The organism is Janthinobacterium sp. BJB401 (assembly GCF_013372745.1).
Classification (GTDB): Bacteria; Pseudomonadota; Gammaproteobacteria; order Burkholderiales; family Burkholderiaceae_D; genus Janthinobacterium; species Janthinobacterium rivuli.
Map to the genome: position 1 here is coordinate 1 of NZ_JABXFH010000007.1, position 56,119 is coordinate 56,119.

The window sequence follows — 56,119 nt, forward strand, 5'->3', positions numbered from 1 at the left end:
CTGTGGCCCATTGCCACACAGCAAGGCTATTCCTGCCTGCCGCTGGCGTCGGTTCAACTGCGCAAACTGCGCGATAAAGCGTATCCATTCGGCTGGCTGCATGATCGGCTCCTGCATGGCGGGTATGCAGAGTCAGACAGCCCAGCCAAGGAAAGATTCAGGCAGATCCCCTATTTATCGATGACAGAGCCAAAAAAATGCCGTCCAGTCTAGACTGAACGGCATTCGCCCGCAGGCGAGGATTGTCAGCGATGGCAGTCCGGGGACTGCCATGTGCAATCAGCGATTATTTAAACTTGTAGCGTGCGTTCAAGTAAATATAACGGCCGACGATATCGTTCATCGCATTGACGTAGGTATCGACATACGCACTGTTCGCGTACACGGTACCTTTATCGAACATATTGTTGACGCCGAAACTCACATCCAGGTCTTTGACGGGCTTGAAGTTGACATTCATGTCCCATGCCGTGAACGCGCCAATACGCTTGTTGGTAATGGCGGCGTCCTGCAGTTTCGTCGGATCGTCAATATTTTTCGTGCTGGAGCGGGTACGGGCGGTCAGGGCCACTTCCTTGTCGTTGCGCTCGAAGCCGATACGCAGCGTGTTCGACCATTTTGGATGGTTAATGCCGTCCAGGCGATCGGTCGGCTCGCTGCCCGGCGCGATGCTTTGCTCGTACTTCAAATTGTAGCTATTGGACTCGCGCAGTTTCACGGTGCCGTATTCACCCACTTTGAATGAGTACTTCACATCCAGATCCAGGCCTGCGACATTCGTCTTGCCAACGTTTTGGAAAGGCAGTGTCATGTCCTTGATACGGCCCTTGTTCAAACCGGGATTTGCCGCTTCCAGCGCGGGATTGCGCGGATCGCGGCCGATCAGTGCGGCGAAGCCTGGGATCGTATCTTCATGATCGAGCACGTATTGCGCATCCAGGGTCTGGATCGTGTCCTTTTGACGTACGCTATACCAATCCAGCGATGCCGACAGGTCCTTGATCGGCTGCAGGACGATACCCAGGGAGAAGTTCTTCGCTTTTTCCGCCTTCAGATCAGGATTGCCGGACAGGTAAACCTTGGGGCTGTAGGAGCATTGCACGCCCGTGTAACCCAAGGGCCCGCAACGCGCCCAGTCGGCCACGGTGGAGTAGGCAGTGGTGGTCGAGGCGATCTCCGGCAAGGTCGGCGCCTTGAACGAGGTCGTGGCCGAACCGCGCAACATCACTTGCTGGTTCGGACGCCATGCGAGCGCCACTTTCGGGTTGTAGGAATTGCCGAAATCGCTGTAATGGTCGCCGCGCAGCGCCAATTGCATTTCCACTTGCTTGGCGATCGGTACGTTCAACTCGCCGTAGATGGAATACACCGTGCGGCTGGCCTTGCTGCTGGTTGCGCCAAAGTTGACGATGTTGCCCGCTGTCATCTGTGGATCGGCGACGTCGTCGATCGACTCGTGGCTGCCTTGCAGGCCCCAGGCGAAGCCAACGGGTTCGCCGGCCAGCGAGAACAATTCAGGCGTGCTCATCTTCCATTCGGCACTGCTCAGCTTGGAGGTAGAGCGGTGCGAAGTTGTTGTCAAGAAAGGCAAGTAGGCGCTTTCCGGATTGTTCAGTATAAAGGGATCGTAGCCACCCGCTTTGCCCAGCAAGCCCGCTTGCAAGGCCGCCGTCGACTTGTCCAGCAGCGATTGCTTGTCTGCATCGTCGCTCAGTTTGTTCTGGTTCAGGCTGATTGCGCCTTCGCTATCCCATTTGCCCAGCGTACCGCGCCAGCCGCCGACCACGCGTGTAGTTTTGCTCGTTACCTTCGAGGTCCGCTTGCCTGCCTCGTAGACGCTGCGGAAAACCTGTACCAGATCGCCAGGCATGAAGCCGTTTACGCTGCCATCGCTGCCGTCCGGCAGCGTCGCCAGACCGGGGTTGGTCGAGCCAGCCGTCCTGTAGTTGGCGCTGCTGAAGTTGGGGGAGCCATCGATAAAGGTAGACGAGTTCTGGGTGTAGGCGGCTTCCAGGAACAACTCGTCGCTGCTGTTGAGGCGCTGCGTGAAAATGGTGGAAATACCGGCGCGTTCCTGCCTCGGCGTCAGGTTCGAAGCCGGATTGGTGAAGCAGACATTGTCGCCGGTGCTGGAGACGCCCACCGTGCCCTGGCAACCAGGGATCACATAGCCCTTGTCGCCACTGCTCTGGTTGCGGATCCAGCCCATGTACTCGTTGGTCTTGCGGTTGTCGGAGCCGCCGAACTTGCGGAAATCGTGCGCCGCCAGGTTCGAATGCTTGTTCGAAACGAGCGGATTGCGGCGATACAAGTCCAGCGTCAACAGCAAGTTGCGCCCATCTTGCTCCAGATCGCCCCAGCCTGACGTCAGGCTGACGTTGCCGGTCTGGCCGTCGCCCTTCTGGTTGGCGCCGATGTTGGCGGTACCTTCTACGCCCTGGTAGTTGGTGCGGGTCTTGAAGTTGATTACGCCAGCGACGGCGTCGGAGCCATAAATGGCCGAAGCGCCATCACGCAGGATTTCCACCGACTCGATGGCCGACAAAGGCAGGCTGTTCAAGTCAACGAAGGAATTCTCCGCGCCGATCGCGAAGCCGTAGTTGGCCAGGCGGCGGCCATTCAACAAAATCAGCGTGTACTTGGAGTCCAGACCACGCAAGGCGGCCGAGGAGGCGCCGGAGGCGAAGGTGGAACTACTGTTGCCGTCGAGTGCGACGGAAATCGACGGCAGTTTGCTTAACAATTCGATCACGGTGGAGGCGCCGGACTTGGCGATGTCGGCACGCTTGACGACCTCGATTGGCGTAGGGCCTTCCATATCGACGCGCGAAATATTGGAACCGGTGACGACGACGCGCTGGATTTTATCGTTGGCGACGTCGGTTTGCTGCGCTTGCGCCTGACTGGCGATGAAAATGCTTCCGGCCATGACGCTCAGTGCGATTTTCACCGCATGAACGCTCTTTTTTTCTTGAAAAATCATATTCTCCGAGCCCTAGTAAATAGTTGATTGCTTTTAATAAACAACAAAATTCAAGTCTGCGGTATCAGTTAACGACACGCTGCTGAAATTATTGTTGCTTCGTTTTTGCCAACAGGCTCATGGATTGACTGTCGATGGTCTTCTCCATAAGGCGAAGTTAACTATACAACTACGGGCTGAATACGGTTTGTGTAATGTTGCCAATAAACAACGGAAAAATATGTATTTGAGCAATATTTATCTGTATTAATGGATTCCTCGTTTGACTTTCCCGGGCACCAGGCGCACCGGCGCATCCCAGGGATGAAAAATCAGGGCGGCGCCTTTCTCTTGACGCGTACTTTTGCCACGAACGTGGCGCAGCTGGATATTGCCTGAAAGGAAAGATTCTATCGCTGAACGTACTGTCCTCGGCCAAGCCGAAGGCAGGCATCGGCTCGTGCAGGCACCGGTCTCCAGAGAGTGCTGCGCCCGTCCCGGCGGGGGCGGCATGCATGTGCCGGGACAGGCTGGCCGCCTGGTTTCAGCCTGATTTCTGCTTGAATTGCTGCCTGAATTGTCGCCAGACTCAAGCCGCGTTCAAGGCCTGTTCCAGGTCTTCGCGCAAGTCGTCGATATGCTCGATGCCGACGGACAGGCGCAGCATGTCTTCGGACACGCCCGCCTTGGCCAGTTCCTCGGGATTGAGCTGGCGGTGCGTGGTGGACGCGGGATGCGTGGCCAGCGACTTGGCGTCGCCGATGTTGACGAGGCGCGTAAACAGCTGCAAGGCGTCGAGCACGCGGGCGCCTGCCGCGCGCGGATCCTCGCCGGCGGCCAGCTTCAGGCCGAAGGACAGGATGCCCGAGGCGCGGCCACCCATGTATTTTTTCACCAGCGCGTGGTCCGGGTGGTCTTCCAGGCCCGCGTAATTGACCCACGCGACTTTCGGATGCTGTTTCAGATGCTTTGCCAGGGCCAGGGTGTTGTCGCAGATGCGGTCCATGCGCAGGGCCAGCGTCTCGATGCCCTGGATCAGCTGGAAGGCGGAGAGGGGCGAAATCGCCGCGCCCATGTTACGCAGCGGGACGACGCGCGCGCGGCCGATGAAGGCGGCGGGGCCGAACGCTTCCGTGTAGACGACGCCGTGATACGACACGTCCGGTTCGTTCAGGCGCTTGAAGCGCTCCTTGTGATCAAACCAGGGGAATTTGCCGCTGTCGACGATGGCGCCGCCCACGGTGGTGCCGTGGCCGCCCAGGTATTTGGTCAGCGAGTGGACGACGATGTCGGCGCCATGCTCGATGGGGCGGAACAGATAGGGGCTGGGCACCGTGTTATCGACGATCAGCGGGATGCCGTGCGCGTGCGCGATTTCTGCCAGCTTGGCCACGTCCGTCACGTTGCCCAGCGGGTTGCCGATCGATTCGCAGAAGATGGCCTTGGTGCGCGCATCGATCAGGGCTGCGAAGGTTTCCGGCTGGCGCGCGTCGGCGAAGCGCACTTCGATGCCGATCTGCGGCAGGGTGTGTGCAAACAGGTTGTAGGTGCCGCCATATAGCTGGCTGGCGGAGATGAAATTGTCACCCGCTTCGGCAATCGTCTGGATCGCATAGGTGATGGCCGCCATGCCCGAGGCCACGGCCAGCGCGGCCACGCCGCCTTCCAGCGCCGCGACGCGCTTTTCCAGCACGTCCTGCGTGGGGTTCATGATGCGCGTATAAATATTGCCTGCCACCTTGAGGTCGAACAGGTCGGCGCCATGCTGGGCATTGTCGAAGGCGTAGGCCACCGTCTGGTAAATGGGGACGGCGGCGGCCTTGGTGGTCGGGTCGGGGGTGTAGCCGGCGTGCACGGCCAGGGTTTCGATTCTCATGTGGTCTCCGGTTTCAATAGTCTGTGTGGTGAAATCCGCAGCCATTGTGCCATGCGCCCCTTAGCTCGATGCTACGCTTGATAGAATATTAAGTCATAAGCTAGTGCGGTCTTGATATAAGTCATGCAGCTCTGCCAGCCCGATGAAGCGTTCATGCGTGCCGTTCTGCGCGCAGGCAAACGCGCCGCCGATGGCGCCACGGCGCATGGCCGCGTCGATGCCCGCGCCATCGAGCCAGGCGTGCAAAAACGCCGCCACGAAGGAATCGCCGGCACCGTTCGTGTCCACCACGGGCAGCGTCAAGCCTGCCGTCGGATAGTGGCGCACGGACGCGCCGTCCCGTTCCAGTAGGTAGGCGCCGTGCGCGCCCGCCATGGCGATGACGGCTTGCGCGCGGCCTTCCGAAATAATCGTACGCATGACGTCGTCCCGACGCTCGCCCAGAGCGGCCGTACTGAGAAACACCAGGTCGGCGCGCAGTGCGAATTTTTTGTGGTGCGGGTTGACGCCATCCCAGTCGTGCAGATCGGTCGATACCGTCGTGCCGCACACCAGCGCATCGTCAAACAGTTCGGCCACCCAGCCCATGATGGAAAAATGCGCGTGGCGCGCCGGTCCCAGGTAGGGCAGATAAAAAGCGGCCGGCATGCGCACGTCTTCCGGGTGACGGCCGTCGTACAACGACAGCCGGCGCCCTTGCGGGTCGACCAGGTTGACGCTGCGCCGCGTGCCCGAGGGTTCGACGATGTGCGAGAAATCGAGCTTGGCATCTTTATAGCGCTGCAGGATGGCTGCGCCTTGCGCGTCGTCGCCGATGAAGTCGATGAACTTGCAGCGCAAGCCCAGCGCATGGCAACCGAGCGCCACGCCATTGCCCGTGTGCGCCACGTAGTCGCGGATGGGCGGCACGTGGACGGAGTCGGCGACGGGCAGTTGCAGGTCGGGCACGCGCACGATGGTATCGATGCCGGCGCCGCCGACTACTAAAATGTCATAGCTGCTCATGGTGCTGCCTTTTCTAACAGGACGGTGCCGGCCGCGTGTACCGCGACGGCGCCGTCCTTGACTATGTAGGTTTGGTTTGTATAGGCGTCGCGCAGGCTGGCGCCATCGGCAAACACGCCGTGAACTTTCAATGTGATGCTGCCTTGCGCCTCGGGCACGGCGATGATGGCGTCACCATCGATCACGCGGGCGAACGCATACGGCTTGTCGTTGATGAACCGGTGTTCGCCGCGCGCCAGGGCAGGGTGGCGCAGCCGGAACTGGCCCAGCTTGCGCGCATGCGCCAGGGTGGCCGCATCGAGCGTGTTCCAGTTCATGTCGGAGCGGGTCGCCTGCTGTTCGTCGCCGATGGGCGCCGCGCCAGGCTGGCGCGCGCTTTCATCGCCGTAGAACAGCTGCACGCCGCCCGGCGCCAGCAGCAGGGCGGACAAGCCATGCTTCAATCGGTCGCGCGGGAACAGGCTGGTGTCGTGCGAGGAGATATACGACAGGATGTCGTAGCGGGGGCTCTTATTCAGCAAGCCCGCGTACTGGCGGTACACGCCGTCGATGCTTTTCCAGTCGCCGCTCGCGCGATGTTGGAAATCGAAATTGATCATCGAGTCGAAGCCCGCGTCATGCCAGCTGCTGCGCTCGGGGCCATGGCCCCATGCTTCGCCCGTCATCCAGAATGGTGCGTCGTCGATTTTCTGCTGCGGGTGGCGCGCCTTCCAGTCGGCCAGGGCATCGGTGGCCGCCGCGCGCAGGGCCAGCCAGCTGTTTGGTTCCACGTGCTTGACGGTGTCGGCCCTGAAACCGTCGACGCCGAATTCGCGCACCCAGTCGGCCAGCCAGTGGACCAGGTAACCGTGCACGGCGGTGTCGGGCAGGGCCACGGCGCGCGTGTCGGCTTTGTGTTGCAGGATAGGCGGCAAGCCCACGGCCTTGCCGCTTTCCGTGCGGAAGTCAGGCAGGTAGGCCAGCTGCATCGTGAAATCGTCCTTGCCGCCGTCCGGGTAGCCTGGCAAGCCCGCGCGCACCCAGTCCGGGCCCCACCACTGCGCGAATGCGAAGTTGTTGTAGTCGATCAAGCTGTGATAATCGCGCAGGTTGGCCTTTTCATGGCCGGGCCACAGCACGGGCACCTTGTACTCGGCCAGGGTGCGCAGGTCCGCGTAGCCGGGATGGTTCAGCACCACGTCGAACAGCACGCGGATGCCTTGCGCATGGGCCGTATTGATCATTTCGCGCAGTTCCTCGCGCGTGCCCATGTTGGCGTCCATGGTCGTGTAGTCGAGCGCCCAGTAGCCGTGGTAGGCGTAATGCTGGAATTGCTGCTTGCCGCCTACCACCCAGCCGTGGATCTGCTCATACGGCGCCGTGATCCACAGGGCGTTGACGCCCAGTTCCTTGAAGTAGCCGGCTTTGAGCTGCTGCGTGATGCCGGCGATGTCGCCGCCGTGGAAGCTGCCGACGTCGCCGCCTTGCGGGTCGGCGGCGCGGCCATAACTGTGGTCGTTGCCGGGATTGCCGTTGGCGAAACGGTCCGTCACGGCGAAGTAGACAATCGGATTCTCGGCAAAGCTCCCTGCCTGCGCCGAAGCGCACAACAGCAGGGCGGCCAGCGTAGTCAGGGTGCGCCGCATGGTCAGCCTTTCACGCCGCCAGCCGTCAGGCCGGAGATCATCCATTTTTGCGCCAGCAGGAACACGGCCGTGATGGGCAGGCCGGACAAGATGGCGGCCGCGGCGAAGTCGCCCCACAGGTATTTTTGCTCGTACAGGAACAGCTTGGAGCCGACGGCCAGGGTCAGGTTGTTCTGCTCATGCAGCAGCACGGAGGCGATCGGGTATTCGATGATGGCGCCGATGAACGACAGCAGGAACACCACCATCAGAATGGGCACCGTCATCGGCAGCAGCACGTAGACGAAGGCCTGCCATTGCGTGGCGCCGTCGACCTTGGCCGCTTCCTCGATTTCGATGGGGATGGTTTGATAATAGCCCTTGATGGTCCAGATATGCAGGGCGATGCCGCCCGTGTAGGCCAGCACCAGGCTGCCGTGGTGGTCGATGCCCAGCCATGGCACGTAGCTGCCCAGCACGTCGAAGATGGCGTAGATGGCTACCAGGGCCAGCACGGCGGGGAACATCTGCAGCAGCATCAGCGCGGACAGGGTCTGCGATTTGAAGCGGAACTGCATGCGCGCGAACGCATACGCGCAAGTGGTCGACAGCAGCACGGTGACGGTGGCGCTCATGCTGGCCACCTTGATGGAATTCCACAGCCATAGCAGCACAGGGAAATCCGGTTCGACCAGGGCGCCGTTGGGCGCCTGGTAGGACATGCCCAGCGCCAATCGCCAGTGCTCGAAGCTGATCTCGGGCGGGATCAAACTGCCCGAGGCGAAGTTGCCGGGCCGCAGCGAGATCGACAAGATCATCAGGAAGGGGAACATCACCAGCGCGATCAGCGCGATCACGGCGACGTGGGCCGCCAGGATGCGCCAGCGGTTGGAACGGTCGACAACGATAGCCATATGCTGTCCTTTATGCTTTGTTCATGCGCGTCAGGCGCATGTTGACCAGCGAAATCGCGGCCACGAGGAAGAAGATCAGGGTCGAGATGGCGGCGGCCAGGCCAAAGTTCTGGCCGGAATCCTCGAACGCGATGCGGTAGGTATAGGAGACGAGCAAGTCCGTCGTGCCGGCCGGCAAGGTTGTGTCGAGGAAATCGGGACGCCCGCCCGTCAGCAAGCTGATCAGTACGAAATTGTTGAAGTTGAAACCCAGGCTGGCCACCATCAGCGGCGTCAGCGGCTTGATGATCAACGGCAGGGTGATCTTGAAGAAATTCGTCAGCGGTCCCGCACCGGCCAGGGCCGAGGCTTCGTACAGGTCCGACGGGATCGCCTTGATCAAGCCCATGCACACCACCATCATGTAGGGGTAGCCGAGCCAGGTGTTGACGATCAGGATCATGGCCTTGGCCAGGGTGGTGTCCGAGAACCAGGCGGGCTTGATGCCGAACAAGGCGTCGAGCACGAGGTTGATTTCGCCAAAGTTGTTATTGAACAAGCCCTTGAAGACCAGGATGGAAATGAAGCCCGGCACGGCGTATGGCAGGAACAGCAGGGTGCGGTACAGGCCGCGGAAGCGCAGCGCATCCCAGTTCAAGAGCACGGCCAGCACCATGCCCAGGCCCGTCGTGGTGGCCACGCTGATCAGGGCGAAAACGATGGTCCACACGAAAATACGCAGGAAGGGACCGCGGAACGCTTCGTCGGAGAAAATCTTGACGAAGTTGGCGAAACCGACATTGACCTTGAAGCCCGGTTCCAGCTTGGTGCCATCCGGCATTTCATAAAAGCCTGTCTTGAAGTTCGGTGTCACGAGTTCGCCCGTGGCGATTTTCTTCAGGGTCTTGTCGGGCAGTTGCTTGTAGACATGCGCGACGGGGCCGAATTCGCGCAAGCCCACCATGCGCAACTCGATCCTGTTCGGCAGGATCAGGGTGAGCAGTTTCAAATCCTTTTGCAGGGCGATGATGTCCTTGATGGGCAGCGGCGGGGCCAGCACGGGCGCTTGCACGGGATCGATCGGCGCCACTTCCACGTTCAGGGGCACGGCGCGCTTGAGGGCCAGCGGCTGCGTCAAGAGCACTTCGCCCGTGTCCGGGCTTTCCAGGCGCAAGCGGTATTCCTTGTTGTCGGCATGCACGGTCATGGCATAGCCGGCGCTTTCCACCCGCTGCGTCTCGTCCAGCAAATATTGCGTGGCCCGTTCATAGGTGAGCAGGTTGCGCGAACTGAAATTGGTAAAGCCGATCGACACCGTGTACACCATCGGCAGCAGCACGAAGACGATCACCGCCGTGATGCCGGGAAACAGATAACGGTAGGCATAGGCGCGCGGCGACGTGAAGACGAACGTCGTCAGGGTCAGCAAGCCGAGGAAGACGGCGGCCAGCATGGTCTGGCCGGAAATGTACAACATGAAGAGCAGATACAGACCCAGCGCCATGCTGATGGTCAATACCGTAGGGCCGATAAACTTGCGCACGATGGATACCTGTGAAGATGGATGCTGGATGAAGGCGTTGTGGTGTAGGTCGGATTAGGCCCGAAGGGCCGTAATCCGACAACATTGTTGGCTGCACATGTCGGATTACGCGCAAGCGCTAATCCGACCTACGCGAATTGACGTGATGCAGCGCGATACTGATTAATTCGCCGTCGTAATCCGCTTCGCCGCCGCATCCAGGCCATCCTTGGTCGTCTGGCGGCCTTGTGTGATGTTTTCCAGCGCCGATTGCATCGATGACCAGAAGCGGCCCATTTCCGGGTTGTTCGGCATTGGACGGCCCGCTTGCGCGCTTTCCATCGTTGCCTGGATGTTCGGATTGGCTTTCAATTCCGCGAACAGTACTTTATTAGCTGGCGTGCCCAACGGGACGTCGGCGTTGATGGTTTTCAAGCCATTGAGCTGCAGCATCTGGTTTTCCAGGAATTCCGTCGCCAGGTCCTTGTTCGGGCTGGCCTTGGAAATCATCGCGCCCAGCACGCCCACGAATGGCGTGGCCGTCTTGCCTGCCACGGTAGGGATCGTTGCCACGCCGAAATTGATCTTCGACTTGCGCGCATTGTCCCACGACCATGGGCCGTTGATCATCATGGCGATCTTGCCCTGGTTGAAGCCGGCTTCCATTTCCGCGTAGCCGGCGCCTTTCGGCATGGCGCCGCTGTTGATCAGGGTCATCAGCGCATTCACGCCCGCCTGCGAGCCGGCATTGTTCACGCCCGTCTTGGCCGCATCGTAGCGGCCGTCGGACTTGACTTCAAACGGGAAGCCGCCGCCCGCGCCCAGCAATGGCCACGTGAAATAGGTGTTCGTGTAATCCCACAGGATGGCTTTCTTGCCTTGTGCTGACAATTTTTTGTCCAGCGCGGCGATTTCCTCGAAGGTTTTTGGCGGCGTCGGCACCAGGTCCTTGTTGTAGACGAGGGCGACGGCTTCGATGGAGATCGGGTAGCCCCAGGTCTTGCCGCTCACCGTAAAGGCGTTCCAGGCCAGCGGCAGGATGGCGGCGCGCGCTTCCTTGCTTGGCGTCAATGGTTGCAGCAAGCCGGCGTCGATCCAGGTGCCGATGCGGTCATGCGGCCAGATCCAGATGTCCGGACCCTTGCCGGCGGCGGCCGCCTGCTGGAATTTGTTTGGCGCATCTTCCGGATGCTCGACGACGACCTTGATGCCCGTCTTCTTGGTGAATTCTTCGCCGACCTTGGCCAGGCCCTTGTAGCCTTTGTCGCCATTGATCCAGATCAGCAGGGTGCCTGCTTCGGCCGCGTGCGCCATGCTGACGGCGGCCAGGTTGCCGATGCCGGCCAGGGCGGCGGCGATCAGGGTGGTTTTGATGAAGCTGCGTTTCGGGTGCGTGAAGGACATGTCAATCTCCAGTGTCTTTTTTTATGCTAAGTTTATGTTGAGTATCAAGGCTGAAACGATGCAACCAGGCCAGGCGGCGCCTGTAGCGCCTGGCCCTTAAAGCCGGGTGTCAGGTACGGGTCTGGCCATGCTCGTCGAACACGTGGACGCGGGCCGGCGCCACTTGCAGCGCCACGGACTGGCCAATGGCCCAGTCCGTTTCCGCATCGGCGCGCACCACCAGCGGCTCGTCGCCGCCCGCTACCTGCACATACAGATAGCTGATGTCGCCCAGTTTTTCCACCGCCTGCACGGTGGCCGTGAGAGCGGCTGTGGCGCCGGGCGCGCACGCTTGCACGTGCTCGGGACGCGCGCCGACGGTGACGGGGGTACCGCTGGCCAATGGCTGCGTCAACACGGCCTGCAGCATGCCGCCCGCGTTGGTGGCGATGGTGGCCACGCCGTCGGCATAGCTGTGGATCTTGCCTTTGAGGAAGTTCATGCGCGGCGAACCGAGGAAGCCTGCCACGAACAGGTTGGCCGGGTGGTGGTACAGCTCCAGCGGTGCGCCCACTTGCTCGATGCGGCCCGCGTTGAGCACGACGATGCGGTCGGCCAGGGTCATCGCTTCGACCTGGTCATGCGTGACGTAAATCATGGTCGAGCGCAATTCGCGGTGCAAATTCGCCAGTTCGATGCGCATCTGCACGCGCAGCGAGGCGTCCAGGTTGGACAGCGGTTCGTCGAACAGGAAAACGTCGGGTTTGCGCACGATGGCGCGGCCGATGGCCACGCGCTGGCGCTGGCCGCCCGACAAGTCTTTTGGTTTGCGTTCCAGCAAAGGTTCGATGCGCAGGATTTGCGCGGCGCGCTGCACGGCGTCGGCGATCTGCACCTTGTTCATGCCGGCCAGTTTCAGGCCGAAGGCCATGTTCTGCGCCACGCTCATGTGCGGGTACAGGGCGTAGCTCTGGAACACCATGGCGATGCCCCGTTTGGCGGGCGGCACGTCGTTCATGCGTGTCTTGCCGATATATAAGTCGCCGCCGCTGATTTCTTCCAGGCCGCAGATGCTGCGCAGCAAGGTGGATTTGCCGCAACCCGACGGGCCCACGAAGACCATGAATTCGCCGTCCGCGATCTCCAGGTCGATGCCGTGCAGGGTTTGCACGTCGCCATATGCCTTTTTCAGCCCTGCTAATTTCAGTCCTGCCATGTCGTCCTCATCATCTCAATTTGGCCCCGCTGATGCGCGGGGCTCGTTATTGTAATTGGCGGCATGGCCGCCAAAGCCTGCGATTTACGCCAGGGTGCCGAACCAGCCGCCATGCGGGGGCAGGCTGAGCTGTTGGCCATCTTTGCTACCTGGCAAGCCGTGACCGGCCAGGTCGGCCGCCGGCGCCGCGTCTGGCCAGGCGAAGGTGACGGCTTGCGTGCCCAGGTTGAAGGCAGCCAGGACGGACGGTTGGCCGGGCAGGTCGCGGCGCAGGGCCAGCACGGGTTCGGGCGCATGGAAGAAACTGATGTCGCCGCGCAGCAATTGCGGCAGGGTGCGGCGCCAGGCGAGGATGTTCTGCGCAAAGCGCAGCGCCGAGGCACTGTCGTGTTCTTCCACGTCAACGGCGCGCGCCAGGTGTTCCGGCGGCACGGGCAGCCAGGGTTTTGCCGAACTGAAGCCGCCGTGCGGCGCGTCAGATACCCATGGCATTGGCGTGCGGCAGCCGTCGCGGCCCTTGAACTGGGGCCAGAACGGGATGCCGTACGGGTCTTGCAGCGCTTCGAAAGGAATGTCCGCTTCCGTCAGGGCCAGCTCGTCGCCCTGGTACAGGCACGGCGTGCCTTTCAGCGCGGCCTGCACGGCCAGCACCACCTTGGCCAGCGACGGCGACGGGTTTTCGCCGCCCCAGCGCGTCATGACGCGTACGCTGTCGTGGTTGCCTACGGACCAGGAAGCCCAGCCGTCGGCCACTTGCGCCTCGAACTCTTCCACTTGGGTGCGGATGTGCGCGGCGGAAAACTCCGCCGTCAGCAAGTTGAAACTGTAGGCCATGTGCAGCTTGTCGGCGCCCGTGTAGGCCGCCATGGTGGCCAGCGCATTGTCGTCGCCCACTTCGCCGATGGAAATGGCTTGATACTCGTCAAGTACAGCGCGCACGCGTTGCAGGTAGGCGATGTTTTCCGGCTGCGTCTTGTCGTACACGTGCGCCTGCATGCCATACGGGTTGATGGCCGATACGCTGCTGGCATCGCGCTGCGCGGCTGGCGGATTGTCGCGCAGCAATTGATCGTGATACGGGAAGTTGCAGGAATCGAAGCGGAAACCGTCGACGCCGCGTTCCAGCCAGAAACGCAGATTGTCCAGCTGCGCTTGCTGCACGGCCGGATTGTGGAAGTTCAGGTCGGGCTGGCTGACGAGGAAATCATGCAGGTAGTACTGGCCGCGGCGCGGCTCCCATTGCCACGCCGAACCGCCGAACACGGACAGCCAGTTGTTCGGCGCCGTGCCGTCCGGTTTCTGGTCGGCCCACACATACCAGTCGGCCTTGGGATTGTCGCGGCTGGAGCGGCTTTCCACGAACCATGGGTGGACGTCGGACGAGTGCGACAGCACCTGGTCGATCATTACTTTCAAGCCCAGTTCATGGGCGCGCGCCACCAGGCGGTCGAAGTCGGCCAAAGTACCAAACATGGGATCGACGTCGCAGAAATCGGCCACGTCATAGCCGAAGTCTTTCATCGGCGACGTGAAGAAGGGCGAGATCCACACGATGTCCGCGCCCAAGGCGGCGATGTAATCGAGCTTGGAAGTAATGCCGGGCAAGTCGCCGATGCCGTCGCCATTGCTGTCGAGGAAGCTGCGTGGATACACTTGGTAGATGACGGCGCTGCGCCACCAGTCGGCGGGCAGGTGGGCGAGATTGTTCTGGATGGTCGGCATGAATGATTTCTTAAAAGTTGCCTGTAGCCGTGGCTATCAGGGCGGCGCTGCTGGTTGGTAGGCGAACGTCTTATTTTAAAATTCAAAGCGCTTTGGGTATGAAATGAGTATAGTTCAAAGCGCTTTGAAAAGTAAAGCGATACACGCGCCAGACATACGATTTTTTTATGAGGGTGATTCAGGACAACAATGCGTCCGCGCCGGCCAGGCGGCCGGCGGCGTAGGGACAGCGAAAAACGCTTACTGCGGCACGGGGCCTGCCGACTCGCCCGGCAACAGTTCGCACGGCCACAGTTCCTGCAGGTCTGTGACGGGCGTGCCGTCCATCAGGGCCAGCAGCATGTGGATCATCTTCGCGCCGGCGCCGCGCGGGTCGGGCTGGACGACGGTGGTGACGTTGTGGCCGGCCAGGGAATCTTCCATCACGCCCCAGACGATCAGCGACATCTCGCTGCCGATGACGATGCCCGCGTCGAGCAGGGCGCGCACGGCGCCCACGCCCGACATGTGATTGTCGACGATGACGGCCGTGGGGCGAGGCGAGCGGGCCAGCAGGCGCTGCATGGCCTGGTAGCCGGCGCGGCGGTCGTGCGCGTTGTCGACCAGGTTGTCCGGGTCGACGGGCAGTCCGCCCGCCTGCATGGCGTGCTGGAAACTGTCGACGCGCTGGCGCACGAAGTTCAGGTCCGGCGTGGCGCTGATCAGGCCAATGCGCTGGTGGCCCAGCTGCGCCAGGCGCTCGACGGCCAGACGCATGCCGGCCTCGTTGTCGTAGTCGAACCACGCGTGCGGCTGGTTCAGCTGCGTGCGGCCATGCGCGACAAACGGCATGCCCTGCTGCGCCAGGTAGGCGATGCGCTCGTCGAACGGCTTTGTACGGCCGACGATCAGGCCGTCGATGCGGCGGCCCTTGACCATGCGTTCATACGTGTGGAATTCATTGGTGGCGGAAGCGGGCGCGATCATCATGTCCATCTGCTGCGCTTCCAGCGCTTCCGACATGCCGCCGACGATCTCGATGAACATGGGGTCGGCCAGGTCGTTCGGCATCAGCGGGTAGATGATGCCGACGATATTCGTGCGCCCGACGGCCAGACTGCGCGCCATGGGATTGGGACGGTAGCCAGCCGCCTGCGCGGCGGCCAGCACCCGCTCGCGCGTGCGTTCGCTTACTTCAGGATAGCCATTCAAGGCGCGGCTGACGGTGGTTTCGGATATTCCTAGCGTTTTGGCGAGATTTTTGAGGTTCATGGATGCTGCAGTCGGGGTGGGTCGGGAGCGGTGCGGTGCCGTGCAATGCAGGGTAGTTTATCTGATAAATGCCGGAATGATCAGAGGTATGGCAAGCGGCGGCGGCGCCCAAAAAAATACGCGGGCAAACCCAGGGGCGCCCGCGCTAAAAGAGGATACTGCTGAATCACTACATTGAAGCTGCCGGCCATCGCGTGCAGCGGCGAAATGGTGGGTCCGGTTACTACCTGCCCCGAAATGCGGGCGGTGCTGCTGCCAGTGGCTGGCGCCTTGCGGCGTCAGCCAGTGTTGGATGCCTCTGATGAATAAAGAGCGTCTGATAAAACGTTCAGGGCAAGACCGTGCAACGCCGCCATGGACGTTTTTCAGATGCTCTTACCACCACGACTCGACCTGGAAACCGACCGAGCTGCCATTCGTCTTGCCACCAAACACGCCCGTCGACGACAGCGCCGATTCCGCGGCGGCGGCCGACTGGGCTGCCTTGTTCCATTTGGCGTAGGTGTAGAAGGCGCGCAGCACGGGACGCGACCAGAAGCTGTTGCCGGCCGACAGTTGCGGCGCGAAGGTCAGCTTGGTCAGGTTGCGGCTTTCGCCGCCTTCCGGCTTGACGATGTCGTGGCCCAGTTCCACGGCCAGGCTGTAGTTGTCCGTGAAGTGGTAGACGGGGCGCGCGCCGATCGACGTCCACTTGCTGCTCACGCCTGCCGTTTCCTTGTCTTCATAGACGAAGGTGCCCATGCCCGACCAGGCGCCTTTGGGCTGGATCATGATCTGTTCCGTCAGACGCACGACCTTGTCATCCTTGCCGGCGCCCAGGCTGAAGCCGCCCGTGTTGGCGGCGCTGCCTTTGCCGTACTGCAATGCCACCTTGTTGAAGCCGCCCAGCAGATTGCCTTGTGTATGCATGATGGTCAGCAAGTGGCCGCTGGCGATGGGGGCCGCGCCTTGCGCGTTGCGTTTCTGATTGAATTGCAAGCCCACGGTCAGTTCGCCATCCGGGTTGACCTTGATGCCGGAGAAGCGCAAGTCGTGGGACAGGCCCATGCGATTGCTGTCGCCGTCATCGGCCGTGCGCACGATGGCGTAGGCCAGTTTGGCGGCGCCCAGGTCGATGTTTTCCAGGCCGGCGCCAGGGCCGCTGTTATTCCAGAAGTAGTAATCGGTGATGTGCACGTCCTGGCGGTCGTAGTAGCGCTTGCCGACCCAGGCGCGCGCTTCGGCGAAGGCGCCCGTGCCGATCTTGTCGGCGACGACGTTCATTTCGCGCCACGATGGGTCCGATTGTTCCCAGTCCTGGTTCTGGTTGACGGAGAAGGCCACCAGGGTATTGATGCGGAAAGTGGTGCCGTTGGCCGCCTTGAAGGCTTCGCCGCCGAATTTCAGCTCGCCGTAGGTTTCGCACTCATTGCCCAGACGATACTTGGACGAGGCGCCGGCCAGGCCGAAACACGCTTCCTTGCCGCCTTCGCTGCTGGTGCCGAAGCCCGAGCGGATGTAGCCGCCGAAATCGATCGGCAGGGCGGCCTGGGCGGCCGAAGCGCTCAAGGCCAACGCCACGGCGGCAGGCAAAGTTTTCAAGAAATGTTTGTTCATTGCGTCTCCAGTGTTTTTATAGGTGTGGGATCGGTGCGCATAACTTCGCACAACCAAAGCGCTTTAGTTATGTTTCAAAGCGCTTTGAGTATAGTTCAAAGCGCTTTGATCAGTAAACTAGTTTTATTCCTTGAAACTTTTGAGGTGTTGCGGAGAAACATCAGGGAAGGGAGGGCGGCACGTGAGCCGCCCGGTCTTGCAGAGGTCAATCTAGCGGGTCAGTTTGTCGTCTTGCTGGCGGACGCGGTGGCAATATGTTCGGTAGCACCGGCCGGATGACGCAGGAATGTCAGGATCAGCAGTGCCGACGCCGTCGTGATGCTGGCCAGCACATACAGCAAATGGCGGAAGGCGGCACCATACGCTTGCGCCAGTTCGCCGGCGCCGGCCTGCGGCAACAGGGTAGCTGCATGGCGTAGCTCGCCCAGCGCCAGGAAGGGGCCGGCGTGCGCCGCCTGTTCCGCGCCGATGCCGATGCCGGTACCGCCCAGCGCCGCGACGGTGAACGTGCCCAGCAGCGCGCTGACGATGGCCAGCGCCAGGCCTTCGCCCGCCACGCGCGTCGTATTGAAGATGCCGGCCGCCATGCCTGCCCGCTCGACGGGCACGACGCTGATGGCCAGGCCATCCATCAAACCCCAGGGCAGGCTGATGCCGCAGCCGATCAGCAGTAGCGGCCCCAGCAAAGTGTAGGGCGACTGGCCCGGCGCGCACGTCGACAGCCACAGCAAGCCGCCCGCCGCCAGCAGCAGACCGGTGGCGCAAATGTGCGCGGCGGCGATGCGTTGCGCCGCCATGCCGGCCAGTACCGGCAGCACCAGCATGGGCGCGGACAGGGCGATCATCATGCGTCCCGCCTCCAGCGCACTGTAGCCTTCGATGCCGATGAAGCGGGCCGGCAGCAGCACCAGCAGCACGACGAAGGAAAACGCGGGCGCGGCGGCCAGCAGCTGCACGCCGGCAAAGGCGGGCAGGCGGAACAGGGTCAAGTCCAGCATGGGCCGCGCCGCGCGCCGCTCCACGCGGATGAACGCAGCGAGCAGCAAAGCCGCGCCACCGAGCAGTCCCAGGCTGGCGGCGCTGCCCCAGCCACTGTCGGGCGCCTGCAGCAAGCCATAGGTAAACAGGGACAGCGCACCGGTAAACGTCAGGGCGCCGGGCCAGTCGACGCCTTGCGCCTGCGGGTCGCGCGTTTCGCGCATGGCGTGCGCGGCGGCCAGCAGGGCGGCCAGGCCGGCTGCGGCCGTGGCGATAAAAATGGCGCGCCAGCCCGTGTGCGTGATCAAGGTGCCAGCCAGGAAGGGGCCGAAGGCCAGGCCCACGCCGAAGGCCGTGCCGATCAGGCTGAAGGCGCGCGCGCGGGCAGGGCCGTCGAATTCCTGTGCCAGGGCCGCCAGTCCGCTCGACAGGGCCATGGCGCAACCGAGGCCCTGGACGGCGCGCAGCACGTCGAGCCACACAATGCCGGGCGCGGCCGACAGCGCCAGCGCGGCGGCGGAAAACACGCCCATGCCCAGCAAGAACACGCGCTTGCGGCCATAGCGGTCGGCCAGCGCGCCGGCCACCATCAGGCAGCCGCCAAAGCTGAGCATGAAGGCATTCGTGATCCACGCCAGCGCCAGCGGCGTGCCGTGCAGGTCGGCGGCGATGGCGGGAATGGCGATGGCCGGTCCCGTAAAACTGAGCGGCATGCATAGCGCGGCCAGGCTGACGGCGGCCAGCACCAGCGTGCGTCGTGCTGCCGCTGGTTCCGGGGCTTGCGCGGGAAGATTCGTATCCATGGGGATGATTCCAGAAAGAGGGAATCTGATGATAATATGGACGCAATCCATGAAAAAGTGGCTGAAAATCCACTCATAACGGACAAATATTCCTTAATCAAGATGGCGAGACGGCATGGATAATCTGAACGGCATTGCTGCCTTCGTGCGCGCGGCGGAAACTTCCAGTTATGTGGCGGCCGGCCGGCTGCTCGGCGTGTCGGCTTCGGCCGTGGGCAAGAGCGTGGCGCGGCTGGAAGAAAAGCTGGGCGTGCGCCTGCTCAACCGCAGCACGCGGCGCATCAGCCTGAGCAACGAGGGCGCGCTGTTTTACGAGCGCTGCCAGCGCATCCTGGCCGACCTCGGTGATGCCGAGGCGGAACTATCGCACCTGGCCGAGGCGCCGCGCGGCAAGCTCAAGGTCAGCCTGCCCGTGATCGGCTACCGCATCATCCTGCCCCTGCTGGCGGACTTTACACGGCGGTATCCGGAGATCGAGCTCGACCTCGATTTCAATGACCGCCTGGTCGACGTGGTGGCCGAAGGCGTCGACGTGGCCGTGCGCAGCGGTACGCTCACCGATTCGCGGCTGATGGCGCGCGAACTAGGACCGTTTGCCTTTGCCATCGTCGGCTCGCCCGCGTATTTCGCCCGCCATGGCGTGCCGGCCACGCCACGCGCGCTGGAAGGGCACGCTTGCGTGCGCTATAAATTCCCCACCACCGGGAAACTGCAGGAATGGGCGTTGCAGCGCGCCGGGGGCGACAATGGCGGCGAGTTGCGCTTGCCGACCGCCTTGACCTGCAACAATATCGAAGCCTTGATCGGCGCCGCCACGCAGGGCGTGGGCCTTGCTTATTTACCTGACTTTATCGTGCGCGACGCCATCGGACGGGGTGAGCTGCAAGCCGTGCTGGCCGAGTACTTGCTGTACTCGAGCAAGTTCTGGGTGCTGTGGCCGTCAAGCCGCCACCTGTCGCCCAAGATTCGTGTTTTTGTTGACCATTTGTGTACCCACCTGCATTTCTCCTCGCCACCTTCCATCCCTGCATCATCCCTCTGATGCCCCTGGCCGCCGCGCTGGCGGCTGCTTGGGGAATATTCCTACCCCAACGCGATTATTCCTAGCAGCGCCGAATTTATATTTGCTGCGCCGCATCAAGCCATGCCGCACGGCATCAACTTATGCCCTTTCTGAATACCGGTCATTCGTTATGGAAATTGCCATAAGGAATTTATTTATGTTAATTTCATATCTGTTTCCGCAACATTGCATCGGCTCGCCGCTTGCGGGGACATGAGCAGGATTAGGCGCCATAAGCGTGTAGTAACCAACAATTAGGGGTAATCACCCCATTCCGTTCAGGGAGTGTGCATGAAGACAGTCACGACGACGCCGCCGGATCCGGCGCCAGCCGCGCCAGCGAAACCGGCCCGCAAAACGGGTCTGCTGCTGGGTGGCGGCGCACCAAATTCCACCTTGATCGCCGGCGCCCTGGCCGCGTTCCTCGACGAAGGCATCGAGTTCGACGTCATTTCCGCCTCGGGCGCCGGTGTGTTGATGGGTTTGCTTTACACGACGCCGCACGAAGCCACGCCGCGCCAGGCCTTGCAAAGCTGGGCCGACACGGGCGTGGCCGACAGCATCTACAAGATGATTCCGATCAACTACAAGGTGTTCCAGAAGCCGGGCATGCATGCGAGCACGTTCCGCGACGCCTTCCAGCCGCCGGCCAACAATCCTTTTTTTCAGGCGTTCCAGCAAACGTTTGCGGGCGTGCCAACAGCCTGGTCGGACTGGGGAAAATTGATGGTGTCATCGCTGTCGCCATCGGACCTGTCGGCGAAAAGCCTGGGCCTGTGCGCGCACTTGCCCTTCCTGGAAAAAGCCGTGGATTTTTCGGGCGTGGCACGCATGCGCCCCGATTTCTACATCAATGCCTACAACCTCAGCGAGCACCGCATGCAAATCTGGGGCAAGCACGAGATCGAGCCGATCCACGTGCGCGCCGCCCTGTCGTTTCCCTTCCTGTATGCACCGACGACCATCGCGGGCGACGATTACATCGAAGGCGCGGCGCTCGATACGCTCAATTTCGAGCCGTTTATCGAAGGCAAGGGCGAGCACCATGACGCCGACACCCTGGTCATCCTCGACATCCTCGGCGACGAGCGCTTGCTGCGCAAGCCGCGCAACCTGTACGACGCCTGGGTGCGCTCCATCATCACGCCGCTGGTGAAAATTTCCAAAAGCGAGCTGCGCCTGTTCGAACTCGAGCACAACACGGATGCGCGCACGGGCCAGCCCAAGCGACGTTTGCTGAAGCTCGACCTGATGGGCGGCATCCCGGAGCAGCACTGGCCCGACACCCTGGACTGGTCGAACTCGAACATGCAGCTGCTGTTCGACGTGGGCCACAAGGCGGGCCTGGCGTTTTGCCGCCAGCATGGTGACTTGCTGCGCCGCCTGCCCGACGCCGCACCGCTGGCGGCCTAGCCGCCTGCAAGCGATCCCGGCCACCTGATCGGCAGCTCTTATCCCGCCTGGCCTTGCCAGGCCACACTTTTTACTGTGACACACCATGAATATCACCAAGCAATTAATTCTGACCCTCACCATCGCTTTGCTGGCCCTGCTATTGCTGGGCGCCGGTGGCGCCATCCAGCTGCAGCGCGCCCAGGAGCGTTTTGACACCGTGCAAAACCGCATCATTCCCAGTATCCAGGGCTTGAATGCGGCCAAGGGTTTCCTGGCCGATTCGCGTCTGGCCGGCTACCGCCTGTCCGTGTTCTCTAACCTGTCTGACAAGACGGCGCTGGACAAGGCCGTGGCCGACGCCAACACGAATTTCGACAAGGTCATCGCCACCTACCGCGCCGAGCGCCTGTACGACGCGACGGACAGCAAGATGCTCGACGCCGACCAGGCTGCCATGGAAGCCTACCGCCGCGCGCTGGCGCCATTCTTTGCCGCCGCCTACGCGGGCGATATGGATGGCGTGCGCGCCACCTTGCTGGCCGGCACGCCGCTGGCCATCACGGCCGCCGCCGCCAAGAAAAGCATGGATGACCATATCGCCTACAACAACAAGCTGGTCGATGACGTGAAGGCCGAGAGCCTGGCCGCCTACGACACGGCGTTCAACACCATGCTGGCCGTGCTGGGCGTGGCCGTGCTGCTGACGGGTGCGCTGGCCTGGCACATCTACCGCACCATCAGCGGCGGACTGGGCAATATCGAACACACGCTGGAAAGGGTCAGCGCCTCGCTGGACCTGTCCGCCGCCATGCCCGTCGAGCGCATGGATGAAGTGGGCCGCACGGCCACGGCCTTCAACAAATTCCTCGAACGCATCGTCGGCGTGATCGCCACCGTGCGCGCCTCGGCCGATACGTTCAGCGTGGCGGCCGCGCAGATTTCCGCCGGCAACGCGGACTTGTCCGTGCGCACCGAGCAGCAGGCGTCTTCCCTGGAAGAAACGGCATCGAGCCTGGAAGAGCTGACCTCGGCCGTGCGCCAGAACACGGACAATGCGCGCCAGGCGAACGCGCTGGCCGTGTCGGCCTCGGACGTGGCCCGCAAGGGTGGCGCCGTGGTGGCGCAAGTGGTGGGCACGATGGGTTCCATCAACGAATCGGCGAAGAAGATCGCCGACATTATCGGCGTGATCGACGGCATTGCCTTCCAAACCAACATTTTGGCGCTGAACGCGGCCGTCGAAGCGGCCCGAGCGGGCGAGCAGGGCCGTGGCTTCGCCGTGGTGGCCACCGAGGTGCGCAACCTGGCGCAGCGCTCGGCGGCGGCCGCCAAGGAAATCAAGGGATTGATCGAGGACTCCGTCGATAAAGTCAACACGGGCAGCGTGCTGGTCGACCAGGCTGGCGCGACGATGGAAGAAATCGTCGCCAGCATCTTGCGCGTGACGGACATCATGGGCGACATCGCCAACGCCAGCCATGAACAAAGCGCCGGCATCGAGCAAGTGAACCAGGCCATTTCGCAAATGGACCAGGTCACCCAGCAAAACGCAGCCCTGGTGGAAGAGGCGGCCGCAGCAGCCTCCTCGCTGCAAGACCGTGCCATCGAGCTGGTCGACGTGGTGGCCGTGTTCCGCCTGCGCGGCGATACCCAAGGGAAAGCGTTGAAAGTGGCGGGCGGCTTGCCGGCCCCGGCAACAGCCGCCGCCAGCCGGCGCCTGGCGCTGCCGGGCCGCAGCGCCCGCGCTTAAACCTTGTGACTGCCCCGGTACGCCGGGGTTTTTCTTTGGTGCTGGCGTCGTCGGATGGGGGCGTTGAGTTTTGCAGCTATGGCGAGTGGCAGTAAAGTTGTTCGGGCTGGCAGGGCGGAGGGAGGGGCACCGCCCGGCTTCTCGCCAGTCATGGTGTCTGCTTCATTGTCGGGCGCTATGTCCGCTTTCGCCCCAAAGCGACCATTCGCACCATCGTGACAATGTGTGAATTTTCTTTGTGAAAAATATGCTACCGTTGATCGAATTACGTTGAAAAGTGAGCACAAACTGTAATTTTTGAACTACAAAGGAGAGCATTCATGGCACTTAAACCAGGACCAAAGCCGATAGCAAAATCAACAGGGGAACCGGATCAGCGCCGCCGTGATAACAAAACCACACCAGGGAATACACCGTCCCTCAAACCTAGCAAATCTAGCAATCCACCAAAAAGTAAATGATAGGGGGCGTTAATTTACACTGCTAACCCGGCATTAGGCGCGTCGATAACAACGGCGGCTTCACCACCGTGCGGGCGTTCATGGCCTCGGATGTTGCCTAAAAGATCGTCATGCTGCCAGCGCCAAACAAACGCGATGCGCTGAACTATGAGTGCCCGAGTAAGCTGCGGCGCGTACCTGACCGTCCGCTCCTGGCCTGTTGCCGTCGTTGGCAGGTTACGCCCTGAAGAAGACATATGAGCGATGCGTTTAAAACGAGAAAGTCTTTGCCGGAACGTATCAGGAACCAGGTCGGCCTTATTTGAAAGTCTTTTTTGCGTGTTCTGGCAAAATGAAAACACCCAGCAATAGGTGGTCAACTACATCGAATGCAAGACCAAGTTCTTGAAGTGAGTGAGGCTTCACCTCGTGAGCTGCGTCATTTCCAAGAGTACGAAGCTTATGTAGAATGTCGGCGCCATCCTGTGTCAGTACGCCAAGTCCGACAAGCGAATTGATCTTCGAGTATAAATCGCCTCCAGTCGCATTCTTGTCTTTGCAGACAGTCTCGATGATTGCACGCGTTCCTATTCCACAGAGCACTGGCTGGGTATCGTTCAAAGATTGGAGCGTTTCTTCATAGATCCGTTGAATCTTATCAGGTAGCAGTCCTACATCAGCAAGTGGTTGACGTCCCTCGCGAGGGTTAGGATATACATTTACGATCGGTTGATATTCATATTCGTCCTCGCCAACTTGCACAAAGTCGTGCTCTGAACCCGCAACTTTTCGAAACGAGAACGTTTCACAGCCAAGGCATCTTATGATTTGATGCTCAGTCGACCAATCTGTGGAATACCCCCCGCTAGAATATTCAGTACCGCTCAGAATCGCTTCATTGACGATTTCATGCTTCGTTTCACGATGGCAGTCACGACAAAAGCTAGTAATTTTTTGACCTTGATTTTTGTTTAGTACAAGTTTTTCTGCCATTTTCAACCTCATTTTTTTCATGCGCGATGAAGCGCACATTGTTAGCTCAACTCAGCTATAACATCTTCGTGTACTAGCCGACCTTCGCAATTTTATTCACTTTGTCAGGTTGTAGGCACAAAAGTCTATGAACTGTAAGAATCGGAAGTTGTGATTTCCCTATCTTTCACAAAGCTCTTCATTAACCGATTCACGTATTTTACTTCCTGCGCACTCGACAAACGCTAAGGTTAGACGTCCGCTCTTGGCCGAAAGCGGAACTCCCCGAGAGCATGTCTACCTCGGCCTCCTGTGCCAAACATTATTGTTTTGTGCCTGACTTCAATAGGCGCGCTCCAGTGAGGCAGCCGGATTAATCCACTGCATCGCTGAGCAGCGCATCCATCAGTGAAAAAACGTGACCGCATCCGGCGCAACATGCGCTGCCAAACAGGAAAGGTAAGCGAAACGCGATGTCATCCAGCAATGGCAAAGCGTCCGTTTGCGCTTGCAACCAGGCAAAGGCGGCAAGGTGGGGTGAATTGTCGGCAGGGCCGGCAATCACCAGCAGCGTTTTCGCTGCTGGCGTAAAGACGGGATCCTCGGCGGCGACCGACAGCCCTTGCGCTACCGGCCAGACATAGAGCTCTACGCCGCAGGCAGGACATGCCAGGCAGAACTCCTCGTTGGTAAAGCCGCTCAGCACTCGCGCCACGCCGGCAAATCCAGCGAATGAAGCGGCGGCCTTAAGCATGTAGATGCCAGTCACCGTGTCCTCGACCTGCCGCAGGTCGGAGCTTGCCATGGCGAGCGCGGCCGGGACTGCGGCATGAAAAGCCGCGACATAAGGGGATGCCCTCAATTCCTCGTCGAGGCCGGCGCTTTCATGAATCGACGCCGCCAGCGACAGCACGCCGGCGCGCAGGTCCGGCGATGTCACCGCCGCCGCCAGGGAAACCAAGTGCGGGAATGCGGCGACCGACGCCGGATAAATCGAGCCCTGGTGACAAATATGGCCATACAAATCGTCCAGGGCCTCGGCGTCTCCCCGCCGCAGGTCTTGCAGCATCGCGGGAATTTTTTCAGCGCCACCGTAACCATCCGTCAGACTTGCCCATGCGGCAGAACGCAGATCGAGTGGTGTCGTTTCAGTGTGTTTTTCCATTGCATTAACTTAAGCGATGGACGGCAGGCCGTCAAGCCTGACGCTACGTGGCCGTGTACTGCCCGGGACCGGTCCAGGCGATGATCCTGGACGGGCCGTTGATATGGCCTTGATCCCTGTAGTACGTTACCACCTCGGCCGCATTCCAGCCCCAGCCGGCGAAGAATACGGAGCGCAACGCGATCAGCCGAAGGATGAGCGATAGACGCTCCTCGTCTTTTTTCACCGGCAAAATGAAATAGCCGTCCTCTTCCACAAAACTCAATGCCGCGATGGCACCGCCGCGTACCGCTGCCGTCGCGTGGATGCGCGCTTGGGAGCCGGCGATACCTGCCTATGTGACTGCCGGGATACCCGACAGCGGCGCCAAAAACAAGGATTTCATAGGAAAGAGTTTGATCTTCATGGGCTTTCCCGTGGTTTTTTGTCTGCTTCTGGCCGAACTCGGCCTTTAATCAAAGACAATCCGCTGCCCCACCTCGAATGCATTTTCATGGCAATAAAACAGGATGAACGGCGTGTCGTTCGAATAGATCATCGCGTCGTCACGTGACGGTACAAAAATATCCGACCAATTCTCGACCAGGAACACACTGCTGCATGCGAAGCATTCGTCTTCGCCAAACACCACCACGACCTGCTGAATTCCTGGCACGCGCTCCCGTAACCAGCTGGTTGCGATGGCCACGTCGTCTCCGAAGGCGAACCGCTTGATGGAATCAACGGTGTGAATGTTCAAGCCGAGATGCGTCTTCGAGTCATGCAGACCCACCAAATCATAGGCACGGCGAGCATCCTCGGCATCAAGCCAGACGATATCGGCCAAGTGATGTTTTAGCTCCTCAACCCGCCAATGTGTTTCGTTTATCATCTTTCAACATCCAAGGTGCCCTGGGCAGCGTTTCTAAGGTAGCATCGTGCTCAGGTGTGACTACATGCCTGGTCACTGGCCTTCTCAAGCGCGCCTGCTCAATGGCATAGCGCTTGAGCCTGGCTATAGACAAGGCGCTCTTCATGGCCCGGCCAGTACAGCCGGAATGCAATTATATTGATAATAGTAGGGAGAACCCGATTGATGCAAATCGAAGAAAGCATTCACGTTGCGGTCCCGCCCACGGTCATTGATCAAATCTGGAGCGAGGTCGACCGATGGCAGCTGTGGGATCCGGACACCAAGCAAGCCCGGCTCAATGGGCCATTTGCGGTGGGAACACAGGGCAGGATAGTCCCGAACAAGGGGATGGGTATTCCGATGGTGGTCACCGAGCGCACTGCAGGGCGCTCGTTCACCGTCGAGGGCTACATCCCTTTGTTCCGCATCCACTTCGAGCACACGGTGGTTGCCGCAGATGGCGGATCGCAAGTCGTTCACCGTGTGTGGTTCACGGGAGCGCTTGCCTTTCTGTTTGGGCCAGGCGTTGCCAAACAAGTGCGGCAAGGGCTACCCAAGACGATGCGCTCGCTCAAGGCCTATGCCGAGAAACGCCACTCGGCTCTCCATGATGGCGAGGTGAATGGGGCAAACGCGACGACAGCCTGATAGATAGTTTCCCCTCGTCAATTCCTTGCAAAGCACCGCGTCAAATTAACGTGCCCTTCCTGTCATGATGGAATACAATTCCTGCGTGGCAGCCAGCTTGCCTGGCAAGGCCGGGCACGGCGTCACGCTATGACCTCGGAAAGATGTTGGCTTATGACTCTGCAGTTCCCCCAGCGAACGGCGCCTTGCGCGCCATCCAGCCTGTCCCAGCCACTCGGCTCCCTGTTTGCCCTGACCCTGTTCTGCCTGATTCCTGCCGCGTCCGCCATAGCGGCCGCGCCCGCCAGCAGCAGCGTCATGCTGGAAGAGCTGACCAGCACGGAGTTGCGCAGCCGTATAGACCACGGCGCCACCACCGTGCTGGTGCCGATAGGCGGCGTCGAGCAGAGCGGACCGTATATCGCGCTGGGCAAGCACAATGTGCGCGCCGGGCTGCTGGCGCGGCAGATTGCGCAAAAGCTGGGCAATACCATCGTCGCGCCCGTTGTTTCCTATGTGCCCGAAGGCGCGATTGCTCCGCCGGCCGGCCACATGCGCTTTGCCGGCACGATCTCGATTCCGCCGGCCGCCTTCGAAGCCGTGCTGGAAGGGGCGGCCGCCAGCCTGCGCCAGCATGGTTTCCGCGACATCATCTTTCTCGGCGACCATGGCGGCTATCAAAAGAACGAGCAGAACGTGGCCAACAAGCTCAATCGGGTTTGGGGCAAGGCTGCCGCCGGCAAGGATGCGCGTGCTTACGCCTTGCTCGACTACTATGACATCACGCAATCGGCCTATATCGCCGAGTTGCAGAAACGCGGCCACAGCAGCGCCGAGATCGGCCTGCACGCTGGTTTGGCGGACGCGGCGCTGATGCTGGCGACGGATCCGTCGCTGGTACGCAGCGAGGCCATGGCGCACGGCCCGAAACCGGGCGTGGCGGACGGCGTGCGCGGCGACGCGACCCGTGCCACGGCGGAGCTGGGCCAGATCGGTATCAAGCTGCAGGTGGACACTTCGGTGGCCGCCATCAAGCAGCTGCTGCAACGTACTAAATAACTCCGCTGGAAGTGCTGAACTTCCGGCTTTTGCAACGAAACGACGCGAAATCACATGAAAAAACTCCAACGACGCACCATCGTCACCTTGTCCGCCCTGGCTGCCGCACTGGCCGGCCTGGGCGTGGCCAGCCAGGTCATCGGCGCCAGCACAGCGGCTCCAGCCGCCGCAGCGCCGGCCGCCGCCTATTCACCGCTGCCGGGCATGCCGCCGCTGGTGGATCCGAAAAACGTGTATGGCAGCATCGCCAGCAGCAATATGAGCGCCGTGGTCAAGGATCACTTGCGCCGGGTCTACGTGCCGAACCTGCGCTCGAACGATGTGTATGTGATCGATCAGGACAGCCTGAAAGTGGTCGACAAGTTCAAGGTCGGCAGCGGCCCGCAGCACGTGGTGCCGTCGTGGGACTTGCGCACCCTGTGGGTGGCGAACAATGCCGAGCGCACGGACAAGGGCAGCCTGACGCCGATCGACCCCTTGACGGGCAAGCCGGGCAAGGAAGTGCCTGTCGATGATCCCTACAATATGTATTACACGCCGGACGGCAAGTCGGCCATCGTCGTGGCCGAAGCGCGCCACCGCCTCGATTTCCGCGATCCGAAGACCATGGCGGTGCAGTATTCGATCGACACGCCCCAGTGCGGCGGCATCAACCATGCGGACTTTTCGAATGACGGCCGCTACGCCATGTTCACCTGCGAGTTCGACGGCACCATCGCCAAGATCGACCTGGTGGGCCGCAAGGTCGACGGCTACCTGAAATTGCAGATGCCGGCCAAGCGCTTCGCCGAGTCCGGTCCCGTGGGCGGCCCGGCGAATGAAATCTGCAGCGTCAAGAAGGGCATGCCGCAAGACATACGCATCTCGCCGGACGGCAAGAAATTCTTTATCGCCGACATGGACGCCGACGGTGTGCACATCGTCGATGGCGCCACCCTGAAGGAAATCGGCTTCATCCAGACGGGCGTGGGCGCGCACGGCCTGTATCCTAGCCGTGACGGCAAAAAATTGTACGTGGCCAACCGCGGCACGCACCGCATCCATGGCAAGCCGAAGGGCAAGGGCAGCGTCAGCGTGATCGATTTCGCCACGGAAAAAGTCGTCTCGAACTGGCCAATTCCCGGTGGCGGCAGTCCAGACATGGGCAATGTGTCCGCCGACGGCAAGTATCTGTGGCTGTCCGGCCGTTTCGACGATGTGGTCTACCGCATCGATACGAACAGCGGCGACGTTGCCAAGGTGAAAGTTGGCCAGGAACCGCACGGCCTGACCGTGTGGCCGCAGCCGGGCCGCTATTCGCTTGGTCACACGGGCAATCTGCGTTAAGCGGGCGCCTGGCGCTCTCTGGAACAACGGTGCGGGATCTGCAGTTATGTTTGCCTAAAAGGCAATATTGGCGCATACTATATTTTCCATTCCACTACCTCCAGGGAGCACCATCATGATTCTTGATCACATTGGTTTGAATGTCAGCGATGCACAGGCCAGCAAGGCCTTCTTTTCGGCCGCCCTGGCGCCCTTGGGCGTGTCGGTGGTGATGGAGGAGCAGGGCTGGGTCGGCCTGGGCAAGGATGGCAAGCCCGATTTCTGGTTCGGCGTGGGCGGTGCGCCGCATGCCGGCATGCATCTGGCCTTCACGGCAGATAACCGTGCCCAGGTGGATGCGTTTTACCAGGCCGCGCTGGAAGCGGGCGGCAAGGATAACGGCGCGCCAGGCATCCGTGCCCTGTACCATCCGAACTACTATGGCGCTTTCGTGCTGGGGCCCGATGGTCACAATGTCGAAGCCGTCTGCCACCGTCCCGAACCCTGACACCGTTATTTTCTGAAGAGAGCAGCATGAAGCACAGCGCCACCCTGTTTGCCGACGATGCCGGCCGCTATGCCTACGTGAAAGCGGGTTTTTCCTGGCCGGCCCTGTTCCTGGGTTCGTTCTGGGCCGTCGCCAAGCGCCGCTGGTGGCTGTTGCTGCTCATGCTGGCGATGGATGCCTGCCTGTGGTTTGGCAGCCATCTGGCCACTGAAATGCGCATCGGCCCGATGATGCTGCTGATGGCCGCCGCGGAGCTCAGTTACCTGCTGGCGCGTGGCTGGTATGGCAACCGCTGGCTGGAAGCGTCGTTGCGCAGCCATGGCTACAAGCCCGTCGTGCTGGGCGCGGGCGCCGCTGCTTGAGCGTGCCTGGCACAGATTTTCCTTCCCGTCACTGACGTTTGCCAAGGGCAAGCCGTCCAGCCAAAACTTTCTGCGCAGCCGAGCGCACCTTTGATCCAGATCATCCCTCACCTGCGGTGCTCACGTAGCCTTGGGACTCGCGTTGCAAAGCATCTTCCCACCAACCGGATATGTTTTTCGCGTTTCGTGGCGTAGCCCGGCCGTCTGCCTCACCGTTCGACAGCCGGTGGTGTCGCCATCTGTTTATGTCCACCCAACCGCTATTTAATGAGGAACTCCATGTATCCATATTCCCGTAGTGTTACCCCCGCCGCCAAAAACCACCTGGAAGCGCAACTGGCTTTCTTCAATGGCCTGTCGAAGTCCTTGTTTCAGTCGGTGCAGCACTTCAGCGACCTGAACATGCAACTGGCGCAAGGTTTGCTGGAAGAAACCACGGTCACCAGCCAGAACCTGCTGACGGTCGAGCGTGCTGAAGATGCGTTCCAGGTGGCTGCCGCCTCGGGCCAGCCAGCCGCCGAGCAACTGCGCAAGTACCAGCAACAGGTGTCGCGTCTGGCAGCCGATACGCAGGTCGAACTGGCCAACGTGGCAGAGCGTCATGTGAATGAAACGAGCCGTACCGCCAAGGCCCTGGCCGAAGAAGTCGCCCGTACTGCTTCGGAAGAAACGGAGAAAAACGTGCGCAAGCAGCAGGAAGCGATGCAGCGCATGGCCGAACCGTTCCAGGCCTATCAGCAAAACGGCGCCAGCCGCGACCAGCAGCGTGGCGCGCAAAGCCGTGACGGTCAAAGCCTGCAAAGCGCCAGCCATCAGGGCAGCCAGCAGTCGGCCGGCAGCGAAAGCTCGGCCAGCGGCAGCGCCTCGCAAGCGGGCTCTGCACAAAACAAAAGCAGCAGCGCCAGCCGTAAAGAGTAAGCACGAGGCTGCTTGCAGCTAAGCCGCATCGCAAGGGCCGAGCCTTGATATGCGGCTAGCCATGCGGCCAGCTGGCACGCAATATCGTGCGTATTGGTCTGGGCAGAGCGCCCGCCCTTCACGGGGCGGGCGTTTTGTCGTATGCGTGCAGTTCAGGGGCTGGCTTGGCCGTGCCCGCTGAGCGGGACGGCAAGGCTATGCTTGCCGGCAAGGCCTTGGCGGGCACGTCTGCGGACAAATCTGCGGACAGGGCCGCGGACGAGACCGCGTCACCGGTGCCGCTGTTGGCATCGATAAAAGCGCTGACGGCGTCCAGGGTGGGTGCCAGCCTGCGTAAGGGACTGGCCAGCGTGGCAACCAGGGTGGCGTGGCCCACGTGGTCGAAGTAGGTTTCCGTCACGGGCCTGGAAAGCGCGCGCAAGGCCTGGGCCAGGCCGCCCGTGTTGCGTTGCGGATCGACCAGTTTATCCTGTCCGGGCAAGGGGGCGATCAGCAGGGCGGGCGGGGCCTCGGCCGTCACGTGATGGATGGGTTGCGAAGCGGCGGGCGTGTCCGGGTAAAAGAAAACGGGCCGCGTGGTGGTGTTTTCGATGGGTAAAAAATCATAGGGGCCGGCCAGGCCTATCCAGCCCCGCAAGTCGTGCGGGCGCATGCCGTGGCGCGCCAGCAGGCTGGCGTCGAGCGCCACCATCGCCGCATTGTAGGCGCCGGCGCTATGGCCCATGACGAACAGGCGCGCCGGGTCGCCGCCATGGCGGCTGGACTCCATCGCGGCCCAGGCCACGGCGCGGGCCGCATCCTGCAAAATCTCGGGGTAATGCACGTCCGGATACAGCCGGTAGTCGGCGATCACGGCCAGGTAGCCGCGCGCCGCGAGCGCGTTGCCAACGAAGGCATAGTCGGCGCGCTCGCCCGTCGTCCAGTTGCCGCCATAAAAGAACACCACCACGGGCACGGGTCCCGTGCGCAATTTTGGAGCGTAGACATCGAGCTTTTGCCGCGGCAAGGGGCCGTAGGCCAGGCCGCGCGTCACTTGCGAGGCGCTGCCGGACGACAAGGCATTGATGGCGATCAAGGGCGAGCAGGCGGCCAGGCCTGCAGCCAGCGGGATGGCGCCCAGCACGCCGAGCAGGGTGGTGCGCAGGATCGTCATGCTTGCTCCTGATGGTGATGGTTGATGCTTGCAGTGTAGGCCAGGCAGGGCAGGGCGCACACGGGGAAGTTGCTGTATAGCATAGAAAAATGTTGCATGCGTCAATCAATCCTGTAACAGCCATTTGCGCGCCGTGGCGATGACGGCGTCCGACAGGGTGCGCGTGAGGGGCGTCTGGATATCCCAGGCATGCCAGGTCAGTGGCACGTCAAGCGCCTGACCGGCTGCCACGTCGACCAGCCTGCCGGCGGCCAGCGCCGTTTCCGCCTGCAGCAAGGGCACCATGCCATAAGCATAGCCCGCTTCGATGAAGCGCACGAAGTCGCGCGCCGAACCGAGCACATGGTGCGGATAGCGGCCCGTGTAGCCGAGGCGGTGCTGCAGATAGCGCTCGTGCAGCGCATCCTTGCTGCCAAACGTGATGGCGGGCGCCTGGCTGACGGCTTCCACCGTAAAACCATGGGGAAACCATTGCTGCGCGAACGCGGGCGAGGCCACGCACAGGTAGCGCATGCCGCCCAGCGGCGTGGCCGTGGTGCCGGCCACCAGGTCGTTGGCGCTGGTGACGCAGGCAAACACGCGCCCTTCGCGCAATTGGCTCAGGGTGTGATCCTGGTCGTCGAGGCGGATATCGAGCAGGCAGGACGGCGGCGACAGCAGCGGCCCCAGCGCTTCCGGAATCCACGTGGCGGCGCTGTCGGCGTTGACGGCGATGGCCAGCGCCGGCAATTGCGTGGTCGGGCCGGGCTGGGCGTCGAGGGCCGCTTCGAGCAGCTTGACTTGCCGGTAGTGGGCGATCAGGCGCTGGCCCGCTTCCGTCGGCAGGGGCGGGTGGCTGCGGATGATCAGCAAGGTGCCTTCCAGGTTTTCCAGGGTGCGGATGCGCTGCGACACGGCCGGCTGGCTGATCGCCAGCGCTTGCGCGGCCTTTTCAAAGCTGCCCAGGCCGATCACGGCGTCGAGGGCGGCCAATCCACGGTAATCGACGACGCGCATAAGTTTCTCTTATATATGTTTAGAATCATTCATTATACTTATATTTACTTTTTCTTTACACTGTTGAAATAGGGTAACAACTCCACTCTCCCGCGCGGTCCTCCTGGTTCCGCACCACCCTCCACCTACCTTTGATGACTTTGCCGTTGCCGGCAGAGCGTGGGCGGCCGTGCGCGTGATGGAAAGCAATAAAGGAATCGATATGGACAGCGCAATCTTCTTGAAAGGCATGGGGCTCGGAGCGAGCCTGATCGTGGCCATCGGCACGCAAAACGCTTTTTTGCTCAAGCAGGGCTTGAAGCGCCATTACGTGCTCACCTGCATCCTCGTCTGCCTCGTGTGCGACGCGATGTTGATCACGGCCGGCGTGGCCGGCATGGGCACGTTCATTGCCGACAATCCTAATTTCCTGCTGTGGGCCAAGGCCGGCGGCGCCACCTTCCTGATCGCGTATGGCTTGCGCGCGGCCAAGTCCGCCTGGCGTCCAACAGCCCTGACGGTGTCGGCCGCCAAGTCGCCGGAAGGCTACTGGGCCGTGATCGGCGCGGCGCTGGCGTTCAGCCTGCTGAACCCGCACGCCTTCCTCGATACGGTGATTTTGCTCGGCTCGATCGGCGGCCAGCATGAAGGCGTGGGACGCTTTTACTTTGCCGGCGGCGCCATCATGGCTTCGGCCCTGTGGTTCTTCCTGCTGGGCTTTGGCGCCCGCTACCTGGCGCCCGTGTTTGCCAAGCCCATGGCATGGCGTGTGCTCGACGGCATCATCGCCCTCGTCATGTGGGCCATCGCCGCCTCGCTGTTCCTGTAATCAGCGGGTCAGAAAGGCCAGCACGCGGCTGGCCAGCTTGCCATACGGCGGCCACAGCAGTTTCAAAGCGCTGTAGCGGGCCTGGTAAAACACGGGCCGCAGTTTGCTGAAGGTGTGGAAACCTTCCACGCCATGGTAGTGGCCCATGCCGGATTCGCCCACGCCGCCGAAGGGCAGGTCGTGCTGGCCCACATGGTACAGGGCGTCGTTGACGGACACGCCGCCCGACATCACCCGGTCGATCAGCAACTGCACCGTACGGGCATCATTGCTGAACGGATAGATGGCCAGCGGGCGCGGCCCCGCGTTGATGCTGTCGATGACGCTTTCCAGATTCGTGTAGCCGCGCAGCGGCAGGATGGGGCCGAAGATTTCCCGCGTCAGCAGCAGGCTGTCTTCGGGTGCGTCGAGCACGATGTGCGGCGCGATCTTGCGCGTGGCCCGGTCGTGGCTTGGGCCCGGCAGCAGCGAAATCACTTGCGCACCCCGTGTGCGCGCTTCGTCGAGCGCCTGCAGCAGCCGTTCAAACGCAGCCGCGTCGATGATGGACGTGTAGTCTGGCGTGTCCAGCCCGGCATAGCGGGCCGGCATGATCTGGCGCGCATGGTCGACGAAGGCGGCGATGCTGGCTTCGGGCAGCCAGGCGTGGTCGACGCTGGTGCAGATTTGCCCCGCGTTCAGGTACTTGACGAACAGGATGCGCTCGGCTGCCGTGCGTACGTCGAAATCGGCGCAGACGATGGCGGGCGCCTTGCCGCCCAGCTCCAGGGTCACGGGGCACAGATTGCGCGCGGCGGCCGCCATGACGGCCCGGCCCGTCTGGCCGGAGCCCGTAAACAGCAGATGGTCGAACGGCAGTTGCGAGAAGTCAATGCCCACGCCGCCCGTCTCGTCAAAAAACTGCAGTTTTTCAGGCGGAAAGTAGGCGGGCATTTTGTCGATCAGCAGCCGCGCCAGGTGGCGCGAGTTTTCGCTCATCTTGACCATGGCGCGGTTGCCGGCGGCGAAGATGTAGGTCAAGGGCACCAGGCTCAGGTTCACGGGAAAATTCCACGGCACGATGACGCCCACCACGCCCAGCGGCTGCGGCATCACGCGGTTGCGGGCGCCAGGGAAATTGCGCCAGTCGACGCCACGGCGCTGCGGCCGCATCCATTTTTTCAGGTGTTTTAATACATGGGCTATGCCGTCAATGGCGGGAAAGATCTCCGCCAGCAAGGTTTCGTGGTGGGAACGGTTGCCATAATCGGCGCTGATCGCTGCGCAGAGCGCGTCTTTGTGCTCGCGAATGAAGCGCTGCAAGGTTTGCAGGTCGCGTTTGCGCTCGGCCAGGGTCGGCACGGGGTGGGCCAGGCAGGCGGCGCGCTGCAAGGCCAGGGCGGCAGCCAGCTCGGCGTTCTTCAATTCCCTGTTTTCTGCGACATCAGGCATTGTTTTCCTTGGCCGGCTCGGCAATGCGCGCGCCGTTCCGGCACACTATAGTCGAGTATTCAGATAGGCGCCGCCAGCGTGCCGACGGCCTTGCACGATACGCCGTAAAATGTCCGGCAACTGTACGCTACCCTTTCCAGGAATGCCATGACCCCGACCACGCCAGATTCCCTGCACATCGTGTGCCCCCATTGCGACGCCGTCAACCGCCTGCCGGCCGCCCGCCTGATTGAGCAGCCTTCTTGCGGCAAGTGCCAGAAGGATTTGTTTACGGGACAGCCCGTGGACTTGGCCAGCGCCCGCTTCCTCCAGCATATCGAGCGCAGCGACATTCCCGTGCTGGTCGACTTCTGGGCGCCGTGGTGCGGCCCGTGCCGCAGCATGGCGCCATTCTATGTGCAAGCCGCCAAGACCCTGGAGCCGGCGTTTCGCGTCGTCAAGGTGAATACGGAAGCGTCGCCGGACCTGGGCAGCCGTTTCAATATTCGCAGCATTCCCACCCTGGCCCTGTTTCGCAAGGGCGTGGAAGTGGCGCGCCAGCCGGGCGCCATCGATACGAATGCCATCATCGCCTGGGCAAGGGATAAAGCCCGCTTTTGAGGCGAGAGGAAAACCATCGCGGTTTTTCATTTGACATTTTGTATGGCGCCATATTATATTGCGCCATATGATAAAACTCGAACAAAAATACACGGCCTTGCTCGGTGACGTGCAGCGCCGCGCGCTTGGCGCGGACACTTCGGCATCCATCGGACAGTTGCGCCTGTGCTTTGAAGTGCTGGGCCTGGCGTCCGCCATCGATGGCGATTGCGCCGCGCGCCTGGGCCGGCATGGCTTGTCGGAAGGAAAATTTGTCTTGCTGTCCCTGTTGCGCGACGTGCCGGGCGGGCTGTCGCCGCATGAACTGGCCGAACGGGCAGGCGTGACGCGCGGCACCATCACGGGCTTGCTCGACGGGCTTGAACGCGATGGCTTCCTGGCGCGCCATGCGGATCAGGTCGACCGGCGCAAGCTGCTGGTGCGCCTGAGTCCCAAGGGAGACATGGCCGCCGCGACCCTGGTAGATGAACACGCGCAATGGATCGCCAGCCTGTTTGCCGATTTCACGGCCGAGGAGATGCAGTTGTTGAGCGCGCTGCTGGAAAAAGCCTGGCGCAAGACGGATCGAGGTGCCGCATGAGCCGTGGCGTCGCCGACATCGCTCCCGCGCGCCTGGCCCTGCTGAACGGGGGCGGCGTGCCCAGCGCCACCCTGACGGAAGGGCTGGCCATCGATTTCGCCCAGCTGCTGGCCGCGGCCGTGCCCGCTGTCGGCGCCGCGCGCCTGGAGCAACTGCGCGCGCAGGCCGCAGCCGGCATCACCAGACGCATGGCGCTGGCGGCGCAATTGCTGCTCGAAGCCAACACCGACCTGGCGCTGCTGCAAGCGCATGCCTCCGACACGGTACGCGGCTGGGCTTGTTTTACCATCGCCGCCCAGGCTGGCTGGACCTTGCCGCAGCGGCTGGCTGCCATGCGGCCGCTGGCCGACGATGGCCACTTCGGCGTGCGCGAATGGGCCTGGCTGGCGCTGCGGCCCCATCTGGCGGCGCAGCTTGACGAGGCGATTGCCTTGCTGGCGCCGTGGACGGCGGACCCGTCGGAAAGAGTGCGCCGTTTCGCCTGCGAAGCGCTGCGCCCGCGCGGCGTCTGGTGCGCGCATATTGCCCGCTTAAAAGAGCAGCCGCAGCTGGCCTTGCCCATGCTGCAAGCCTTGCGCGCCGATCCAGCCGTTTATGTGCAGGATTCCGTGGCCAACTGGCTCAACGATGCGGCCAAGAGCCAGCCGGACTGGGTGCGCAGCCTGTGCGCGCAATGGCTGCTGGAAAGCCCTGCTGCCGCGACACAACGCATCTGCAAGCGCGCCCAGCGCTCGCTGGCCTGACGATTGATTACCCAAGGAGAAAGCATGCATTACCTGTTAGAACTGTATAGCCCGAAACCGGCCTGGCTGGCCCTCGACGGCGCCGCGCGCCAGGCGTATTTCGACATGGTGGGCGCCGGCATGGCGGCCTTGTCCGGCATGGGCGCCGAAGCGCTGGCCATGGGCGCCATCGATGGCGGCAAGCTACATGCGGCTGCCCAGCAATTCTATGCCGTTTGGCGCTTCCCGGACGAGGCCGCACTGGACGTCTTGCTGGCTGGCATCGCCGCCACGGGCTGGCATGATTATTTTGACACCATCAATGCGGCTGGCCCGGCCGTGGATTTCCCCGCCCACCTGGCGCAGCTGGCCGGCGTTTAAGCGTCCGCCATTTTCCTTGCCACTGAGGTAAAGTTGGCATTTCCATCTGAACACTGACGTTGATGCCGACCAAACTGCTTTCCACCCTGATGCTTGCCCTGGCGCCCATGCTGGCGTCGGCAATCCCTGCCACCCCGCAAGCCCTCGTCGCCGCCGCCCGCAAGCAGGTGGGCGTGACCGTGCAGTACGATCCGCGCTATGAACGGCTCGCCTATCCGGGCGGCGACGTGCCGATCGAGCGGGGCGTGTGCACGGATGTGGTCGTGCGCGCCTACCGCCAGCTGGGGCAGGATTTGCAGGTGCTGGTGCACGAAGACATGCGCAAGGCGTGGCAGGTGTACCAGCAGCAGGGACGCTGGCAAATGAAGGGGCCGGACCGCAATATCGACCACCGCCGCGTGCCGAACCTGGGCACCTACTTTGCCCGCCATGGCACCAGCCTGCCGCCAAGCAAGGAAGCGAACGCTTACCGCGCGGGCGACATCGTCACCTGGCGCCTGCCGCGCAACCTCACGCATATCGGCATCGTCAGCGACAAGCAGTCGTGGGGCGGCGTGCCGCTCATCATCCACAACATCGGCGAGGGCGCGCGCGAGGAAAATATTCTGTTCAGCTATCCGATCACGGGGCACTATCGTTGGCAGCCACGTTGAGGGGGAGAGGCGCTATTTCCTGCAAAATCGCCAGCACGAGGGTCAGCGCCGTGTCGATATCGAGCTTGTCGATGGCGCCATAGCCGAGGAACAGGCCGGCATGGCGGGCGGTGCCATGGTAAAAGCCCGATAGCGCATACAGGCTGACGTCGGCCTGGCGTGCGCGGCGCAGCAATTCGGCGATATCGAGCGGCGCCTGCGCCAGAGCCGCCACGTGGAAGCCGGCGCTGGCTGGCACCAGTCGGAACCACGGCGCCAGCGGACCGTTGAACCAGTGCTGCAGCCGCTCGCGCCGCCCCGCATAAATATCGTGGCAGCGGCGTATGTGGCGCAGCAAATGGCCGTCGCCGATGAACTTGGCCAGCGCATGCTGGCCCAGGCTGGCCGTATGGCAATCGCTCAGGTATTTCACCGTTTCCACGGCGGCCACGATGGCTTGCGGCAGCACCGCATAGCCGAGCCGCAATTCCGGCAGCATGATTTTCGAAAAGCTGCCCACATGGGCGACGATGCCGTAGCGGTCCATGCTTTGCAGGGAATCCTCGGGCCGGCCTTCGTAGCGGAAGGCGCTGTCGTAATCGTCCTCGATGATGATGGCGCCCAGCTGATGCGCCCGCTCCAGCAAGGCATGGCGGCGCGCCATGCTCATCGGCATGCCCAGCGGAAATTGATGCGCGGGCGTGACATAGATCAGCCGCGTGCCGTCCGGGATTTGCCCGACGATGAGGCCATCCTCATCCACTTCGACGCCCACCACGCGGGCGCCCTGGCTGGCGAACACGGCGCGCGCCACCGGGTAGCCGGGTTCTTCCACGGCAACCGTGTCGCCCGCTTCCAGCAGGGTCAGCGCCAGCAGGTGCAAGGCTTGCTGCGCGCCGCTGGTGACGAGCACTTGTTCCTCAGTGCAATGGATGCCGCGGCTGAAGGCGGCATGGCCGGCAATCGCTGTGCGCAGGGCCGGCAAGCCGGCGACAGGGCCATAGCGGCCGCGCGCCTGGCCACCCTGGCGCAGCGCGTGCAGCATGCAGGCGCGCCATTCATCCTGCGGGAAGTGCGCGGGCGTGGCGCGTCCGCCGATGAAGGCGTAGCGCGCGGGCTCTTCCTGGCTGGCGCGGCGCAGGGGCGTGGGCGTCGCTTCCCAGCGGGCGATGCGCTGCGCGCTGGCCAGCGGCGTGCTGGCGTGGCGGCGCTGCGGCGACGTGTGCGGCGTCTGCACGAAGCTGCCCACGCCCACTTTGCCGACCAGCAGCTTTTCATAACCGAGCTTGTCATACACGTCGGACACCGTCTTGCGCGACAGGCCCAGCTGGCTGGCCAGCAGGCGCGAGGGCGGCAATTGCTGGCCGTCCGTCAGCCGGCCCGAGCGGATGGCCTCGCTGAGCTGGCGGTACAGCTGGCCGCCCAGGTCGCGCGTGCCGTCGATCAGGATATGTAATTCCATGGTGTGTCTGCTGGTGGTCTGCCGGTTTTCGGGGGGATTGGCCTGCCGCGCGTACTGCTTGCGCTTTTACAATGATGCATCTCTACTTTACAAGGAATGCCATCATGACACAGCAACGACTCGACTTCACACAAGCTTCGCCGGACGCCGTCAAGGCCATGTACGCGCTGGAAGCGGCGATCGCCAGGCTGGGCGTGGAACACTCGCTGCTCGAACTGATCCGCCTGCGCGCGTCGCAAATCAATGGCTGCGCCTTTTGCGTGGACATGCACACGAGCGACGCGCGCAAGGCCGGCGAAACGGAGCGCCGCCTGTATGCCGTCTCCGTCTGGCGCGAAACGCCGTTCTTCACGCCGCGCGAGCGGGCCGTGCTGGCCTGGACGGAAGCGCTGACCCTGCTGCCGCAGAACCATGCGTCCGACGAAGACTACGTGGCCCTGGCGGAACAATTGACGCCGGCGGAAATGGTCAACGTGACCCTGGCCATCGGCTCCATCAACACCTGGAACCGCCTGGCCGTTGGCTTTCGCAAGATGCCCGAATAAGTCCTGTGTTCGTTCGCGAACAGACGTATGGTTTGCTGCTGCGTAGGCTGGCAGGACGATTGATCAGCCAGGGAGCAGCCATGCAAGTACCTACCGGGGAAGGCGCCGGCAAGACGCCCGAGCAGCACGAAGAAGCGCGCCGCGAATTCATCGCCGAACTGTGGCGGCGCTTTGAAGCGTTGCAGGAATGGGCCGTCAGCCACTGGCCGGACCAGCAACACCCGCTCAGTTCCGCCGACTTCGTCGAATCGCGCAAGGAGATATTGAGCTTGCGTTCGCCGGCTGGGTCGTTGAACCAGCCAGCTACGCGCGATGCGGCAGAGCCGGAGCAGGGCGGGGCGCAGTATGTTGAGGTCACTCCTGCACCGTGGCCGTAACCGTGGCTGTATCTTGGTCGTAGGTCGGATTAGCGCTTGCGCGTAATCCGACGTCACTCGCCAACAATGTTGTCGGATTACGGTCCTGCGGACCTAATCCGACCTACGCGTCGCTTTTGCCCTGCGCAAACACCCAGCAAACCAAACTTACCAGCAGCCCCGCCATCACGCCATACGCCAGATTCAAGGCGCTGTCGAACAGCAGCGGCGCCACCAGGCCCGAGACCAGCGCGAACAGCAGCATCTGGATGAATGACTGCATCGACGACGCCAGGCCGCTGTTGTTGGGGAAGTGGTTCAGCGCCATCAAAGTCATCGGCGGCATGGCGATCGACAGGGCGAACGAGTAGAAGAACAGCGGCAGCACGGCCCATGGCACTTCGGCGGCAAAGACATAGTTGTAGCCGATGTTGGCGGCGGCCGCCACCAGCATCAATATGAAGCCGGCCCAGATCATCTGGCGCTGGCTGTAGCGGTGGGCGATTTTCGCCGACAGGGCCGAACCGAACACCATGCCGCTGATCAGGGGAATGAACAGCCAGGCAAACGCCGTTTCCGGCAGATGCAGGATGTTGATGATGAAGTAGGCGGCCGAACCGATGTACAGGGCGAAGCCGCCAAAGGCGGCGCCAATGGCCGTCGACAGCAGCAGGAACTGGCGGTGGCACAGCACTTTCCAGTAATTGACGGCGATGTCGCCCAGGTGGAAGGCGTGGCGCTGCTCCTTTGGCAAGCTCTCCGGCAGCGCGCGCCAGACGACGACGAACATCAGCACGCCGAAGGCCGACAGGAACCAGAATATCCAGCGCCAGCCCAGGCCCACTTGCAGCCAGCCGCCCAGCACGGGCGCGATGGCCGGCGCCAGCGCGAACACCATCATGATGTGCGAGAGGATTTTTTGCGCGGCGGCGCCCGAATAACGGTCTTGCACGATGGCGCGGCCGATCACGGAGCCGGCGCCTGCCGACAATCCCTGCAGCACGCGCCAGGCCAGCAGCCAGCCCAGCGACGGCGCCAGCGCGGCGCCCACGGAAGCGATCACATACAGCACCAGCGAGACGAGAATCACGGGACGGCGGCCGAACGAGTCGGACAGGGTGCCGTAGAACAGCATCATGAAGGCGAACGTGAACAGGAAAAAGCTCAGGGTCTGCTGCACCAGCAGGGGGCTGGCATTGAAATCTTGCACGATGGCGGGGAAAGACGGCAGATAGGTGTCAATTGCAAGCGGTCCGACCATCGCCAGGCCCGCCAAAATCCATGTTAATAATTTAGTCATGTTGAACAGTGTTTTTGTTAGCCCGTCATTTTACGCTAGTGGAAGCAATCGGGTTGCCGGCCACCTCTCTTAGCCAGGCATATACGTTTTTTGCATATGGATGCTTGGAATTCTTCGTTTGCTTTGTCATGTGACGCCTTTAAGCTGGGGCGACCCGGCTTGTTCGCCGTTTTCTGGAAGTGATACGCCATGCATAGCATTTACCCCGCGGCGCCCGTCGACGACACGGCCCAGTGGAACCTGGGGCCCGTGATCCAGGCCTTGCGCAGTTCGCGCGAAGACAAGCACAAGATCCGCCATAACGGCAGGGTGCGTGAATTGCCGTCGCGCGAAGCGCTCACCACCATCGTCAACGGCTTGTCGGCGGCCCTGTTCCCCACGCATTACGGGCGGCCCAACCTGACGGACGAAAGCATCGATTATTTTGTCGGCGATACCCTCAACACCACCCTGAACCGCCTCAGCGAACAGGTGCGGCGCGGCTTGCTGTTCTCCGTGCCGGCCGGCGATGAGGGGGATGCCGCCAGCGACGATGCGGCCCTGGCGCAGCAGGCGCGCGACATCACCCGTGCATTCGCCGCCAGCCTGCCCGACATCCGCGCCCTGCTGGTGTCGGACGTGCAGGCCGCGTATGCGGGCGATCCGGCCGCCACCTCGGTGGCCGAGATCATGCTGTGCTACCCGGGCACCATCGCCATCTTGTACCACCGCCTGGCGCACCGTCTGCATGCGCTGGGTGCGCCGTTCCTGGCGCGCCTGATCGCCGACATCGCGCACACCCTGACGGGCATCGACATCCATCCGGGCGCGCACATCGGCGCCTCCTTCTTCATCGACCACGGCACGGGCGTGGTGATCGGCGAGACGGCCATCATCGGCCAGCGGGTGCGCCTATACCAGGCCGTAACATTGGGCGCCAAGCGCTTTCCCGCAGACGCAAGCGGTGCGCTGATCAAGGGCACGCCGCGCCACCCCATCGTCGAGGACGACGTGGTCATCTACGCGGGCGCAACCGTGCTGGGGCGCATCACCATCGGCGCGGGATCGACTATCGGGGGGAATGTGTGGCTGACGCAGAGCGTGCCGCCTGAGAGTAATGTATCCCAAGCGCAGATGCGCAACGACTGAGAAGAATGGAAGGGAAAACGAACCCCAGCGCAGAAACTGGGGTCGTACCCTCAGGGTACGACCCCGGTATTTGCGGTTGGGTTTACTTCACCGTCAGCACTTCATACCGCGCCACGGGCACGCCATCCTTCAGCAGCAGCAATTCCTGGTCGGCGTAGCGGTAGCCATTGACTTCGCCCAGGGTACTCAAGAGCAGGCGCTCGAGGTCCATGTCCTGCGGCTGGCACATCATCATGGTGCCGGCCATCTGTCCAAAGTTCAAGGTGCTGACGCCATCGCTGGTGTAGCCGCCCATCATCTGGTTGCAGCCGCTGTTGCCGCTGGCGCGGCCTTCGGCCAGCTGCAGGGTCACTTCGCGCTGTTCGGGCGCCTTGCGCACCACTTGCTTGCCCTTCAATTCCTTCAGCTTCCACTGCGTGCCCGTCAGTTTCGGCGCCGGCTTGGCGGGCGAGGTGGCGCCTGGCGCGGCGGCGGCAGCGTCGCTGCGTACGGGCGTTTGCGCGCAGCCGGCCGTGATGGCGACGATGGCGGCGAGGGGAATCAGACTGGCGAGTTTAAACATGGCAATCCTTCTTTAAATGAATGGCGCCAGCGTAGCAGATTGGCGCCGCGCCAGCGTGCACGGTTGACAGGCCTACCGCTCCTGCTCCAGCCGGGATTCGAGCACCGTGCGCGCCGCCGCCACGTAGGCGCGGCAAGCCTGCACATCGACAAACGCCTCGCTGCCGGCCGTGGCGCTCGCCTCCAGCCGCTCCCACAGTTGCGACGCCTCCGGGTGGGCCGAGATCAGCACGTCGCACGGCAGTTTTTCCAGGATCTCGAAGCTGTGGCGCAAGTCCGCCACCGCGTTCGGATACTCGCTGCTGGCGCTGAACTTGAAGCCTGGACGCGAGACGGCGTTGACACTGTCCGCGTAGACCATGTTCAGGCAGCGGGGACCGTCGCACGATTGCCACGTCCAGCTCAGGCCTCCGGGCGTGTGGCCCGGCGTGGCATGCGCCGTCACGTTGACGGGGCCGACGTTGAACTGGCCGCCATCGCGCGCCAGGCGCATGTCCTTGACGGGCGGGTACTTGGGCAGCGCATGGTATTGCGGGTCGTCCGGGCCCACTTCGCCCGATGCCAGATCCAGCGCGGCCGACGGGCTGGCGGCCACCAGCGCATTGCTGCGCCGCTGCAGTTCGGCCAGGCCGCCCGCATGGTCGATATGGCCGTGCGAATTGAGTATCAGCTTGACGTCCTCGATGCGAAAGCCCAGGGCGGCGATATTGGCGATGATTTTGGGCGCCGATTCCGGCAAGCCGCCGTCGATCAGCACGTGGCCCTGCGGCGACGTCACCAGCACGGAACTGAGGCCTTTCACGCCCACATAATAGGTATTGCCGAAGATGCGAAACGGTGTCTGGTCCGCGTTCCAGGTCGCGCAGACGTCGCAGCCCGGCGTCGGCGGCGTGACTGGCGCCTGGGCCCATGCCAGGGAACCATGGCCTGCCAGCAGCGCCAGCGCCAGTGCCAGTGCCAGCGCGCGTGTAAGAGTGGGGGGCATTGCGTTCCTTATCCGTGTTGCCAAGGTGGCGTATGCTGACATGGAACGGGACTGGACGCAAATGGCGCCTGGTGTCAGATCGCGTGCGCGGCGTGCAGTTCGCCGAGGATGGCCTCCTTTAATGGGGCTTGCGCCGCCGGCGTGCGCAGGCGGGGCCGGGGTGCGGCCACGTCGTAATGGGCGCGTGGCGGTCCGGCGCGCGTATCGAGCATGACGATGCGGTCGCTCAGGTACAGGGCTTCATCGATATCGTGCGTCACCAGCAGCACGCTCAAGCCATGGCGCGCGGCGACGGCGGCCAGCAAGTCCTGCAGCTTCATGCGCGTAAAAGCGTCGACGGCGGAAAACGGTTCGTCCAGTAGCAGGATGCGGGGCTGGCCGAACAGGCCGCGGGCAATCGCCGCGCGCTGCGCCTGGCCGCCCGACAGCTGCTTGGGCAGGCTGTGCGCATGGCCTTGCAAGCCCACTTCCTCCAGCAATTGCGCGACCCTGGGATCGTCTTCGCCACCGGAACCGAGGCCGAAGGCGATGTTTTGCGCCACCGTCAGCCAGGGAAACAGGCGTGGTTCCTGGAAGATCAGGCCGATGTCCGCGTGCACGCCCGCCAGCGGCTTGCCGCCCAGGCGCAATGTGCCGCGAAAGTCCGTATCGAGACCGGCCACGATGGACAGCAGGCTGCTCTTGCCGCAGCCGCTGGCGCCGATCAGGCTGACGATCTCGCCCTGGCGCAGCTGCACTTGCAGATTGTGCAGCACGCGCCGTGCGCCATAGGATTTGTCATGGATGGCAATGTCAAGCAGGGCAGTCATGCGTGGGGGCTTTCGTCAGGTGGTGGCATAGCTGTCGCGCCAGGCGAGCAAACGGGTTTCCAGGCGCTGCATCAGGTTGTCGCTGGCCTTGCCCAGCACGGCCAGCAGCACGATGGCGGCCAGCACGATGTCGGCGCGGCTCGTTTCGCGCCCGTCGCTGAGCAGATAACCGAGGCCCCGGCTGGCGGCGATCAGTTCGGCCGCCACCATGAACATCCAGGCCAGGCTCAAACCATTGCGCAGACCTGTGAAGATGGCGGGCAGGGCGGCCGGCAGCAGTACGCGGCGCGCCAGCGCGGGGCGGCTCAAACGGTACATGCGCGCCGCGTCGATCAGCTTGCGGTCCACGTCGCGGATGCCCGACGCCACGCCCATGTAGACGGGGAAGAAGGCGCCGATGCCGATCAGGACCAGTTTCGGCGCTTCATCAATGCCTAGCCACAGCAGCAGCAAGGGCACCCAGGCCAGCGAGGGAATGGCGCGTAATGCCTGGAACGTGGGGTCGAGCAGCGACTCCACTGTGCGGTTCAAGCCCACGGCCGCACCGAGCACAATAGCCAGCAGCGCGCCGCCCGCAAAGCCGATGGCCACGCGCACGGTGCTGGCCAGTACATGGCCGGCCAGGCCCTGGCGTGCCAGGTCGGCGATGGTGGCGCCGATGTCGCTGGGCGCCGGCAGCAGGTTGGCGGGAATGGCGCCCGTGCGCACACCCAGTTCCGCCGCCAGCAGCGCCAGCACGGGCAGCAGCAGGCCGAGCGCCGAGCGCGGCAAGCGAGGAAACTTGCGCCGCACGCCCGTGTCGTTGGCCTGTGCCGGTGCGGCGAGCATGTCTCTGGCCATGACCGCTTACGCCTTGCCGATGAAGGGGGCGGCGAAGCGCGTGTCGACCAGATCCGCGATGGCGCGGTTCAGGTCTGCACCGGACTTGACCAGCGCTTCATCGACGAGGATGGGCGCGGCCACCAGCAGGGCCTTCACATGTTCATTCGACGGCTGCGGATTGCTGAAGTCACTGCGCAGCTTTACCTGCAGCAGCGCCACCGGCAGGCTGACCTTGGCTTCCTCCGACAGGATCTTCGCCGCCTCGGCCGGATAGGCGCGTATCCAGGCGCGCGCCCGTTCGTAGGCCTGTATCACCTTGCCCACTTCGGCCGGGCGGCTGGCGAGGAAGTCCTCGCGCACGTTCAGGAAACCGTAGGTGTTGAAGGCCACGTTGCGGTAGATCAGGCGCGACCCCGCTTCCAGCTCGCTGGCGGCCATGTGCGGATCGAGGCCAGCCCAGGCATCGACCTTGCCCTGCTCCAGCGCCGCGCGGCCGTCGGCATGCTGCAGGCTGACGTGTTCGATGTCGCCGCGTTTCAGGCCCGCCGTCTTCAATGCGCGCAGCAGGAACAGATACGGGTCGGTGCCCTTGGTGGCAGCCACCTTCTTGCCTTTCAAGTCGGCGAGGCTGCGGATGGGACTATCCTTGCGCACCACCAGCGCCGTCCACTCGGGACGCGAAAAAATATACGGCGCGCGGATGGGGTTGCCGTTGGCGCGCGCCAGCAGGGCGGCCAGGCCGGCGCTCGAACCGATGTCGATGCTGTTGGCGTTCAGGTATTCGAGGGCGCGGTTGCTGCCCGCGCTGAGCACCCACTTGATGCTGGTGCCGTCCGGCTTGAACGCTTCTTCCAGCCAGCCGAAACGGCGCAGTACCAGGCTGGTGGGCGAATAATAGGCGTAGTCGAGGCGTAGCTCCTTCAAGGGCGCCTGCGCGGCGGCGCGGGTGAGGCCGGGCAAGGCGGCGAGGGTGGCGCCGCTGGCGGCCAGTTGCAAGATGGTTCTGCGTTTCATGGTGTCCTTGAATGGGGAATTGGATGCGTCAAGCCGCTGCCAGGGCGGCGTCGGCGGCGGGTGCGATGCTGACCTGGCGTCCCGCATGACCGGCAGGCAGGCGCGGGCCCTGGCCGAAGACCTTGTGGCGCAAGCTGCCTTCCTCGTACTCGGTGCGGTAGCGGCCGCGCCGCTGTAGTTCCGGCACGATGTGGGTCACCACGTCGGCCATGCTGTCGTGCGCCACGGCGAAGGCGAGATTGAAACCGTCGATGCCCGTTTCATCGAGCCAGCTTTCCAGCTGGTCGGCCACCTGGCGCGCATCGCCCACCAGTACCGGGCCGCGTCCGCCCAGGCCGATGTATTCGGCCGCTTCGCGTACCGTCCACGTGCGGTCCGGGTCGGCCTGGCTGAACGAGGCCAGCGCCGAGCGGCCGGCCGGGGAATCGATGTAGTCGATGGTGGCGTCGAGCGGGTAGCGGCTGAAATCGACGCCCGTCCAGCCGGACAGCAGCACCAGCGCCGCCTCGATATTCACATGGCGCAGGTAGTCGGCATGCTTGGCGCGCGCTTCTTCCTCGGTAGCGCCCGTGATGACCAGCGCCTGCGCGTAGATCAGCAGCGCGTCGCCATCGCGCCCGCTTTGCCGCACGGCGGCGCGCAAGTCGTCCGCATAGCGTTTCACCACCGTTTTGCTGGGGCCGCTGACAAAGGTGGCTTCCGCGTGGCGCGCCGCAAAGCGCGTGCCGCGCGGCGAGGTGCCCGCCTGGTACAGCAGGGGCGTGCGCTGCGGCGACGGCTCGCACAAATGGATGCCGGGCACCTGGTAGTGGCGCCCGGCATGGTTGATCGGATGTACCTTGGCGGGATCGGCGTAGATGCCGCGCGCCTTGTCGTTGACGACGGCGTCGTCGTCCCAGCTTTTTTCCCACAGCTTGTAGACGACGTCGAGGTATTCGTCGGCCAGGTCATAGCGTTCGTCGTGGCCCAGCTGCTGTTGCAGGCCCAGGTTGCGCGCCGCGCTATCGAGGTAGCCGGTGACGATATTCCAGCCGATGCGCCCACCCGTCAGGTGGTCGAGCGTGGAGATGCGCCGCGCGAACGTGTACGGATGTTCATAGGTGAGGGCGCAGGTGACGCCGAAACCCAGGTGCGTGGTCGCTTGCGCCATGATGGGCACGAGCGCCAGCGGGTCGTTCAGCGGCACTTGCACGCCGTGTTCCAGGGCCGCATCGAGGCTGCCCCGGTACACATCGTACACGCCCAGCACGTCGGCCAGGAACACCGCGTCGAACAGGCCCGCTTCCAGCAGCTGCGCCAGTTCCGTCCAGTGCGCGGGGTCCGTGTAGCGGTGGCTGCGGTCGCGCGCATGCGTCCACAGGCCCGGCGACTGATGGCCGACGGTATTCATCTGGAAGGCGTTGAAGCGTATCGTCTTTGCCATGGCTTATTTTGCTGCCGTCTGCAAGGCTTGCTGGTAGTCGGGTTTCGAATAGCCGGCAAAGTGTTTATTCGTGATGTCGAGGAATTCGCGCGAGCGGTAGGCGGCCGCCAGATCCTTGGCGAACTGCTTGTCCTTGTCCGCCGTGCGGATGGCCACCAGGTTGATGTAGTTGGGCGAGATTTTCTCGGCCACCAGCGCCTCCGTCAGCTTCAGCCCCGACGCCAGCGCGTAATTGCCGTTGATGAAGGAGTAATCGGTGTCGCCCAGCGAGCGTGGCAGCTGCGCCGCTTCCAGCGGCAGCAGCTTGATTTTCTTCGTGTTGACGGCGATATCCTTTTCCGACGCGCGCACGGGGTCGAAGCTGGCGCGCAGCTTGATCCAGCCCAATTGGTCGAGCAGCACCAGCGCGCGCGCCTGGTTGGTCGGGTCGTTCGGCAAGCCCACCGTCGTGCCTTCCTTCACGTCATCCAGCGTCTTGTGCTTCTTGCTGTAAATGGCAATCGGCGCCGTGGGTATCGTGATCAGGTCCGTCAGGGCCAGCTTGTGCTCCAGCGCGAATTTCTTCAGGTAGACGATGTGCTGGAAGACGTTGGCGTCCAGCGAACCCTCGGCCAGCGCGAAGTTCGGCTGGATGTAGTCATTGAATTCCACCAGCCTGACCTTGTAGCCCTGCTTTTCCAGGATAGGCTTGATGCCCAGCTTGATCTGGTCCGCGTACGGCCCCGCGCTGGTGCCGATGGTGATGTCTTTCGGGTCCTTGGCGTGGACGAAGCTGCTCGCCAGGGCGAGGGTCAGGGCGGTGAGAAGGATGCTGCGGCGGGCGAAGGTCATGGTGGCTCCTTGGTGGGTAAATTATGAATACGCGGTCGGCTCGGGCACCGTGCCGGTCAAGGCAAAGCGTCCCAGGTCGCGCAGCTTGTAGTCGATGGGGTCGTGCAGGGTATGCACGCGCACGTTGCGCCAGTAGCGGTCGTATCCATACTGGGCCGAGGTGGAACGGGCGCCCGTCAGTTCGAACATCTGGCTGCTGATGTCCAGTCCCGCCTTGTGCGCCAGGCATTTGGCTTCGGCCACGGCCACGGCCAGCAAGCCCCGTTCGCGCGCCGTCACCAGCGCGCCCTTGCGGAACACCTTTTCCAGTTCCTGCGCCGCCAAGTCGGCCAGCACTTGCGCGGGACGCAGCAACAGCCATAGCTGGCCGTAGCGGTGCTGCACCAATGGGTCGTCCGTTGCCCTGGCCACGCCCGAGGCAAACCAGGCTTTTGCCTGCTCGTCCGTGTACAGGCGCGCCGCCTCGAATGCCCCTTCGGCGATACCCAGGTACAGGTTGGCCATGATCAGCTGTGCGATCTGCGAGCGCACGGTCGCTTGCGGCGTGGCGGCCTGCGCGGGCGCCTGCAGCACCAGCTCGCGCGGCAGGGCGACCCTCTGGAAGTGCACATTGCCGCTATCCGTCTGGCGCTGGCCGAAGGCGTCCCAATCCGCCTGCACGGTGACGCCATCCTGGCGCGTGGGCAGGGCGGCAATCAGCGCCGTTTGCGTGGGCGCGTGCCAGGCGGAGACGGTCAGCCAGTCCGATCCCACGGAACCGGAAGAAAAGCTCTTGATGCCGTCGAGGATAAAACCGTCGTCGCTGTCGGTGGCCGTGACCCGTTTGTCGAGCGGGTTCAAGGCATTGCCCCAGAACAGGCGCTCGTCAACGGTCAGGGTGAGCAGGCGGCGCTGCTGCTGCGCGCTGCCATACAGCTGCAGGCCGGCCAGCTGCAAATGGTGGAAGCCGAAGACATGCGCCAGCGCGCTGTCGGCGCGCGCCAGGATGCGGATTACCTGGTACACGAGGGGCCACGATGCGCCCTGGCCGCCGAACTCCACGGGGATCGACAGGGTCAGCAAGCCTGACTCGCGCAGCCATTCACGCTCCTGCGCCGCATGGCCGCCGGCCTGGTCGCGGGCATTGGCTGTTTCGGCCAGGCGCGCGGCCAGCTTTGTTGCGATGCGGATGGCGTCCTGCAGGGGCTCCGGCACAGGCGGCTGGGGACGGGCGGCATGGAGAAAAACGCTAGACATGGGTGACATTCCAGAAAGACGATGACGCCGATATTGCACCGCCAGGCACGCGCCGTACACGAAGAAAACCGCGCATGGATATGCGAAAAAAGCCAAGCGGCAGAATGCGCGATGGCGTGTGGGGCGTCAGGCCCGGATAGTCAAAAAATGCATATCGAAGCGCGAAAGCATTCGTTTTACTGGGCTTCTGATGGCGATAGGCTGCAAGCATCCGAGCAACGCCACTTTCGATCACCTACAGGGACGGGCATCACATGAGCATCTTGTTATTGGGCGGTAGCCCGCAACTCCCATCGAGTTCCAGCCGCCTGCTGCTGCATATCGGCGAACAGCTGGCGCTGCAGGGCCACAGCTACGCCAGGCTGCATGTGCGCGACTTGCCGGCGCGCGCCTTGCTGCTGGCCGACTATGACGATGCGGCGATTGCCCGCGCCGTGCGCGCCGTGGCCGATGCCGACGCCATCGTGATCGCCACGCCCATCTACAAGGCGTCGTATACAGGGCTGTTGAAAGCTTTTCTCGACTTGCTGCCGCAAGACGGCCTGGCCGGTAAGCTGGTGCTGCCGCTGGCCACGGGCGGCGGCCATGCCCACACCCTGGCGCTCGACTACGCGCTGCGTCCCGTGCTGCATGCGCTGGGCGCCAAGCAAGTCTTCACCAGCATTTATGCCAATGCGCAGCAACTGGCGTGGCACGAAGAAGGGGGCCTGAGCCTGGATGCGCCGATTGCCGACCGCGTGCAGGCTGGTATCGAGGAACTCTCCACGGGCCTGTTCGTGCTGCAGGGCCGCCGTCCGCCCGCGCCAGCCGAGGTATCGCACCCCGTGCGTACGCTGCAAGAGCAGCCTTACGCGCCTCAGTATCAAGCCGCCTGATTATTCACCGACCAAGGAACCGCCATGACACACCGCCACGCACAACGCCTTTCGCGCCGTACCACTCTGGGCCTGCTGTTTGCCGCCGCCGCCGGCGTGATGGCGGCCGGCATGCCGATCGCGGCGCAGGCGCAGGCCAAGGGGGAGGTCCGCATCGGTTATCAGAAATACGGCACCCTGACCCTGCTGAAAGGGCGCGGCACGCTGGAAAAACGCCTGGCCGAACAGGGCGTGGGCGTGAAATGGACGGAGTTCCCGGCCGGCCCCGTGCTGCTCGAAGGCTTGAACGTGGGCAGCATCGATTTCGGCACCGTGGGCGAGGCGCCGCCGATCTTCGCCCAGGCGGCCGGCGCCAATCTGGTATATGTCGGCAATGAGCCAGCGTCGCCGGCCAGCGAAGCCATCGTCGTGCCCAAGGGTTCCGGCCTGCGCACCCTGGCCGACTTGAAGGGCAAGAAAATCGCCCTGAACAAGGGTTCGAACGTGCACTACCTGTTATTGAAAGCGCTGGAAAAGGCCGGCGTCGCATACGCCGACATCCAGCCCGTGTTCCTGCCGCCGGCCGATGCGCGCGCCGCATTCGAGCGGGGCAGCGTGGATGCGTGGGCCATCTGGGATCCATTCCTGGCGGCCGCTGAAAAGCAGCTGGGCGCGCGCGTGCTGGCCGATGGCAAGGGCCTGGTGGCGAACTACCAGTTTTATCTGGCCTCGCGCACGTATGCGGAAAAAAATCCCGAGATCCTGCGCATCGTGCTCGATGAAGTGGCCAAGGTCGATGACTGGGGCCGTAACAATCCGGAAGAGGTGGCGACGATCCTCGCCGCACAGACGGGACTGGGCAAGGACGTCGTGGCGCTGGCCGCCTCGCGCTATGCGTATGGCGTGAAACCCGTGTCGGTCGACGTCATCGCTTCGCAGCAAAGGGTGGCGGACGCGTTTTCCAGCCTGAAGCTGATTCCGAAACCGATCGTCGTCAAGGACGCGCTGCTGCCCGTCAAGCAAGTCGCCACCAAATAAACAAAGAGAGATTGAGAACACCATGTCATTGAATATATTCTGGTTCATTCCTACGCACGGCGACAGCCGTTACCTGGGCACGTCGCAAGGCGCGCGTCCCGTCGATGCCGATTATTTGCGCCAGGTGGCCGTGGCCGCCGACACGCTCGGCTACGACGGCGTGCTGCTGCCGACGGGCCGCTCCTGCGAAGATGCATGGGTGGTGGCCTCGTCGCTGATCAGCGTAACGCAAAAGCTCAAATTCCTCGTCGCCATCCGCCCCGGCCTGTCCACGCCCGGCCTGGCCGTGCGCATGGCGTCCACCTTTGACCGCCTGTCGAACGGACGTCTCTTGATCAACGTCGTCACGGGCGGCGACCAGGGCGAACTGGAAGCGGACGGCCTGTTTGCTGACCACGCCAAGCGCTATGAAATCTCCGATGAATTCATCAAGGTGTGGCGCGCCACCCTGGCGGGCGAGGGCGGCGCGGCCGGCTACGATTTCGAGGGCAAGCATATCCAGGTCAAAGGCGCGAAAACCCTGTACCCGCCCGTGCAGAAACCGTATCCGCCCCTGTATTTCGGCGGCTCGTCGGAGCCCGCGCATGAACTGGCGGCCGAGCAGATGGACGTGTACCTGACGTGGGGCGAGCCGCCGGCCGCCGTGGCCGAGAAAATCGCCGACATCCGCGCGCGCGCGGCAAAAAAAGGCCGCACGGTCCGGTTTGGCATCCGATTGCACGTGATCGTGCGCGAAACGAACGAGGCGGCCTGGCGCGCGGCCGATGAACTGATCAGCCACCTGGACGACGACATCATCGCCAAGGCACAGGCGGCCTTTGGCAAGATGGATTCCGTGGGCCAGCAGCGCATGGCGGCCCTGCATGGCGGACGGCGCGACAAGCTCGAAGTGTCGCCGAATCTGTGGGCCGGCGTGGGCCTGGTGCGCGGCGGCGCGGGCACGGCCCTCGTCGGCGACGGCCCGACCGTCGTGGCGCGCATGCAGGAATACGCGGACCTGGGCATCGACACCTTCATTTTCTCGGGCTACCCGCACCTGGAAGAATCGTACCGCTTTGCCGAGCTGGTGTTCCCGCTGCTGGGCAAGGGCAAGGCCGTGGGTGAGCAGTCCTTGAGCGGCCCCTTCGGCGAAGTCATGGCCAGCAATATCGTGCCTGCCGCGCCACAGAAAAAGGCGGCCTGAGATGGCGGCCGGCTCGATACAACGGGCAGGCGCCGCGCCGTGGCGTGATTCGCTGGCGCCATGGGCCTTGCCCGTGGCGCTGCTGCTGGCCTGGCAGCTGGCGGCGCAGTGGGGCTGGCTGTCGAGCCGCATCCTGCCCGAGCCGTGGGCCGTGGCGAAAGCCTTCTGGCACCTGGCCGTGTCGGGCGAATTGTGGCTGCACCTGAAAACAAGCTTGTGGCGCGCCACGGTCGGTTTCGCCGTCGGTGCGGGGCTGGGCTTGCTGCTGGGATTATTGACGGGCAGCTTCCGCCACGCGGAAACCCTGCTCGACACGACCCTGCAAATGGTGCGCAACATCCCGGCCCTGGCTTTGATTCCGCTGGTGATCCTGTGGTTCGGCATCGATGAAACGGCCAAGCTGTTCCTGCTGGCCGTCGGCGTCTTCTTTCCCGTCTACCTGAACACCTTCCACGGCATCCGCTCGGCCGACCAGGGCTTGATCGAAATGGCGAAAAGCTACGGTCTCTCGGGCTGGCCTTTGTACCGCGACGTGATCCTGCCGGCCGCCATGCCCTCGATTCTGGTCGGCGTGCGCTTTTCGCTGGGCCTCGTGTGGGTGCTGCTGATCGTCGCCGAAACCATCTCGGCGCAGGCCGGCATCGGCTACATGACCATGAATGCCCGCGAATTCCTGCAAACGGACGTGGTGCTGGTGGGGATTTTGCTGTACGCCTTGCTGGGCAAACTGGCCGATCTGTTCTCGCGCCGGCTGGAACGCCACTGCCTGCGCTGGAATCCCGCTTACCGATAGTGACGAAATGAGGAAAGAAACTACCATGCTGCTCGCCCCCATCCAGATCGAAACGGATTTTTTGTCGCACTTCGTGCAGTACGACCCGGCCAGCGCGCCGCCGCAGGCCAAGGCCGCGCCGCAAGCTCCATTGGCGCGCCGTGGCGTGCCTTTGGAACTGACGCAATTGAGCAAGGCCTATGGCGAACGTCCGGTGTTGAAAAACGTCGACCTGCAGCTGGAAGCGGGAGAGTTCGTTGCCATCGTGGGACGCAGCGGCTGCGGCAAGAGCACCTTGCTGCGTTCGATCGCGGGCCTGGAAAGCGTCGATGACGGCAGCATCGCCATCGGCAGTGGCGTGGGCGCGCCCGACATCCGCATCATGTTCCAGGAATCGCGTTTGCTGCCGTGGAAAACGGTGCTCGACAACGTGGCCCTGGGGCTACCCCGTTCCGTCGGCGCGGCGGCCGCCTCGCTGTGGACGGTGGGCCTGGCCGAACGGGCGGACGACTGGCCGTCGGCGTTATCGGGCGGGCAGAAGCAGCGCGTGGCGCTGGCACGCGCCCTCGTGCACGAGCCGCAACTGCTGCTGCTCGACGAACCCCTGGGCGCGCTCGACGCCCTGACGCGCATCGAGATGCAGCAGCTGATCGAGTCGCTGTGGCTGGCGCGCGGTTTCACGGCCGTGCTGGTGACGCATGACGTGGCCGAAGCCGTGGCCCTGGCCGACCGGGTGCTGCTGATCGAGGATGGCCAGATCACCATGGACGTGCAGGTGGACTTGCCGCGCCCGCGACAGCGCGGCCATGCGGCTTTCGCCGCGCTGGAGCAGGCTATCTTGTCGCGGGTGCTGCAGCCGTCTCGGCCAGGACAATAAAGCCGTCGGCATCGACGCTTGCCACGATGGCTTCATAATTGTCGATGGCAGGGTGGCGCGTGGCCAGCGGGTGCGCATGCGTGGCGGTGACGACGATGACTTTCGCGCCAGCCGCTTCGCCCGCCTCAATGCCGACCGACGCATCCTCGAACACCAGGCAGTCGGCTGGCGCCACGCCCAGTTTTTCAGCGGCCAGCAGATAGCAATCGGGTTTTGGTTTGCCGGCCTTGACGTCTTCCGCCGTCACCATGATGGCCGGTATCGGCATGCCGGCCGCCTTCAGGCGGGCAGTGGCCAGTGCCCTCGGCGCCGAGGTGACGATGGCCCATTGCGCGGGCGGCAGCGATTCCAAA

At 63.0% G+C, this 56,119-nt stretch carries 53 protein-coding genes and 1 pseudogene (1 of these 54 cut by a window edge); 23 read left to right on the top strand and 31 right to left on the bottom strand.

What is annotated here, in order from left to right:
• The 13 genes and pseudogenes from HWE17_RS06770 to HWE17_RS06830 form a co-directional block, all read right to left on the bottom strand.
• Positions 1-102, bottom strand: a pseudogene (locus tag HWE17_RS06770) (IS1595 family transposase); the annotation flags it as partial.
• A 184-nt stretch (positions 103-286) separates the two neighbouring features.
• Entirely contained in the window at positions 287-2,983 is a 2,697-nt protein-coding gene (locus HWE17_RS06775) for a TonB-dependent receptor (protein ID WP_176388247.1), read from the bottom strand.
• Between the two features lie 568 nt (positions 2,984-3,551).
• Complete coding sequence (locus HWE17_RS06780; protein WP_035817551.1) at positions 3,552-4,838, bottom strand: O-acetylhomoserine aminocarboxypropyltransferase/cysteine synthase family protein; 1,287 nt, start codon at positions 4,836-4,838, stop codon at positions 3,552-3,554.
• A gap of 93 nt (positions 4,839-4,931) precedes the next feature.
• Positions 4,932-5,843 carry a carbohydrate kinase family protein gene (locus HWE17_RS06785; RefSeq protein WP_176388248.1) on the bottom strand — a complete coding sequence of 304 codons (912 nt, stop codon included), beginning with the start codon at positions 5,841-5,843 and terminating at the stop codon, positions 4,932-4,934.
• On the bottom strand, positions 5,840-7,513 hold the full coding sequence (locus tag HWE17_RS06790; protein WP_255206144.1) for an alpha-amylase family glycosyl hydrolase: 1,674 nt from the start codon (positions 7,511-7,513) through the stop codon (positions 5,840-5,842). Before HWE17_RS06790 ends, HWE17_RS06785 begins: the two co-directional genes overlap by 4 nt.
• A complete protein-coding gene (gene malG, locus HWE17_RS06795; RefSeq protein WP_034757081.1) occupies positions 7,471-8,361 on the bottom strand; it encodes a maltose ABC transporter permease MalG in 891 nt (296 codons plus the stop codon). Before malG ends, HWE17_RS06790 begins: the two co-directional genes overlap by 43 nt.
• Positions 8,362-8,371: 10 nt before the next feature.
• The gene (malF, locus tag HWE17_RS06800; protein WP_176388249.1) at positions 8,372-9,883 is read right to left on the bottom strand and encodes a maltose ABC transporter permease MalF; all 1,512 of its coding nucleotides are present in this window, start codon (positions 9,881-9,883) and stop codon (positions 8,372-8,374) included.
• A 162-nt stretch (positions 9,884-10,045) separates the two neighbouring features.
• The gene (gene malE / locus HWE17_RS06805) at positions 10,046-11,266 is read right to left on the bottom strand and encodes a maltose/maltodextrin ABC transporter substrate-binding protein MalE (RefSeq protein ID WP_051958308.1); all 1,221 of its coding nucleotides are present in this window, start codon (positions 11,264-11,266) and stop codon (positions 10,046-10,048) included.
• A gap of 109 nt (positions 11,267-11,375) precedes the next feature.
• Positions 11,376-12,461: an ABC transporter ATP-binding protein gene (locus tag HWE17_RS06810; RefSeq protein ID WP_035817560.1), complete on the bottom strand. Its 1,086-nt coding sequence runs from the start codon at positions 12,459-12,461 to the stop codon at positions 11,376-11,378.
• A gap of 84 nt (positions 12,462-12,545) precedes the next feature.
• Complete coding sequence (locus HWE17_RS06815; RefSeq protein WP_176388250.1) at positions 12,546-14,183, bottom strand: alpha-amylase family glycosyl hydrolase; 1,638 nt, start codon at positions 14,181-14,183, stop codon at positions 12,546-12,548.
• A gap of 240 nt (positions 14,184-14,423) precedes the next feature.
• Entirely contained in the window at positions 14,424-15,434 is a 1,011-nt protein-coding gene (locus HWE17_RS06820; RefSeq protein WP_176388251.1) for a substrate-binding domain-containing protein, read from the bottom strand.
• A 375-nt stretch (positions 15,435-15,809) separates the two neighbouring features.
• A complete protein-coding gene (locus HWE17_RS06825; RefSeq protein WP_176388252.1) occupies positions 15,810-17,030 on the bottom strand; it encodes a carbohydrate porin in 1,221 nt (406 codons plus the stop codon).
• 218 nt (positions 17,031-17,248) lie between these two features.
• Positions 17,249-18,811, bottom strand: a complete 1,563-nt coding sequence (locus HWE17_RS06830; protein WP_176388253.1) for an MFS transporter — start codon at positions 18,809-18,811, stop codon at positions 17,249-17,251.
• A gap of 115 nt (positions 18,812-18,926) precedes the next feature.
• Between HWE17_RS06830 and HWE17_RS06835 the strand changes: the two genes are divergently transcribed.
• From HWE17_RS06835 to HWE17_RS06845, 3 genes are all read left to right on the top strand, one after another.
• Positions 18,927-19,853 carry a LysR family transcriptional regulator gene (locus tag HWE17_RS06835; RefSeq protein WP_176388254.1) on the top strand — a complete coding sequence of 309 codons (927 nt, stop codon included), beginning with the start codon at positions 18,927-18,929 and terminating at the stop codon, positions 19,851-19,853.
• A 312-nt stretch (positions 19,854-20,165) separates the two neighbouring features.
• Positions 20,166-21,287, top strand: a complete 1,122-nt coding sequence (locus HWE17_RS06840) for a patatin-like phospholipase family protein (RefSeq protein WP_255206145.1) — start codon at positions 20,166-20,168, stop codon at positions 21,285-21,287.
• 85 nt (positions 21,288-21,372) lie between these two features.
• Positions 21,373-23,019: a methyl-accepting chemotaxis protein gene (locus HWE17_RS06845; RefSeq protein WP_176388255.1), complete on the top strand. Its 1,647-nt coding sequence runs from the start codon at positions 21,373-21,375 to the stop codon at positions 23,017-23,019.
• 758 nt (positions 23,020-23,777) lie between these two features.
• Here the strand turns inward: HWE17_RS06845 and HWE17_RS06850 are convergent.
• The 4 genes from HWE17_RS06850 to HWE17_RS06865 form a co-directional block, all read right to left on the bottom strand.
• Positions 23,778-24,452, bottom strand: a complete 675-nt coding sequence (locus HWE17_RS06850; RefSeq protein ID WP_176388256.1) for a DUF4145 domain-containing protein — start codon at positions 24,450-24,452, stop codon at positions 23,778-23,780.
• Between the two features lie 352 nt (positions 24,453-24,804).
• Positions 24,805-25,596, bottom strand: coding sequence for a hypothetical protein (locus HWE17_RS06855; protein WP_176388257.1), 792 nt, complete (start codon positions 25,594-25,596; stop codon positions 24,805-24,807).
• A 43-nt stretch (positions 25,597-25,639) separates the two neighbouring features.
• Complete coding sequence (locus tag HWE17_RS06860; protein WP_176388258.1) at positions 25,640-25,852, bottom strand: hypothetical protein; 213 nt, start codon at positions 25,850-25,852, stop codon at positions 25,640-25,642.
• A 195-nt stretch (positions 25,853-26,047) separates the two neighbouring features.
• Entirely contained in the window at positions 26,048-26,467 is a 420-nt protein-coding gene (locus HWE17_RS06865; protein ID WP_176388259.1) for a hypothetical protein, read from the bottom strand.
• A 204-nt stretch (positions 26,468-26,671) separates the two neighbouring features.
• On the opposite strand from HWE17_RS06865, the gene HWE17_RS06870 reads away from it, so the two are divergent.
• The 6 genes from HWE17_RS06870 (at position 26,672) to phaP (ending at position 31,267) form a co-directional block, all read left to right on the top strand.
• Positions 26,672-27,136, top strand: coding sequence for an SRPBCC family protein (locus HWE17_RS06870; RefSeq protein WP_099402458.1), 465 nt, complete (start codon positions 26,672-26,674; stop codon positions 27,134-27,136).
• A gap of 153 nt (positions 27,137-27,289) precedes the next feature.
• Positions 27,290-28,174, top strand: a complete 885-nt coding sequence (locus HWE17_RS06875; RefSeq protein ID WP_176388260.1) for a creatininase family protein — start codon at positions 27,290-27,292, stop codon at positions 28,172-28,174.
• A gap of 54 nt (positions 28,175-28,228) precedes the next feature.
• Positions 28,229-29,500, top strand: a complete 1,272-nt coding sequence (locus HWE17_RS06880; RefSeq protein ID WP_176388261.1) for a YncE family protein — start codon at positions 28,229-28,231, stop codon at positions 29,498-29,500.
• A 115-nt stretch (positions 29,501-29,615) separates the two neighbouring features.
• Positions 29,616-29,987: a VOC family protein gene (locus HWE17_RS06885; protein ID WP_081922360.1), complete on the top strand. Its 372-nt coding sequence runs from the start codon at positions 29,616-29,618 to the stop codon at positions 29,985-29,987.
• 26 nt (positions 29,988-30,013) lie between these two features.
• Positions 30,014-30,349 carry a hypothetical protein gene (locus HWE17_RS06890; RefSeq protein ID WP_176388262.1) on the top strand — a complete coding sequence of 112 codons (336 nt, stop codon included), beginning with the start codon at positions 30,014-30,016 and terminating at the stop codon, positions 30,347-30,349.
• Between the two features lie 279 nt (positions 30,350-30,628).
• Positions 30,629-31,267 (top strand): phasin family protein, encoded by a 639-nt coding sequence (phaP, locus tag HWE17_RS06895; RefSeq protein WP_099402453.1) that lies wholly within the window; start codon positions 30,629-30,631, stop codon positions 31,265-31,267.
• A gap of 118 nt (positions 31,268-31,385) precedes the next feature.
• Here phaP and HWE17_RS06900 read toward each other — a convergent pair whose 3' ends face one another.
• Positions 31,386-32,420 (bottom strand): alpha/beta hydrolase, encoded by a 1,035-nt coding sequence (locus HWE17_RS06900; protein WP_176388263.1) that lies wholly within the window; start codon positions 32,418-32,420, stop codon positions 31,386-31,388.
• 105 nt (positions 32,421-32,525) lie between these two features.
• A complete protein-coding gene (locus HWE17_RS06905; protein ID WP_035817600.1) occupies positions 32,526-33,416 on the bottom strand; it encodes a LysR family transcriptional regulator ArgP in 891 nt (296 codons plus the stop codon).
• A gap of 202 nt (positions 33,417-33,618) precedes the next feature.
• Here HWE17_RS06905 and HWE17_RS06910 point away from each other — a divergent pair, with 202 nt between their 5' ends.
• A complete protein-coding gene (locus HWE17_RS06910) occupies positions 33,619-34,224 on the top strand; it encodes a LysE/ArgO family amino acid transporter (RefSeq protein WP_034757131.1) in 606 nt (201 codons plus the stop codon).
• On the opposite strand, the gene HWE17_RS06915 is transcribed toward HWE17_RS06910, so the two are convergent.
• Entirely contained in the window at positions 34,225-35,655 is a 1,431-nt protein-coding gene (locus HWE17_RS06915; RefSeq protein ID WP_176388264.1) for a coniferyl aldehyde dehydrogenase, read from the bottom strand.
• Between the two features lie 147 nt (positions 35,656-35,802).
• Here HWE17_RS06915 and trxC point away from each other — a divergent pair, with 147 nt between their 5' ends.
• The 5 genes from trxC to HWE17_RS06940 all read left to right on the top strand — a co-directional run bounded on the left by trxC (position 35,803) and on the right by HWE17_RS06940 (position 38,591).
• Positions 35,803-36,255, top strand: a complete 453-nt coding sequence (gene trxC, locus HWE17_RS06920) for a thioredoxin TrxC (RefSeq protein ID WP_176388265.1) — start codon at positions 35,803-35,805, stop codon at positions 36,253-36,255.
• Between the two features lie 67 nt (positions 36,256-36,322).
• On the top strand, positions 36,323-36,835 hold the full coding sequence (locus HWE17_RS06925) for a MarR family winged helix-turn-helix transcriptional regulator (protein WP_176388266.1): 513 nt from the start codon (positions 36,323-36,325) through the stop codon (positions 36,833-36,835).
• Positions 36,832-37,578 carry a HEAT repeat domain-containing protein gene (locus HWE17_RS06930; RefSeq protein ID WP_176388267.1) on the top strand — a complete coding sequence of 249 codons (747 nt, stop codon included), beginning with the start codon at positions 36,832-36,834 and terminating at the stop codon, positions 37,576-37,578. The genes HWE17_RS06925 and HWE17_RS06930 overlap by 4 nt, the downstream gene beginning before the upstream one ends.
• A gap of 24 nt (positions 37,579-37,602) precedes the next feature.
• On the top strand, positions 37,603-37,938 hold the full coding sequence (locus HWE17_RS06935) for a DUF6616 family protein (protein ID WP_176388268.1): 336 nt from the start codon (positions 37,603-37,605) through the stop codon (positions 37,936-37,938).
• Between the two features lie 62 nt (positions 37,939-38,000).
• The gene (locus tag HWE17_RS06940; protein ID WP_217916716.1) at positions 38,001-38,591 is read left to right on the top strand and encodes a DUF1287 domain-containing protein; all 591 of its coding nucleotides are present in this window, start codon (positions 38,001-38,003) and stop codon (positions 38,589-38,591) included.
• Here HWE17_RS06940 and HWE17_RS06945 read toward each other — a convergent pair.
• Complete coding sequence (locus HWE17_RS06945) at positions 38,560-40,032, bottom strand: PLP-dependent aminotransferase family protein (RefSeq protein WP_176388269.1); 1,473 nt, start codon at positions 40,030-40,032, stop codon at positions 38,560-38,562. The two genes, HWE17_RS06940 and HWE17_RS06945, sit on opposite strands and share 32 nt — an antisense overlap.
• 104 nt (positions 40,033-40,136) lie before the next feature.
• Here HWE17_RS06945 and HWE17_RS06950 point away from each other — a divergent pair, with 104 nt between their 5' ends.
• Positions 40,137-40,577, top strand: a complete 441-nt coding sequence (locus HWE17_RS06950; protein WP_176388270.1) for a carboxymuconolactone decarboxylase family protein — start codon at positions 40,137-40,139, stop codon at positions 40,575-40,577.
• 80 nt (positions 40,578-40,657) lie between these two features.
• Positions 40,658-40,954 (top strand): hypothetical protein, encoded by a 297-nt coding sequence (locus tag HWE17_RS06955; RefSeq protein ID WP_176388271.1) that lies wholly within the window; start codon positions 40,658-40,660, stop codon positions 40,952-40,954.
• A gap of 103 nt (positions 40,955-41,057) precedes the next feature.
• Here HWE17_RS06955 and HWE17_RS06960 read toward each other — a convergent pair whose 3' ends face one another.
• Positions 41,058-42,233, bottom strand: a complete 1,176-nt coding sequence (locus HWE17_RS06960) for a multidrug effflux MFS transporter (protein WP_035817620.1) — start codon at positions 42,231-42,233, stop codon at positions 41,058-41,060.
• A 189-nt stretch (positions 42,234-42,422) separates the two neighbouring features.
• Here HWE17_RS06960 and epsC point away from each other — a divergent pair, with 189 nt between their 5' ends.
• A complete protein-coding gene (gene epsC, locus HWE17_RS06965; protein ID WP_176388272.1) occupies positions 42,423-43,361 on the top strand; it encodes a serine O-acetyltransferase EpsC in 939 nt (312 codons plus the stop codon).
• 82 nt (positions 43,362-43,443) lie between these two features.
• Here the strand turns inward: epsC and HWE17_RS06970 are convergent, their stop codons facing one another.
• The 8 genes from HWE17_RS06970 to HWE17_RS07005 all read right to left on the bottom strand — a co-directional run bounded on the left by HWE17_RS06970 (position 43,444) and on the right by HWE17_RS07005 (position 51,042).
• Positions 43,444-43,923 (bottom strand): META domain-containing protein, encoded by a 480-nt coding sequence (locus tag HWE17_RS06970; RefSeq protein WP_176388273.1) that lies wholly within the window; start codon positions 43,921-43,923, stop codon positions 43,444-43,446.
• Between the two features lie 72 nt (positions 43,924-43,995).
• Positions 43,996-44,907: a subclass B3 metallo-beta-lactamase gene (gene bla, locus HWE17_RS06975; protein WP_176388274.1), complete on the bottom strand. Its 912-nt coding sequence runs from the start codon at positions 44,905-44,907 to the stop codon at positions 43,996-43,998.
• Between the two features lie 74 nt (positions 44,908-44,981).
• Positions 44,982-45,716, bottom strand: a complete 735-nt coding sequence (locus HWE17_RS06980; protein ID WP_176388275.1) for an ABC transporter ATP-binding protein — start codon at positions 45,714-45,716, stop codon at positions 44,982-44,984.
• Positions 45,717-45,731: 15 nt separating this feature from the next.
• Positions 45,732-46,556: an ABC transporter permease gene (locus tag HWE17_RS06985; RefSeq protein WP_217916717.1), complete on the bottom strand. Its 825-nt coding sequence runs from the start codon at positions 46,554-46,556 to the stop codon at positions 45,732-45,734.
• A 6-nt stretch (positions 46,557-46,562) separates the two neighbouring features.
• On the bottom strand, positions 46,563-47,552 hold the full coding sequence (locus HWE17_RS06990; protein WP_176388276.1) for an aliphatic sulfonate ABC transporter substrate-binding protein: 990 nt from the start codon (positions 47,550-47,552) through the stop codon (positions 46,563-46,565).
• A gap of 28 nt (positions 47,553-47,580) precedes the next feature.
• Complete coding sequence (locus HWE17_RS06995) at positions 47,581-48,975, bottom strand: LLM class flavin-dependent oxidoreductase (protein ID WP_176388277.1); 1,395 nt, start codon at positions 48,973-48,975, stop codon at positions 47,581-47,583.
• Between the two features lie 3 nt (positions 48,976-48,978).
• Complete coding sequence (locus HWE17_RS07000; protein ID WP_176388278.1) at positions 48,979-49,806, bottom strand: MetQ/NlpA family ABC transporter substrate-binding protein; 828 nt, start codon at positions 49,804-49,806, stop codon at positions 48,979-48,981.
• 21 nt (positions 49,807-49,827) lie between these two features.
• Positions 49,828-51,042: an acyl-CoA dehydrogenase family protein gene (locus HWE17_RS07005; RefSeq protein ID WP_176388279.1), complete on the bottom strand. Its 1,215-nt coding sequence runs from the start codon at positions 51,040-51,042 to the stop codon at positions 49,828-49,830.
• 254 nt (positions 51,043-51,296) lie between these two features.
• Here HWE17_RS07005 and ssuE point away from each other — a divergent pair, with 254 nt between their 5' ends.
• Genes ssuE through HWE17_RS07030 form a run of 5 tightly spaced genes read left to right on the top strand, consistent with a single transcriptional unit; the run spans position 51,297 to position 55,766 of the window.
• Positions 51,297-51,917 (top strand): NADPH-dependent FMN reductase, encoded by a 621-nt coding sequence (gene ssuE, locus HWE17_RS07010; protein ID WP_176388280.1) that lies wholly within the window; start codon positions 51,297-51,299, stop codon positions 51,915-51,917.
• Positions 51,918-51,941: 24 nt separating this feature from the next.
• Positions 51,942-52,934 (top strand): sulfonate ABC transporter substrate-binding protein, encoded by a 993-nt coding sequence (locus tag HWE17_RS07015; RefSeq protein WP_176388281.1) that lies wholly within the window; start codon positions 51,942-51,944, stop codon positions 52,932-52,934.
• Positions 52,935-52,956: 22 nt separating this feature from the next.
• The gene (gene ssuD, locus HWE17_RS07020) at positions 52,957-54,117 is read left to right on the top strand and encodes an FMNH2-dependent alkanesulfonate monooxygenase (RefSeq protein WP_035817636.1); all 1,161 of its coding nucleotides are present in this window, start codon (positions 52,957-52,959) and stop codon (positions 54,115-54,117) included.
• A gap of 1 nt (position 54,118) precedes the next feature.
• Positions 54,119-54,910 (top strand): aliphatic sulfonate ABC transporter permease SsuC, encoded by a 792-nt coding sequence (ssuC, locus tag HWE17_RS07025; RefSeq protein WP_176388282.1) that lies wholly within the window; start codon positions 54,119-54,121, stop codon positions 54,908-54,910.
• Positions 54,911-54,935: 25 nt separating this feature from the next.
• Positions 54,936-55,766 carry an ATP-binding cassette domain-containing protein gene (locus HWE17_RS07030; RefSeq protein WP_176388283.1) on the top strand — a complete coding sequence of 277 codons (831 nt, stop codon included), beginning with the start codon at positions 54,936-54,938 and terminating at the stop codon, positions 55,764-55,766.
• Here the strand turns inward: HWE17_RS07030 and HWE17_RS07035 are convergent.
• Positions 55,723-56,119, bottom strand: the 3' portion of a protein-coding gene (locus HWE17_RS07035; RefSeq protein ID WP_176388284.1) for an HAD-IA family hydrolase. 314 nt of this gene lie beyond the right edge of the window; the window shows 397 of its 711 coding nt (coding positions 315-711); its start codon lies off the right edge, out of view; it ends in the stop codon at positions 55,723-55,725. The two genes, HWE17_RS07030 and HWE17_RS07035, sit on opposite strands and share 44 nt — an antisense overlap.

Excerpts from the sequence above, each read along its gene's own strand:
- HWE17_RS06850 (WP_176388256.1), bottom strand. The coding sequence starts at position 24,452 with ATGGCAGAAAAACTTGTACTAAACAAAAATCAAGGTCAAAAAATTACT.
- HWE17_RS06815 (WP_176388250.1), bottom strand. The coding sequence starts at position 14,183 with ATGCCGACCATCCAGAACAATCTCGCCCACCTGCCCGCCGACTGGTGG.
- HWE17_RS06950 (WP_176388270.1), top strand. The coding sequence starts at position 40,137 with ATGACACAGCAACGACTCGACTTCACACAAGCTTCGCCGGACGCCGTC.
- epsC (WP_176388272.1), top strand. The coding sequence starts at position 42,423 with ATGCATAGCATTTACCCCGCGGCGCCCGTCGACGACACGGCCCAGTGG.
- HWE17_RS06990 (WP_176388276.1), bottom strand. The coding sequence starts at position 47,552 with ATGAAACGCAGAACCATCTTGCAACTGGCCGCCAGCGGCGCCACCCTC.
- HWE17_RS06840 (WP_255206145.1), top strand. The coding sequence starts at position 20,166 with ATGAAGACAGTCACGACGACGCCGCCGGATCCGGCGCCAGCCGCGCCA.
- HWE17_RS06865 (WP_176388259.1), bottom strand. The coding sequence starts at position 26,467 with ATGATAAACGAAACACATTGGCGGGTTGAGGAGCTAAAACATCACTTG.
- HWE17_RS06810 (WP_035817560.1), bottom strand. The coding sequence starts at position 12,461 with ATGGCAGGACTGAAATTAGCAGGGCTGAAAAAGGCATATGGCGACGTG.
- HWE17_RS06995 (WP_176388277.1), bottom strand. The coding sequence starts at position 48,975 with ATGGCAAAGACGATACGCTTCAACGCCTTCCAGATGAATACCGTCGGC.
- HWE17_RS06945 (WP_176388269.1), bottom strand. The coding sequence starts at position 40,032 with ATGGAATTACATATCCTGATCGACGGCACGCGCGACCTGGGCGGCCAG.
- HWE17_RS06970 (WP_176388273.1), bottom strand. The coding sequence starts at position 43,923 with ATGTTTAAACTCGCCAGTCTGATTCCCCTCGCCGCCATCGTCGCCATC.
- HWE17_RS06955 (WP_176388271.1), top strand. The coding sequence starts at position 40,658 with ATGCAAGTACCTACCGGGGAAGGCGCCGGCAAGACGCCCGAGCAGCAC.
- HWE17_RS06910 (WP_034757131.1), top strand. The coding sequence starts at position 33,619 with ATGGACAGCGCAATCTTCTTGAAAGGCATGGGGCTCGGAGCGAGCCTG.
- HWE17_RS06980 (WP_176388275.1), bottom strand. The coding sequence starts at position 45,716 with ATGACTGCCCTGCTTGACATTGCCATCCATGACAAATCCTATGGCGCA.
- HWE17_RS06885 (WP_081922360.1), top strand. The coding sequence starts at position 29,616 with ATGATTCTTGATCACATTGGTTTGAATGTCAGCGATGCACAGGCCAGC.
- HWE17_RS06870 (WP_099402458.1), top strand. The coding sequence starts at position 26,672 with ATGCAAATCGAAGAAAGCATTCACGTTGCGGTCCCGCCCACGGTCATT.
- HWE17_RS06900 (WP_176388263.1), bottom strand. The coding sequence starts at position 32,420 with ATGACGATCCTGCGCACCACCCTGCTCGGCGTGCTGGGCGCCATCCCG.
- HWE17_RS07030 (WP_176388283.1), top strand. The coding sequence starts at position 54,936 with ATGCTGCTCGCCCCCATCCAGATCGAAACGGATTTTTTGTCGCACTTC.
- HWE17_RS06790 (WP_255206144.1), bottom strand. The coding sequence starts at position 7,513 with ATGGATGATCTCCGGCCTGACGGCTGGCGGCGTGAAAGGCTGACCATG.
- HWE17_RS06935 (WP_176388268.1), top strand. The coding sequence starts at position 37,603 with ATGCATTACCTGTTAGAACTGTATAGCCCGAAACCGGCCTGGCTGGCC.
- HWE17_RS06905 (WP_035817600.1), bottom strand. The coding sequence starts at position 33,416 with ATGCGCGTCGTCGATTACCGTGGATTGGCCGCCCTCGACGCCGTGATC.
- ssuC (WP_176388282.1), top strand. The coding sequence starts at position 54,119 with ATGGCGGCCGGCTCGATACAACGGGCAGGCGCCGCGCCGTGGCGTGAT.
- HWE17_RS06985 (WP_217916717.1), bottom strand. The coding sequence starts at position 46,556 with ATGGCCAGAGACATGCTCGCCGCACCGGCACAGGCCAACGACACGGGC.
- HWE17_RS07015 (WP_176388281.1), top strand. The coding sequence starts at position 51,942 with ATGACACACCGCCACGCACAACGCCTTTCGCGCCGTACCACTCTGGGC.
- HWE17_RS06930 (WP_176388267.1), top strand. The coding sequence starts at position 36,832 with ATGAGCCGTGGCGTCGCCGACATCGCTCCCGCGCGCCTGGCCCTGCTG.
- bla (WP_176388274.1), bottom strand. The coding sequence starts at position 44,907 with ATGCCCCCCACTCTTACACGCGCGCTGGCACTGGCACTGGCGCTGGCG.
- HWE17_RS06825 (WP_176388252.1), bottom strand. The coding sequence starts at position 17,030 with ATGAACAAACATTTCTTGAAAACTTTGCCTGCCGCCGTGGCGTTGGCC.
- HWE17_RS06820 (WP_176388251.1), bottom strand. The coding sequence starts at position 15,434 with ATGAACCTCAAAAATCTCGCCAAAACGCTAGGAATATCCGAAACCACC.
- malG (WP_034757081.1), bottom strand. The coding sequence starts at position 8,361 with ATGGCTATCGTTGTCGACCGTTCCAACCGCTGGCGCATCCTGGCGGCC.
- HWE17_RS06830 (WP_176388253.1), bottom strand. The coding sequence starts at position 18,811 with ATGGATACGAATCTTCCCGCGCAAGCCCCGGAACCAGCGGCAGCACGA.
- HWE17_RS06780 (WP_035817551.1), bottom strand. The coding sequence starts at position 4,838 with ATGAGAATCGAAACCCTGGCCGTGCACGCCGGCTACACCCCCGACCCG.
- HWE17_RS06880 (WP_176388261.1), top strand. The coding sequence starts at position 28,229 with ATGAAAAAACTCCAACGACGCACCATCGTCACCTTGTCCGCCCTGGCT.
- ssuD (WP_035817636.1), top strand. The coding sequence starts at position 52,957 with ATGTCATTGAATATATTCTGGTTCATTCCTACGCACGGCGACAGCCGT.
- HWE17_RS07005 (WP_176388279.1), bottom strand. The coding sequence starts at position 51,042 with ATGTCTAGCGTTTTTCTCCATGCCGCCCGTCCCCAGCCGCCTGTGCCG.
- HWE17_RS06960 (WP_035817620.1), bottom strand. The coding sequence starts at position 42,233 with ATGACTAAATTATTAACATGGATTTTGGCGGGCCTGGCGATGGTCGGA.
- HWE17_RS06775 (WP_176388247.1), bottom strand. The coding sequence starts at position 2,983 with ATGATTTTTCAAGAAAAAAAGAGCGTTCATGCGGTGAAAATCGCACTG.
- trxC (WP_176388265.1), top strand. The coding sequence starts at position 35,803 with ATGACCCCGACCACGCCAGATTCCCTGCACATCGTGTGCCCCCATTGC.
- HWE17_RS06925 (WP_176388266.1), top strand. The coding sequence starts at position 36,323 with ATGATAAAACTCGAACAAAAATACACGGCCTTGCTCGGTGACGTGCAG.
- HWE17_RS06875 (WP_176388260.1), top strand. The coding sequence starts at position 27,290 with ATGACTCTGCAGTTCCCCCAGCGAACGGCGCCTTGCGCGCCATCCAGC.
- phaP (WP_099402453.1), top strand. The coding sequence starts at position 30,629 with ATGTATCCATATTCCCGTAGTGTTACCCCCGCCGCCAAAAACCACCTG.
- HWE17_RS06845 (WP_176388255.1), top strand. The coding sequence starts at position 21,373 with ATGAATATCACCAAGCAATTAATTCTGACCCTCACCATCGCTTTGCTG.
- malE (WP_051958308.1), bottom strand. The coding sequence starts at position 11,266 with ATGTCCTTCACGCACCCGAAACGCAGCTTCATCAAAACCACCCTGATC.
- HWE17_RS06785 (WP_176388248.1), bottom strand. The coding sequence starts at position 5,843 with ATGAGCAGCTATGACATTTTAGTAGTCGGCGGCGCCGGCATCGATACC.
- HWE17_RS06835 (WP_176388254.1), top strand. The coding sequence starts at position 18,927 with ATGGATAATCTGAACGGCATTGCTGCCTTCGTGCGCGCGGCGGAAACT.
- HWE17_RS06940 (WP_217916716.1), top strand. The coding sequence starts at position 38,001 with ATGCCGACCAAACTGCTTTCCACCCTGATGCTTGCCCTGGCGCCCATG.
- ssuE (WP_176388280.1), top strand. The coding sequence starts at position 51,297 with ATGAGCATCTTGTTATTGGGCGGTAGCCCGCAACTCCCATCGAGTTCC.
- HWE17_RS06890 (WP_176388262.1), top strand. The coding sequence starts at position 30,014 with ATGAAGCACAGCGCCACCCTGTTTGCCGACGATGCCGGCCGCTATGCC.
- HWE17_RS06915 (WP_176388264.1), bottom strand. The coding sequence starts at position 35,655 with ATGCCTGATGTCGCAGAAAACAGGGAATTGAAGAACGCCGAGCTGGCT.
- HWE17_RS07000 (WP_176388278.1), bottom strand. The coding sequence starts at position 49,806 with ATGACCTTCGCCCGCCGCAGCATCCTTCTCACCGCCCTGACCCTCGCC.
- HWE17_RS06855 (WP_176388257.1), bottom strand. The coding sequence starts at position 25,596 with ATGGAAAAACACACTGAAACGACACCACTCGATCTGCGTTCTGCCGCA.